Source organism: Crenobacter cavernae, assembly GCF_003355495.1.
Classification (GTDB): Bacteria; Pseudomonadota; Gammaproteobacteria; order Burkholderiales; family Chromobacteriaceae; genus Crenobacter; species Crenobacter cavernae.
In genome coordinates, this window is sequence record NZ_CP031337.1 from 287,333 (window position 1) to 342,596 (window position 55,264).

General features: G+C 67.0%; 56 protein-coding genes (2 of these 56 cut by a window edge). 18 read left to right on the forward strand and 38 right to left on the reverse strand.

The window, feature by feature from the left end; genetic code table 11:
* Positions 1-956, reverse strand: the 5' end (the start) of a protein-coding gene (locus DWG20_RS01255) for a putative bifunctional diguanylate cyclase/phosphodiesterase (RefSeq protein WP_115432048.1). 1,123 nt of this gene lie to the left of the window's left edge; 956 of the gene's 2,079 nt are visible here — the first part of the coding sequence; it begins with the start codon at positions 954-956; its stop codon lies off the left edge, out of view.
* A gap of 30 nt (positions 957-986) precedes the next feature.
* The gene (locus DWG20_RS01260) at positions 987-1,523 is read right to left on the reverse strand and encodes a heme NO-binding domain-containing protein (RefSeq protein WP_115432049.1); all 537 of its coding nucleotides are present in this window, start codon (positions 1,521-1,523) and stop codon (positions 987-989) included.
* Between the two features lie 462 nt (positions 1,524-1,985).
* Here DWG20_RS01260 and infA point away from each other — a divergent pair, with 462 nt between their 5' ends.
* Positions 1,986-2,249, forward strand: coding sequence for a translation initiation factor IF-1 (infA, locus tag DWG20_RS01265; protein ID WP_115432050.1), 264 nt, complete (start codon positions 1,986-1,988; stop codon positions 2,247-2,249).
* A gap of 92 nt (positions 2,250-2,341) precedes the next feature.
* Positions 2,342-2,524 (forward strand): hypothetical protein, encoded by a 183-nt coding sequence (locus DWG20_RS01270; RefSeq protein WP_115432051.1) that lies wholly within the window; start codon positions 2,342-2,344, stop codon positions 2,522-2,524.
* Positions 2,525-2,698: 174 nt separating this feature from the next.
* On the opposite strand, the gene DWG20_RS01275 is transcribed toward DWG20_RS01270, so the two are convergent.
* On the reverse strand, positions 2,699-3,520 hold the full coding sequence (locus tag DWG20_RS01275; RefSeq protein WP_115432052.1) for a class I SAM-dependent methyltransferase: 822 nt from the start codon (positions 3,518-3,520) through the stop codon (positions 2,699-2,701).
* Between the two features lie 142 nt (positions 3,521-3,662).
* Here DWG20_RS01275 and DWG20_RS01280 point away from each other — a divergent pair, with 142 nt between their 5' ends.
* Positions 3,663-4,274, forward strand: a complete 612-nt coding sequence (locus DWG20_RS01280; RefSeq protein ID WP_245944745.1) for a 3'-5' exonuclease — start codon at positions 3,663-3,665, stop codon at positions 4,272-4,274.
* Between the two features lie 67 nt (positions 4,275-4,341).
* Here the strand turns inward: DWG20_RS01280 and DWG20_RS01285 are convergent, their stop codons facing one another.
* Both DWG20_RS01285 and ettA read right to left on the reverse strand, forming a co-directional pair.
* Positions 4,342-4,944, reverse strand: a complete 603-nt coding sequence (locus tag DWG20_RS01285; RefSeq protein WP_115432053.1) for a CBS domain-containing protein — start codon at positions 4,942-4,944, stop codon at positions 4,342-4,344.
* A gap of 230 nt (positions 4,945-5,174) precedes the next feature.
* On the reverse strand, positions 5,175-6,842 hold the full coding sequence (gene ettA, locus DWG20_RS01290; protein WP_115432054.1) for an energy-dependent translational throttle protein EttA: 1,668 nt from the start codon (positions 6,840-6,842) through the stop codon (positions 5,175-5,177).
* Positions 6,843-7,087: 245 nt separating this feature from the next.
* Between ettA and DWG20_RS01295 the strand changes: the two genes are divergently transcribed.
* Complete coding sequence (locus DWG20_RS01295; protein WP_115432055.1) at positions 7,088-7,462, forward strand: cupin domain-containing protein; 375 nt, start codon at positions 7,088-7,090, stop codon at positions 7,460-7,462.
* A 101-nt stretch (positions 7,463-7,563) separates the two neighbouring features.
* On the opposite strand, the gene cobA is transcribed toward DWG20_RS01295, so the two are convergent.
* The 8 genes from cobA to DWG20_RS01335 all read right to left on the reverse strand — a co-directional run bounded on the left by cobA (position 7,564) and on the right by DWG20_RS01335 (position 18,606).
* A complete protein-coding gene (cobA, locus tag DWG20_RS01300) occupies positions 7,564-8,322 on the reverse strand; it encodes a uroporphyrinogen-III C-methyltransferase (protein WP_115432056.1) in 759 nt (252 codons plus the stop codon).
* Between the two features lie 22 nt (positions 8,323-8,344).
* Complete coding sequence (locus DWG20_RS01305) at positions 8,345-11,059, reverse strand: nitrate reductase (RefSeq protein ID WP_115432057.1); 2,715 nt, start codon at positions 11,057-11,059, stop codon at positions 8,345-8,347.
* A 778-nt stretch (positions 11,060-11,837) separates the two neighbouring features.
* Positions 11,838-12,155, reverse strand: a complete 318-nt coding sequence (gene nirD, locus DWG20_RS01310; RefSeq protein WP_220271995.1) for a nitrite reductase small subunit NirD — start codon at positions 12,153-12,155, stop codon at positions 11,838-11,840.
* The gene (gene nirB, locus DWG20_RS01315) at positions 12,155-14,581 is read right to left on the reverse strand and encodes a nitrite reductase large subunit NirB (RefSeq protein WP_115432059.1); all 2,427 of its coding nucleotides are present in this window, start codon (positions 14,579-14,581) and stop codon (positions 12,155-12,157) included. Before nirB ends, nirD begins: the two co-directional genes overlap by 1 nt.
* Before the next feature lie 11 nt (positions 14,582-14,592).
* Positions 14,593-16,236 carry a bifunctional protein-serine/threonine kinase/phosphatase gene (locus DWG20_RS01320; RefSeq protein WP_115432060.1) on the reverse strand — a complete coding sequence of 548 codons (1,644 nt, stop codon included), beginning with the start codon at positions 16,234-16,236 and terminating at the stop codon, positions 14,593-14,595.
* A gap of 10 nt (positions 16,237-16,246) precedes the next feature.
* Positions 16,247-17,455, reverse strand: a complete 1,209-nt coding sequence (locus DWG20_RS01325) for a nitrate/nitrite transporter (protein ID WP_115432061.1) — start codon at positions 17,453-17,455, stop codon at positions 16,247-16,249.
* A gap of 356 nt (positions 17,456-17,811) precedes the next feature.
* Positions 17,812-18,021: a type 2 periplasmic-binding domain-containing protein gene (locus tag DWG20_RS01330; protein WP_115432062.1), complete on the reverse strand. Its 210-nt coding sequence runs from the start codon at positions 18,019-18,021 to the stop codon at positions 17,812-17,814.
* A gap of 9 nt (positions 18,022-18,030) precedes the next feature.
* On the reverse strand, positions 18,031-18,606 hold the full coding sequence (locus DWG20_RS01335) for an ANTAR domain-containing response regulator (protein WP_115432063.1): 576 nt from the start codon (positions 18,604-18,606) through the stop codon (positions 18,031-18,033).
* Between the two features lie 152 nt (positions 18,607-18,758).
* Here DWG20_RS01335 and DWG20_RS01340 point away from each other — a divergent pair, with 152 nt between their 5' ends.
* The gene (locus DWG20_RS01340; RefSeq protein WP_115432064.1) at positions 18,759-20,165 is read left to right on the forward strand and encodes a sodium:proton antiporter; all 1,407 of its coding nucleotides are present in this window, start codon (positions 18,759-18,761) and stop codon (positions 20,163-20,165) included.
* Between the two features lie 55 nt (positions 20,166-20,220).
* Here DWG20_RS01340 and coq7 read toward each other — a convergent pair whose 3' ends face one another.
* A complete protein-coding gene (gene coq7, locus DWG20_RS01345; protein WP_115432065.1) occupies positions 20,221-20,841 on the reverse strand; it encodes a 2-polyprenyl-3-methyl-6-methoxy-1,4-benzoquinone monooxygenase in 621 nt (206 codons plus the stop codon).
* Between the two features lie 140 nt (positions 20,842-20,981).
* Here coq7 and ppa point away from each other — a divergent pair, with 140 nt between their 5' ends.
* From ppa to DWG20_RS01360, 3 genes are all read left to right on the forward strand, one after another.
* Complete coding sequence (ppa, locus tag DWG20_RS01350) at positions 20,982-21,509, forward strand: inorganic diphosphatase (protein WP_115432066.1); 528 nt, start codon at positions 20,982-20,984, stop codon at positions 21,507-21,509.
* Positions 21,510-21,893: 384 nt separating this feature from the next.
* Positions 21,894-22,793, forward strand: a complete 900-nt coding sequence (locus tag DWG20_RS01355; protein WP_115432067.1) for a LysR family transcriptional regulator — start codon at positions 21,894-21,896, stop codon at positions 22,791-22,793.
* A 40-nt stretch (positions 22,794-22,833) separates the two neighbouring features.
* Positions 22,834-23,553 carry a hypothetical protein gene (locus DWG20_RS01360; RefSeq protein ID WP_115432068.1) on the forward strand — a complete coding sequence of 240 codons (720 nt, stop codon included), beginning with the start codon at positions 22,834-22,836 and terminating at the stop codon, positions 23,551-23,553.
* 73 nt (positions 23,554-23,626) lie between these two features.
* Here DWG20_RS01360 and DWG20_RS01365 read toward each other — a convergent pair whose 3' ends face one another.
* Complete coding sequence (locus DWG20_RS01365; protein WP_115432069.1) at positions 23,627-24,199, reverse strand: phasin family protein; 573 nt, start codon at positions 24,197-24,199, stop codon at positions 23,627-23,629.
* 349 nt (positions 24,200-24,548) lie between these two features.
* Here DWG20_RS01365 and minC point away from each other — a divergent pair, with 349 nt between their 5' ends.
* The 4 genes from minC to DWG20_RS01385 are packed head-to-tail and all read left to right on the forward strand — an operon-like array spanning position 24,549 to position 27,308.
* Complete coding sequence (gene minC, locus DWG20_RS01370; RefSeq protein WP_115432070.1) at positions 24,549-25,253, forward strand: septum site-determining protein MinC; 705 nt, start codon at positions 24,549-24,551, stop codon at positions 25,251-25,253.
* 30 nt (positions 25,254-25,283) lie between these two features.
* Complete coding sequence (gene minD / locus DWG20_RS01375; protein WP_115432071.1) at positions 25,284-26,096, forward strand: septum site-determining protein MinD; 813 nt, start codon at positions 25,284-25,286, stop codon at positions 26,094-26,096.
* Between the two features lie 3 nt (positions 26,097-26,099).
* Positions 26,100-26,357 (forward strand): cell division topological specificity factor MinE, encoded by a 258-nt coding sequence (gene minE / locus DWG20_RS01380; protein ID WP_115432072.1) that lies wholly within the window; start codon positions 26,100-26,102, stop codon positions 26,355-26,357.
* A 3-nt stretch (positions 26,358-26,360) separates the two neighbouring features.
* Positions 26,361-27,308, forward strand: a complete 948-nt coding sequence (locus tag DWG20_RS01385; RefSeq protein ID WP_115432073.1) for a LysR substrate-binding domain-containing protein — start codon at positions 26,361-26,363, stop codon at positions 27,306-27,308.
* An 84-nt stretch (positions 27,309-27,392) separates the two neighbouring features.
* On the opposite strand, the gene DWG20_RS01390 is transcribed toward DWG20_RS01385, so the two are convergent.
* On the reverse strand, positions 27,393-28,544 hold the full coding sequence (locus DWG20_RS01390) for an aminotransferase-like domain-containing protein (protein ID WP_115432074.1): 1,152 nt from the start codon (positions 28,542-28,544) through the stop codon (positions 27,393-27,395).
* Positions 28,545-28,609: 65 nt separating this feature from the next.
* Between DWG20_RS01390 and DWG20_RS01395 the strand changes: the two genes are divergently transcribed.
* Positions 28,610-29,074, forward strand: a complete 465-nt coding sequence (locus tag DWG20_RS01395) for a MarR family winged helix-turn-helix transcriptional regulator (RefSeq protein WP_115432075.1) — start codon at positions 28,610-28,612, stop codon at positions 29,072-29,074.
* Complete coding sequence (locus DWG20_RS01400) at positions 29,071-29,544, forward strand: hypothetical protein (RefSeq protein WP_115432076.1); 474 nt, start codon at positions 29,071-29,073, stop codon at positions 29,542-29,544. Before DWG20_RS01395 ends, DWG20_RS01400 begins: the two co-directional genes overlap by 4 nt.
* Before the next feature lie 116 nt (positions 29,545-29,660).
* On the opposite strand, the gene greB is transcribed toward DWG20_RS01400, so the two are convergent.
* From greB to speB, 17 genes are all read right to left on the reverse strand, one after another.
* Entirely contained in the window at positions 29,661-30,215 is a 555-nt protein-coding gene (gene greB / locus DWG20_RS01405; RefSeq protein ID WP_115432077.1) for a transcription elongation factor GreB, read from the reverse strand.
* Positions 30,216-30,235: 20 nt separating this feature from the next.
* Positions 30,236-31,858 carry a pseudouridine synthase gene (locus DWG20_RS16675; RefSeq protein WP_115432078.1) on the reverse strand — a complete coding sequence of 541 codons (1,623 nt, stop codon included), beginning with the start codon at positions 31,856-31,858 and terminating at the stop codon, positions 30,236-30,238.
* Positions 31,851-32,489, reverse strand: coding sequence for an SMC-Scp complex subunit ScpB (gene scpB, locus DWG20_RS01415; RefSeq protein ID WP_115432079.1), 639 nt, complete (start codon positions 32,487-32,489; stop codon positions 31,851-31,853). Before scpB ends, DWG20_RS16675 begins: the two co-directional genes overlap by 8 nt.
* 130 nt (positions 32,490-32,619) lie before the next feature.
* A complete protein-coding gene (locus DWG20_RS01420) occupies positions 32,620-33,474 on the reverse strand; it encodes a segregation and condensation protein A (RefSeq protein WP_115432080.1) in 855 nt (284 codons plus the stop codon).
* A gap of 38 nt (positions 33,475-33,512) precedes the next feature.
* The gene (locus DWG20_RS01425; RefSeq protein ID WP_115432081.1) at positions 33,513-33,743 is read right to left on the reverse strand and encodes a hypothetical protein; all 231 of its coding nucleotides are present in this window, start codon (positions 33,741-33,743) and stop codon (positions 33,513-33,515) included.
* A gap of 122 nt (positions 33,744-33,865) precedes the next feature.
* Positions 33,866-35,068, reverse strand: coding sequence for a tryptophan--tRNA ligase (locus tag DWG20_RS01430; RefSeq protein ID WP_115432082.1), 1,203 nt, complete (start codon positions 35,066-35,068; stop codon positions 33,866-33,868).
* An 18-nt stretch (positions 35,069-35,086) separates the two neighbouring features.
* On the reverse strand, positions 35,087-35,725 hold the full coding sequence (locus tag DWG20_RS01435; protein ID WP_115432083.1) for a site-2 protease family protein: 639 nt from the start codon (positions 35,723-35,725) through the stop codon (positions 35,087-35,089).
* A 78-nt stretch (positions 35,726-35,803) separates the two neighbouring features.
* Positions 35,804-36,424, reverse strand: coding sequence for an L-threonylcarbamoyladenylate synthase (locus tag DWG20_RS01440; protein ID WP_115432084.1), 621 nt, complete (start codon positions 36,422-36,424; stop codon positions 35,804-35,806).
* Positions 36,425-36,428: 4 nt separating this feature from the next.
* Positions 36,429-37,295, reverse strand: coding sequence for a 3',5'-nucleoside bisphosphate phosphatase (locus DWG20_RS01445; protein WP_115432085.1), 867 nt, complete (start codon positions 37,293-37,295; stop codon positions 36,429-36,431).
* Positions 37,292-37,477, reverse strand: coding sequence for an oxidoreductase-like domain-containing protein (locus tag DWG20_RS01450; RefSeq protein WP_115432086.1), 186 nt, complete (start codon positions 37,475-37,477; stop codon positions 37,292-37,294). Before DWG20_RS01450 ends, DWG20_RS01445 begins: the two co-directional genes overlap by 4 nt.
* Positions 37,470-37,691: an RNA-binding S4 domain-containing protein gene (locus DWG20_RS01455; protein ID WP_115432087.1), complete on the reverse strand. Its 222-nt coding sequence runs from the start codon at positions 37,689-37,691 to the stop codon at positions 37,470-37,472. Before DWG20_RS01455 ends, DWG20_RS01450 begins: the two co-directional genes overlap by 8 nt.
* Before the next feature lie 207 nt (positions 37,692-37,898).
* Positions 37,899-38,444, reverse strand: coding sequence for an AAA family ATPase (locus DWG20_RS01460; protein ID WP_115432088.1), 546 nt, complete (start codon positions 38,442-38,444; stop codon positions 37,899-37,901).
* A 337-nt stretch (positions 38,445-38,781) separates the two neighbouring features.
* Positions 38,782-39,780 (reverse strand): asparaginase, encoded by a 999-nt coding sequence (locus tag DWG20_RS01465; protein WP_115432089.1) that lies wholly within the window; start codon positions 39,778-39,780, stop codon positions 38,782-38,784.
* Positions 39,781-40,513: 733 nt separating this feature from the next.
* Positions 40,514-42,031, reverse strand: coding sequence for a purine-cytosine permease family protein (locus tag DWG20_RS01475; RefSeq protein WP_115432091.1), 1,518 nt, complete (start codon positions 42,029-42,031; stop codon positions 40,514-40,516).
* A gap of 92 nt (positions 42,032-42,123) precedes the next feature.
* Positions 42,124-42,516 (reverse strand): YybH family protein, encoded by a 393-nt coding sequence (locus tag DWG20_RS01480; protein WP_115432092.1) that lies wholly within the window; start codon positions 42,514-42,516, stop codon positions 42,124-42,126.
* A 10-nt stretch (positions 42,517-42,526) separates the two neighbouring features.
* Positions 42,527-44,038, reverse strand: a complete 1,512-nt coding sequence (locus DWG20_RS01485) for an aldehyde dehydrogenase family protein (protein WP_281269928.1) — start codon at positions 44,036-44,038, stop codon at positions 42,527-42,529.
* Between the two features lie 10 nt (positions 44,039-44,048).
* Positions 44,049-45,005: an agmatinase gene (gene speB / locus DWG20_RS01490; RefSeq protein WP_115432093.1), complete on the reverse strand. Its 957-nt coding sequence runs from the start codon at positions 45,003-45,005 to the stop codon at positions 44,049-44,051.
* A 159-nt stretch (positions 45,006-45,164) separates the two neighbouring features.
* Between speB and DWG20_RS01495 the strand changes: the two genes are divergently transcribed.
* Complete coding sequence (locus DWG20_RS01495) at positions 45,165-46,088, forward strand: LysR family transcriptional regulator (protein ID WP_115432094.1); 924 nt, start codon at positions 45,165-45,167, stop codon at positions 46,086-46,088.
* A gap of 66 nt (positions 46,089-46,154) precedes the next feature.
* Here the strand turns inward: DWG20_RS01495 and DWG20_RS01500 are convergent, their stop codons facing one another.
* Together DWG20_RS01500 and DWG20_RS01505 are read right to left on the reverse strand one after the other, a co-directional pair.
* Positions 46,155-46,673: an O-acetyl-ADP-ribose deacetylase gene (locus DWG20_RS01500; RefSeq protein WP_115432095.1), complete on the reverse strand. Its 519-nt coding sequence runs from the start codon at positions 46,671-46,673 to the stop codon at positions 46,155-46,157.
* A 150-nt stretch (positions 46,674-46,823) separates the two neighbouring features.
* A complete protein-coding gene (locus DWG20_RS01505) occupies positions 46,824-47,075 on the reverse strand; it encodes a hypothetical protein (protein ID WP_115432096.1) in 252 nt (83 codons plus the stop codon).
* Between the two features lie 324 nt (positions 47,076-47,399).
* On the opposite strand from DWG20_RS01505, the gene DWG20_RS01510 reads away from it, so the two are divergent.
* The 3 genes from DWG20_RS01510 (at position 47,400) to DWG20_RS01520 (ending at position 50,229) form a co-directional block, all read left to right on the forward strand.
* A complete protein-coding gene (locus DWG20_RS01510) occupies positions 47,400-47,939 on the forward strand; it encodes a cupin domain-containing protein (RefSeq protein ID WP_115432097.1) in 540 nt (179 codons plus the stop codon).
* Positions 47,940-48,083: 144 nt separating this feature from the next.
* Positions 48,084-49,178, forward strand: coding sequence for a polyamine ABC transporter substrate-binding protein (locus DWG20_RS01515; RefSeq protein ID WP_115432098.1), 1,095 nt, complete (start codon positions 48,084-48,086; stop codon positions 49,176-49,178).
* Positions 49,179-49,293: 115 nt separating this feature from the next.
* The gene (locus DWG20_RS01520) at positions 49,294-50,229 is read left to right on the forward strand and encodes an arginase family protein (RefSeq protein WP_115432099.1); all 936 of its coding nucleotides are present in this window, start codon (positions 49,294-49,296) and stop codon (positions 50,227-50,229) included.
* Positions 50,230-50,314: 85 nt separating this feature from the next.
* Here the strand turns inward: DWG20_RS01520 and ydiJ are convergent, their stop codons facing one another.
* The 3 genes from ydiJ to DWG20_RS01535 all read right to left on the reverse strand — a co-directional run.
* Complete coding sequence (gene ydiJ, locus DWG20_RS01525; RefSeq protein ID WP_115432100.1) at positions 50,315-53,350, reverse strand: D-2-hydroxyglutarate dehydrogenase YdiJ; 3,036 nt, start codon at positions 53,348-53,350, stop codon at positions 50,315-50,317.
* A gap of 71 nt (positions 53,351-53,421) precedes the next feature.
* On the reverse strand, positions 53,422-54,699 hold the full coding sequence (locus tag DWG20_RS01530) for an aspartate aminotransferase family protein (protein ID WP_115432101.1): 1,278 nt from the start codon (positions 54,697-54,699) through the stop codon (positions 53,422-53,424).
* Between the two features lie 10 nt (positions 54,700-54,709).
* On the reverse strand, positions 54,710-55,264 hold the 3' portion of the coding sequence (locus tag DWG20_RS01535) for a DUF1338 domain-containing protein (RefSeq protein ID WP_115432102.1). Its footprint extends 492 nt past the window's final position; 555 of the gene's 1,047 nt are visible here — the last part of the coding sequence; its start codon lies beyond the right edge, outside the window; its stop codon occupies positions 54,710-54,712.

Consider the following 55,264-nt stretch of genomic DNA (forward strand, 5'->3'; position numbering starts at 1 on the left):
TCGTCCCCGCCCAGACGGGCCACCACGCCTTGAGATGGCAGCGCGACGCACTCGTCGATCGGACGAACGACGCTATCGCTGCGCCGCAGACTGGCGGAAAGCCGCTGCGCCACCTCGATAATCAGCCGGTCCCCCGCGGGATGGCCCAGGCTGTCGTTCACGACCTTGAAGCGGTCCAAGTCGAGGAACAGGACGGCGAATTGGTAGCCGCGGCATTGTTTTGAGTGGTTCAGAACCGACTGCAGCCGTTCGAAAAACAGCGCGCGGTTCGGCAGCAGGGTAAGCGGGTCGTGGAATGCGGCGTGGGTCAGATGGTCTTTGGCGCGTTGGCGCTCTATCACCCGGCCAAGCTGGGAGCCGACCAGCCTCATGATCCGCAACATCCTCTCGTCGGGTGCGGTCACCTCGTCGGCAAAGAACTCAAGGATGGCAACGAGGTGTAAGCCCACCCACACCGGAAAGCCAATAGCCGCCTTCAGGCCAGCTTGCCAGGCCGCCTCGCATCGCGGGAAGTCCGAATCTTGCGTGATATCGGAGATCCATGCGGGTTCACCGCTCGCCAGAATGCGTCCGGGCAGCCCCTGCCCCGGAGCAATGGAGCAGGCTGACGTCGCGGCGCGAAACCCGGCGAAACGTTCAGCATCGGCGCAATGCCACACCTGCGACGATATCAGGTTACACGCCGAGTCCGTCGCCGGAGGCACCGTGTAATAAACATGCCCCACCGGCCATTGCGTGTACTGGCAAACCAGCTGCACGGCCAAGTACATGGTTTCCTCGACGCTGCCTGCCGCATTGGTGACTGCGGCAATCGCCTCGAGTAGCTGAATGTCCTGTTGCCGCTGATAATAGAGTTCGCGCAGGCCCCGTTCGGCTATCGCCTCGGCTTCCAGGCGAGCCTTGTGCTCCCGCTCCCATCGTCGTCTCAAGAGCGCCGGATCGATTTCAGCCACCATGCTTCCCCCAAAACGCCCACGGACTATCGGTCAGATGAATCGAATGCGCGACACGCATCGCTCGTCACCGCGATGCATGCATTGTGGGTGCTCGTACGCGATCCCTTCATGAAAGTGATCTGCCGCCCCCTCGATGAAGCCATGCGCCAAGGCGCACAGCTTTCTCTCAGACCGGTACCCCATGACCAGCACCTCGGGCGAACTGGCATCGAAATCGAACACCGGGGTGGTGGCGCCGGGATAAAGCTTGCGCACCTCGGGGTGGATGATGCTGTTCAAGGTCAGCACGAAATCGCGCGCCGACTTATGAAGAACAAAAAAAGGCGGATATTTGCTCGCCAGCAACGGGATGGCGTTGCGGCCGAACCAGCGCAGGACCTCGTGGGGTGGCACGGCCAATAGCGTCGACGCCGCGGCGACCAGTTTCGTCAATTCTTCATCGTGGTAGCTGCCTAGCGAGGTATAGGCCCCGTCGGCCTTGGCCGCGTCCAGCAGGGCATCCCATGTGTTTTCGCCATGTTCGCGGCGAATCAGCTCTTCCAGTAGGTTAAAGACGATTCCCTTCATGCTCTACCCCTTGTCCGAGGTATTGAACGTTCACCTGCCTGCTGCGCTTGTGCTAGGGGCCCCACTGGCATGCATATACACTTTTTTCGCACGCCATATGAAACATATTGCATATTAGCCTGCAACCCGCAAGAAACGACTGAGACGAGTCGCCCCACCCACCTATATCCGACTAGAAAACTCAAGCTTTTTTTGCCAAATTGCTGTATAGTACCGTTCGTTGCCAAGACGCTATCCATCACTTGGCCGCTTCTGATTGTCTTGCCCAGGCCTTATGGCTAATCGGGCACCCCTCTCTCAAACGGTTGGAAGTCTCTTGTTCGACGGCCGACGCCGCTTCGTTCAGGGGTTAGCGTTATTGGTCTGCACGACGGCGGAGCGCCCTGCGTTCCCCCTTTGGCAATCGATCAGTCTGAAGTGCGTGACTGATGCCATCCCAATGCACAAGAAAGGTATCTACTCATGGCAAAAGAAGACGTGATCGAGCTGGAAGGCTCGGTAATCGAGGCCCTGCCCGAATCCCGTTTCCGCGTGGCGCTGGACAACGGTGTGGAAATTCTCGCCTACGAATCGGGCAAGATGCGGATGCACCGCATCAAAATCATTGTCGGTGACCGGGTGACCGTCGAGATGTCGCCCTACGATCTGTCCAAGGGTCGGATCAACTACCGGCACCCCACGCCGCGCCCGGACGGCAGCCGACCGCCGCCGCGTCCGCGCCGCTAAGCTGTGCCGGCAACCGGCCGGCAGGTGTCCGCTCCCACGCGGCGGCGCTGCCACCGGAGATGCCGGTTCGCGGCTGTTTTAAAGGAATCAAAATGAAAGTCAAAGAATTGTTGCCCGGCGACCGGGTCAGCGAACAAGGCAAACACGACGCCGTCGACTTCGAAGTCGTTTCGATCAATAAAATGGGTCAACGCTTCAAGGTGACCTTCCGCTCCATCCTCGGCATCGCGTCCGCCAGCTATTCCGGCGACGCCTATATCGCGGCGTCGCGTTAAGGCGACGCCCGCCGAGGCGGGCAACAACAGCTCGGCCAACCCTAAGGGTTGGCCGAGCTTTTTTATGCGCTCGACTCCCGGTCAGCCCTTCCGCTCGAACGGCAGAAGAATAGAAAAAGCTCGGCCGACCTTCGGCCGAGCTTTTAACCGGCGCCCGTATCAGACGCCGTTCGTTCAGTAGATGAAGCGCTCGCGCATCTCGGCGAGGTTCAGTTCGTCGAGGATCCGCTCGAGCCGCTCCTCGGCGTTGCGGCGCGGCGCGCCGGTGTGGCGCGCGACGATCAGTTCGTTCTTCATCGAGTGTTCCCAACCGACGAGTTCGGTCACCGTCACCTGGTAGCCGTGCGCCTCAAGCTGCAGGCAGCGCAGCACGTTGGTGATCTGGCTGCCGAACTCGCGCGTGTGGATCGGGTGGCGCCAGATTTCCGACAGCGGCGTCTTGCCGAAAGACTGGTTCTTGTTCTTCTTCAAGACCGACGCGACTTCGGCCTGGCAGCACGGCACCAGCACGATGAAGCGCGCCTTTTTCGACAGCGCGAACTTGATCGCGTCGTCGGTCGCGGTATTGCACGCGTGCAGCGCGGTGACGATGTCGATCTCGCCGGGCAGCTCCTTGGCGTCTATCGAGTCCTCTACCGATACATTCAGGAAGCTCATCCGCTCGAAGCCGAGCCGCCCGGCCAGTTCGCGCGAGCGCGCGACGAGCTCCTCGCGCGTTTCGATGCCGTAGACGTGGCCGGTATCGCGCGACTTCAGGAACAGGTCATAGAGGATGAAACCCAGATACGACTTGCCGGCGCCGTGGTCGGCCAGCGTCAGCGCCCGGCCGTCGGCCAGCACCTCTTCCATCAACGGTTCGATGAAGTGGTAGAGGTGGTAGACCTGCTTGAGCTTGCGGCGGCTGTCCTGGTTCAGCTTGCCGTCGCGGGTCAGGATGTGCAGCTCTTTCAAGAGCTCGATCGACTGTTCGGATTTGATTTCGGGGATGAGGCTCACGGTGGCGTTCCTGCTAAAGCGCTTATGGCGGCCATTTTAACAGGCGGAACCGACAATCCACGTACAATCGCGGCATGGCGGCTCACTGCTGCCCCCCATTCACCCCCAGTACGGCGCCGTGCGCCGTCTGCCGGAGTCATTTGTGTCGGAACAGAAAAAAGCCCCCGCGCCACTTTCCAAGGATGAAATCAAGGCGCTGCCGCCGTTCGATGCGCTCTCGCGCGACGCGGTCGTGCTCGTCTGCGACGAAGCGACGATGCACGCCGCATGCCGGCAACTCTTGGAGCAGCCGGTGCTCGGCTTCGATACCGAGTCTCGGCCGACCTTCCGCGTCGGCGAAGTGTCGACCGGACCGCACCTGTTGCAACTGGCAACGCCGAGCCAAGCTTACTTGTTCCAGCTCGAGAAGCTCGGCGACCTGGCGCCCTTACGCGCGCTGATGGCCGCGGGCACGGTGCACAAGGTCGGCTTCGGCTTATCGTCGGACAAGGTGCTCTTGAAGTCCAAGCTCGATATCGACTGCGCGGCGGTGCACGACATCGGCACACTGTTCCGCCAGACCGGCGCGCGCCATACGGTCGGCGCGGTGCAGGCGGTGGCGCAGCTGTTTGGCCGCCACTACCGCAAGTCCAAACGGCTGTCGACGTCCAACTGGGCGAGCGCGACCTTGTCCGACGCGCAGTGCTTGTACGCGGCGAACGACGCCTACGTCGCGCTCCGGGTCTACCTCGCGCTTGCCGGCGCCGCGCGCTGACGAAACGCGCATCGCGCGCATGAAAAAAGGCAGCCGCCGGGCTGCCTTCTTGCTGTCCGCCGAGCGCTCAGCTTTCGTGCAGCAGCGAGTGCTGGATCTCGGAGAAGGCCTGCGGCACGCGGATGAAGTTCAGCGAGATGCCGAGGCGGCGCGCCATGTGCGAGGTCGAGAATAGCCCGCACACCTCGTAGTGGCCGGTGCCGGGGTTGTGTTCGACGACCAGCGCGTGCTGGCGGCCGAGGCGCTTCATCGTCGCGACCATGTGGCCGACCTTGGCCTCCGCCACGTCGGGCAGCATGATCGCCTCGAGCTGGTTGCGCGCGGTCATCACGTCGCGCACCAGGATGTCGGCGTGAAGCTTGCCGTGTTCGAGCATGCACTGCACCGGCCTCTCGCCGAGCAGGTCGGTCGCGGTCACGAGGCCGGCCAGACGCCCTTCGTCGTCGGTGACGAACAGCAAGCGGATGCCGCGGCTGACCATCAAGGCGTGTGCGTCTTGCAAGGCGGCGTCTTCGTGGATGCTCACCGGGTCGACCGCCTTGAGGTCGGTCATCACCTCGAGCGCCGGGCTGTCCATGGCGACGGGGCGACGCGGGCGCTCGTCGAGGTGGACAAGGCCGGTGTCATGCGGAAGTGCAACGGTGGGCAGGGACTGATACTGGCTTTCCATGAGGACTCTCCTCTGCGTATTGTGGTTTTGTGCGGCCGGACGGGCCGGCAGCGCCTGCACACCTTTCACGGCGGGAGAATGCCCCGCGCGCCGAAAGACGACCTCATTCTAGGCCTGTTTCGCGCCCGGTTTAAAGCCCCGCCGACCGGGTATTTGTTACGATTTGACCGCGCGCAAAAAACCCCGTTCCGCCTTGCGACGAAACGGGGTTGGCCGAGCTTTTCGCGGGCTTAACGCGTGATCGGCTTGTAGCGGATGCGCTTCGGCTTGGCGCCCTCTTCGCCCAGACGCTTCTTCTTGTCGGCCTCGTACTCCTGGTAGTTGCCGTCGAAGAAGGTCCACTGCGATTCGCCTTCGGCGGCGAGGATGTGGGTCGCGATGCGGTCGAGGAACCAGCGGTCGTGAGAGATCACGAACACGGTGCCGGCGAATTCCAAGAGAGCATCTTCGAGTGCGCGCAGCGTTTCGACGTCGAGGTCGTTGGACGGTTCGTCGAGCAAGAGCACGTTGCCGCCCTTGAGCAAGGTCTTCGCCAGGTGCAGGCGGCCGCGTTCACCGCCCGACAGCATGCCGACCTTCTTCTGCTGGTCGCCGCCCTTGAAGTTGAAGCGGCCGAGGTAAGCGCGGCTCGACATCTCGAACTTGCCTACGTTGACGAGCTCGAGCCCGCCGGACACGTCCTGGAACACGGTCTTGTCGGCGTCCAGCCCTTCGCGGCTCTGCTCGACGAAGGCCATCTGCACCGTCTGGCCGATCTTCACCTCGCCCGAATCCGGCTGCTCCTTGCCGGCGATCATCTTGAACAGCGTCGACTTGCCGGCGCCGTTCGGGCCGATGATGCCGACGATCGCGCCGGCCGGTGCCTTGAAGCTCAGGTTGTCGATCAACAGGCGGTCGCCGAAGCCCTTGCTGACGCCGTCGAACTCGATCACCTCGCTGCCCAGACGCTCGGCGACCGGGATGAAGATCTCCTGCGTCTCGTTGCGCTTCTGGTGCTCGAAGCTCGACAATTCCTCGAAGCGGGCGATACGCGCCTTCGACTTCGCCTGGCGGCCCTTCGGGTTCTGGCGCACCCATTCGAGTTCCTGCTTCATCGCCTTGATGCGCGCGCCTTCCTGCTTGGCCTCGGTCTCGAGGCGCGCCTCTTTCTGCTCGAGCCACGAAGAGTAGTTGCCCTTCCACGGGATGCCCTCGCCTCGGTCCAGTTCCAGGATCCATTCGGCGGCGTTGTCGAGGAAGTAGCGGTCGTGGGTGACCGCGACCACGGTGCCCGGGAAGCGCACCAGGAACTGCTCGAGCCACTCTACCGATTCGGCGTCCAGGTGGTTGGTCGGCTCGTCGAGCAGCAGCATGTCCGGCTTGGACAGCAGCAGCTTGCACAGCGCGACGCGGCGCTTTTCGCCGCCTGACAGCGGACCGATCTTGGCGTCCCACGGCGGCAGGCGCAGCGCGTCGGCGGCCAGTTCGAGCTGCAGCTCGACGTTGTCGCCGGCGCCGGCCGAGATGATCGCCTCCAGACGCGCCTGCTCCTCGGCGAGCGCGTCAAAGTCGGCGTCCGGGTCGGCGTACGCGGCGTAGACCTCTTCGAGGCGCTGCTGTGCTCCCATCACCTCGCCCATGCCGCTTTCGACTTCCTCGCGCACGGTCTTGTCGGCGCTAAGCTGCGGCTCCTGCGGCAGGTAGCCGATCTTCACGCCCGGCTGGTGGCTGACCTCGCCGTCGTACTCCTTGTCGACGCAGGCCATGATGCGCAGCACGGTCGACTTGCCGGAACCGTTAAGACCCAAGAGGCCGATCTTGGCGCCCGGGAAGAAGGAAAGGGAAATGTCCTTGATGATCTGGCGCTTCGGGGGCACCACCTTGCTCACGCGGAGCATAGACATCACGAATTGGGCCATGGATAGAGGATTCCGTTGCAGTCTCGATAAGCACGCAAGTGTAGCAAAGGCGCGGCAAGTCAGGGGCGGCGCGGTAAGCTGGGCGACGGCCGGTTTCCGCTCGCGGGATCTTCTATGTTTAAAGCTCGGGAATGCCCGACCCTGCGTTTTGATCCCCGCCCTCGCCCCTCGTGCGTCAGCCAGACCGAATCCTCCACCGTCGGACTTTCCGTCGTCGCCGGTGACAATCGAACAGGAGGATGACCATGGCTGAAGAACATGCGACAAGGGCCGAACATAAAAGCTTCGACCGGCCGGACGAAGTCCGCGAATTTCCGCTCGGACGGCTGGAGCTGATCAAGATCGGCGGCGCGACGGTCGGCCGCGCGGTGTTCAAACCCGGCTGGCGCTGGGCCGAGTCGGTCCAGCCGCTGGCCAAGACCAAGAGCTGCGAGGCGCCGCACTTCCAGTACCACGTGTCCGGCGTGCTGCTGGTGAAGATGGACGACGGCACCGAGCTCATCTGCCGACCAGGCGACGTGTCGCTGCTGCCCTCCGGCCACGACGCGTGGGTGGTCGGCGACGAGGCGGCGGTGGTGGTCGATTTTCAGGGCATGATCGATTACGCGCGCGCGTCGTGAATCTGTAGCGCTGCTCGCCGTCGAGCAACGGAAAAAGCCCGGCGATGCATCGCCGGGCTTTTTCATGCCTGGCCGGGAAGCTCGGCCAACGTTTACCCTTTTCAAGCCACCGCCAGCCCTTCAGGCAAGTCTTCGCCTGCCGACGCTGACGCCAGCGCCGCGCCGACCAGGATCAGCGCCGGCGCCGGCATCTTGGCCGCGTGGCAGGCCGCAGCCAGTTGGCCGAGCGTTGTGACCAGCCGCCGCTCGGCGGGCGTAGAAGCGCAGGCGACCACCGCCGCGGGGGTCGACGCCGGCAGCGCGGCGAGCAAGCCTTCGGCGACCTCGCAGACACGGTTGAGGCCCATATAGATCGCGAGCGTCGTGCCGGCGGCGGCGAGCGCAGCCCAGTCGGGCGCGCTGTGGTCCTGGCGGTGTGCGGTGACGAAAGTAACGCCGCTGGCGCCGAAGTCGCGATGGGTCAGCGACACGGTGAGGCTGGCCGCCGCGGCGAGCGCCGAGGTCACGCCGTTGACCAGCTCTACCTCGATGCCGTGCTCGGCTAGGTAGGCGATCTCCTCGCCGGCGCGGCCGAATAGCAAGGGGTCGCCGCCCTTCACGCGCGCCACCGTCTTGCCCTGGCGCGCGTAGCGGCGCATCAGCCGCTGGATGAAGTCCTGCGGCGCCGAGCGACAGCCGGCGCGCTTGCCGGTGGTGACGACGCGCGCCCGCGGCGCGAAGGAAACTATGTCCGGGTCGACCAGCGCGTCGACGATCAGCACGTCGGCCGAGGCCAGCACCCTCACCGCCTTCAGCGTCAACAATTCCAGGTCGCCCGGGCCGGCGCCGATCAGCCAGACCTTGCCGTATATGTTTTCCATGATGCGTCCTTTCAGCCGAGCCCTAGGCCGGCGCGTGTTCGGTTTGGGCGAGCGTCGCCGCGGCGAGCCGTTTGCATTCGGGGAGACACGAGCCACACGCGGTGCCGCAGCCGGTCGCGGCCTGCGCGGCGGCGAGCGAGCCGCCGGCCTTCAGCGCCGCGACGATGGCCGACTCGGCCACACCGTTGCAGTTGCACACCATGCGCTCGGGCGCCGGCGCGCCGGCCGGCGCCGCAGCGCTCGGCAGGAAGGCCCACGGGCGCGGAAAGGTCCAGCCGCCGCCCTGGCGCATGATCTCGGTCAGCCACCCGGCCGCCGCGGCCTCGCCGGCGAGACGGAATGCGATGAGACGCCCATCCTGCCACTGAGCCCGCTTGTCGATGCCGCGCTTCTCGTCGCGATAGCCGAGGCCGTCCGGCCCACCCGCGAGGCCGAGCGCCACATCGAGCTTCTCGAGCCAGCCCTCGGGCGCCGAGTCGTCGGCTGCGGTGAGCCGCACCGCCGGCCGTTCGCGGCCGACGAGGCTGAGGCTCGCGTAGCGACAGCCGGAGAGCAGCGGGCGCAGCTTCGCGAGCAGCGACTGCACGTCGCCGGCGACGACCGCGACGCAGCGCCACGCGAGGTCCAATTTCTCCAGCCGCACCGCCGCGTGCTTGAGTTCCGGCTGGCCGGACTTGTCGCAGCGCGCCGGCAGCGTCAACAGGTTGACGCCGACGTCCTGCAGGAACTGGCCGTTCCAGTGCATAGGCAGGAACAGGCTGCCCGACGGCGTCTCGCCAGACGCCTCTACCGGCAGCACCAGCTTGCCGCGCTTGCTTGCGACTTCGACGAGGTCGCCGTCGGCGAGACTGCGGCGCGCCATGTCGCCCGGGTTCATCGCGAGCCGCGCCTCGGCGACGTGTTCGAACAGCTGCGGCACGCGGCCGCTGCGGCTCATGCCGTGCCACTGGTCGCGCAGCCGGCCGGACAAGAGCCGGAACGGATAGCGCGCGTTAGGCGCCTCGGCGACCGGCAGATAGGGCACGGCGTGAAAGCGCGCGCGGCCGCTGGCTGTGTTGAACACGCGATCGGTATAGAGACGGACTCGGCCAACCTTTTCGCCTGCCGGCAGCGGCCACTGCTGCGGCGCGGCTTCGAGCAGCGCGTAGTCGACGCCGCCGATGTCGATGTCGCGGCCGATGGTGGTCGCGCGGTATTCGATGAACACGTCCTCAGGTGAATCGAAAGCGAACAGATCGGGCTCGTGCGGAGCGAGACGCTGTTGCAGCGCACGCGCGAAGTCCCGGGCGATGCGCCAGTCGGCGCGCGCGTCGCCCGGCGCGGCCACCGCGGCGCGGACTCTGGATATCCTGCGTTCGGAGTTGGTGACGACGCCCTCCTTCTCGCCCCAGCTGCTCGCCGGCAGCAACAGGTCGGCGAACGGCGCGGTGTCGGTGTCGGCAAACGCCTCCTGCAGCACGACGAACTCGGCGTTTTTCAGCGCCGCCTGCACCTTGGCCAGGTCGGGCATCGAGTGCGCCGGATTGGTGCAGGCGATCCACACCGCCTTCACCGTGCCCGCTTCCAGTGCATCGAACAGCTCTACCGCGGTCAGCCCCGGCTTGGCCGGCAATCTTTCGGCCGGCACGTCCCACAGCGCGGCGAGCTCTGCGCGGTGAGACGCGTTGGCCAGGTCGCGGTGCGACGCGAGCAGGGTCGCCATGCCGCCGACCTCGCGCCCGCCCATCGCGTTCGGCTGGCCGGTCAGCGAGAACGGGCCGGCGCCGGGTCGGCCGAGCTGGCCGGTCGCCAGATGCAGATTGATCAGCGCGAGGTTCTTGTCGGTGCCGTGGCTAGACTGGTTCAGCCCCATGCAGTAGAGAGAAAGCGCGGCCTTCGATTCGCCGAACCATTCGGCGGCGGTGACCAGGTCCTTCTCATCGATGCCGCAGATCTCGGCGGCGCGGTGCGGCGGATAGGCGCGCACCTCGTTCTTGAGCTGCGAAAAGCCCTCGCTGTGTTCGGCTATCAGCTCGGCGTCGAGCCGGCCTTCCCAGATCAGGTGATGCAGCATGCCGTGGAACAGCGCGACGTCGGTGCCCGGCTGGATCGCCAGGTGCAGGTCGGCCATCGCCGCGGTGTCGGTGCGGCGCGGGTCGATCGCGATCCATTTGACGCCAGGACGCGCGGCGCGCGCTTCCTCGAGCCGGCGGAACAGCACCGGGTGCGCGTAGGCGGCGTTGCTGCCGGCGAACAGCACCAGGTCGGCGTGTTCGAGGTCGTCGTAGCAGGTCGGCGGGCCGTCGGCGCCAAAGGCGAGCTTGTACGCCGACACCGCGCTCGACATGCACAGCCGCGAGTTGGTGTCGACGTTGGCGGTGCCGACCAGGCCCTTGGCGAGCTTGTTGAAGACGTAGTAGTCCTCGGTAAGCAGCTGGCCGGAGAGGTAGAACGCGACGGCGTCGGGGCCGTGTTCGCGGATGATGGCGGCGAAGCGCTCGGCGGCAGTGGCTATCGCCGTATCCCAGTCTATTTGCCTGCGTTCCTCGTCGCGCGCCGTGCGCAACATTGGTGCAAGCGCGCGGCCGGCGTCGCCGCAGGTCAAAGGCAGCGTGCGGCCCTTGGTGCACAGCCGGCCGAAGTTGGCCGGGTGATCGGGGTCGCCGTCGATGCCGGTGATGCGCTCGCCGTCGGTGTGGATCAGTACGCCACAGCCGACGCCGCAGTAGCAGCAGGTGGAGCGGACGGTGTGGGTCATGGCGGTCTCCTCGAGGTTGGCCGAGCTCGGCCGACCTTGGCGGTTCGTTCAGATACAACTACCTGTTCTAACGGTCCGAACAGCGGTTTTGTGCGGCTGCGCCGCGGCTGTTTTCATGCCGGTCCCGCCCGGCTGGCGGCTTACTTTTCTTGCTTCGCCAAGAAAAGTAAGCAAAAGAAGGCGAGCCCCCGCCGCTTTGATCCGCTTGACCGGCACCCGACGAGGCGCCGCCGAACTCGCGATTCGCTAGCGTCGAATCGCTCGAACAGCCGGCGGCTTAAGACCTCGCGGGACGTCGTCCGGTCGGCGCGGCGGAAGGGCAGTTGATCCGTTGTGTGCGACGGCTCGTGACGTATTTGACTCAAATCGTTGATCCGCCACCCCATTGCGGCTCCAGTCGCAAACGGGCTCGGCCAACGTTAGTAAATCGAGTGCTTTTCCGATGGAACCCCACCTACATTGCCGACAACGAACCCTTATGCCCTTCCGCCGCGCCGCTTGACCGGTGCCCGGCGAGGTTTTAAGCCGCCGTCTGTCTGAGCGCCGCGACGGTAGCGCGGGGCGCGTTCGGCGGCGCCTCGTCGGGTGCCGGTCAAGCGGATCAAAGCGGCGGTGGGCTCGCCTTTGGGGTGCAGGGGGCTTTGGCGAGACAAAGCCCCTGCCCTCTGCCGGTGGAACCGGCATCAAAACCCATCGCGGCGCAGCCGCTCGAATCGAGGTTAAAGAACATCGGTAAAGCTTGACTTAATTCAAGCAAGAACCGGGCCTGTTCAGGCGATCAGCCCACCGCCAGCCAGATCACCCCTTCTTCCACCCGCACCGGATGCTTGCCGGTGCACCCTTCGTCCGGCGCGCACGCACGGCCGTCGGAGAAGTTGATCACCCAGCCGTGCAGCGGGCAGGCGACCGCCTCGCCGACCACGATCCCGGGCGACAGCGGGCCGCCCTTGTGCGGGCAGCGGTCGGTCAGCGCGAACACCGCGTCGGTTTCGGTACGGAACAGCGCGATGTCATCGTGCCCGGCGCGCTTGACGACGCGGCTGCCCAGTCTCGGGATCTCTTTAAGTTCGCAGACCGCTTTCCAGTTGCTCTCCATCACACCACCTCCAGCGTCTTGTATTCGTGTTGCTGCGCGCCCTGCACCCGCTCTTCCCATGGGTCGGGCAGGCCTTCAAGCGAGAACAACAGCCGCTCGTACAGCGCCTTGCGGTTCTCGGCGTCGTCGAGCACCTTCGCCTTCGCATGTTCGAGGCCGACGCGCGCGAGGTAGTGCACGGTGCGCTCGAGGTAGTAGGCCTCCTCGCGGTAGAGCTGCAGGAAGGCGCCGGCGTACTCGCGCACCTCGTCGGCGGTCTTCACCTTGACGAAGAACTGCGCGACCTCGGTCTTGATGCCGCCGTTGCCGCCGACGTAGAGCTCCCAGCCGGAGTCGACGCCGATGATGCCGACGTCCTTGATGCCCGATTCGGCGCAGTTGCGCGGGCAGCCACTGACTGCGAGCTTCACCTTGTGCGGGCTCCACATGCGGCCGAGCATCGTCTCCAGGTCGATGCCCATCTGCGTGCTGTTCTGCGTGCCGAAGCGGCAGAACTCGGAGCCGACGCAGGTCTTCACGGTGCGGATCGACTTGCCGTAGGCGTAGCCGGACTTCATGCCGAGGTCGCGCCACACGTCGACGAGGTCGTCCTTCTTGATGCCCAACAGGTCGATGCGCTGGCCGCCGGTGACCTTGACCATCGGGACCTGGTACTTGTCGGCGACGTCGGCGATGCGGCGCAGCTCGGCGGCGTTGGTGACGCCGCCCATCATCTGCGGGATCACCGAATAGGTGCCGTCCTTCTGGATGTTGGCGTGCACGCGCTCGTTGACGAAGCGGCTCTGCGGGTCGTCTATCGCCTCGCGCGGCCAGGTCGACACCAGGTAGTAGTTGAGCGCCGGGCGGCAGCTGGCGCAGCCGTTAGGCGTGCGCCAGTTCAGTGCGCGCATCACGTCGGGGATGGTGGTCAGGTGCTTCTCGCGGATCGCGGCGCGCACCTCGCCGTGCGTATGTTCGGTGCAGCCGCAGATTACTTTAGTTTTCGGCGACTCCTGGAAGTCGCTGCCGAGCGTGTTCAGCAGGATCTGCTCTACGAGGCCGGTGCACGAACCGCACGAGCTGGCCGCCTTGGTGTGCTTCTTCACCGCGTCGACGCTCATCAGCCCCTGCTCGGTGATCGCCTTGACGATGGTGCCCTTGCACACGCCGTTGCAGCCGCACACCTCGTCGGCGTCGGCCATCGCCGCCGTCCGATCCGCGCCGGCCTTGTCGCCCAGATGAAACGCCTCGCCGAACATCAGCCGGTCGCGCGTCTCGGCGAGTTCGCGGCTCTCGCGCATCAACTTGAAGTACCAGCCGCCGTCGGCGCTGTCGCCGTACAAGCAGGCGCCGACCAGCTTGTCGCCCTTGATGACGAGGCGCTTGTAGAGGCCGGCGGCCGGGTCGGACAGCACGATGTCCTCGCAGTCGTCGCCGCCCATGAAGTCGCCGGCCGAGAACAGCTCGATGCCGGTTACTTTTAACTTGGTCGACAACAGCGAGCCCTGGTAGGCCGCCTCGCTAGTCCCGGCCAGGTGCTGCGCGAGCACCTTGGCCATCTCGTACAGCGGCGCGACGAGGCCGTAGGCGATGCCGCGGTGGTTCGCGCATTCGCCGAGCGCGTAGATGGAAGGGTCGGACGTGCGCAAGGTGTCGTCGACGACGACGCCGCGGTTGCAGTCGAGGCCGGCGGCCTCGGCCAACTTGGCGTCCGGCCGGATGCCGACCGCCATCACGACGAGCTTGGCCGGCAGTACGCGGCCGTCAGCCAGGCGCACGCCGGCGACACGGCCCGCGCCGTCGTCGAGCAGCGCCTCGGTCTGCGCATTCAGGCAGAAGTCCATGCCGCGCGACGCGAGCGACGCCTCCAGCAACTTGCCGGCGGTCTCGTCGAGCTGACGCTCGAGCAGCCATTTACCCAGATGAACGACGGTGACCCTCATGCCGCGCTTCATCAGCCCGTTCGCGGCCTCGAGGCCCAGCAGCCCGCCGCCGATCACCACCGCGTCGCCGCCGGTAGCCGCAGCGTCCATCATCGCCTGCGTGTCGGCGATGTCGCGGTAGGCGAGCACGCCGTCAAGGTCGCGCCCCGGCACCGGCAGGATGAAAGGCTGCGAGCCGGTCGCGAGGATGGCGACGTCGTACGGCACCTCGGTGCCGTCCTCGGCGCGTACGACCTTGTTCTCGCGGTCGATGTGTTCGACCTTGCTGTTCAAGTACAGCCGGATATTGTGTTCTTCGTACCACGCGAGGTCGTTGAGCACGATGTCGCAGAAGTCCTGCTCGCCGGCCAGCACCGGCGACAAGAGGATGCGGTTGTAGTTCGGGTGCGGCTCGGCGCCGAACACGGTGACGTCGTAGGCGTCGGGCGCGAGCGCGAAGAGTTCCTCGAGCGCGCGGATGCCGGCCATGCCGTTGCCGACCAGTACCAGTTTCTTGCGATCCATGATGCTTCCTTTCAGCGGGCCAGCGCCCACAGGTAAAACAACAGCAAATTCAGTGCCAGCGACACCAGCGCGATCTGCTGCCAGAGCGCGAGCGCGGCGCGTTTTGCAGGAGACGGCCTGGCCGGCGCGTCGCCACGACCGAGCGCGATCAGCCACGCGCCGGCGCTCGGGTAGCGGTCGCGCGGTTCGCGCGCGACGGCCTTGAGCAACTGCGCCTCGAACCAGGCCGGCAAGTCGGGCCGGTAGCGCGACGGCGGCACCGGCTTGGCGTCGACGGGGCGCTGGAACGCCTCGAGCTCGCCGTACGGGTAGTGGCCGGTCAGCAGCCAGTAGACGGTGACGCCGGCGGCGTAGACGTCGGACGCCTCGGACACCGGCGCGCCGCAGAACAGCTCGGGCGCCATGTAGCTCGGCGTGCCGGCGGCGCGCACCGGTTCGATCAGCCCGGCGACGCGCGCTGCACCAAAATCGAGCAGGCGCAGCGCACCGTCGTCGGAGAGGTGCAGGTTGTCGGGCTTGATGTCGCCGTGCGCGACGCCCTCTCCGTGCAGCCACGCGAGCGACTTCAACAGTTTTCCGGTCAGCCCCAGCGCCTGCGGCACGCTCCACGCCTCGCGCCGTTCGCGGCGCTCGGCCAACGTGGCGCCGGCGTGGTGGGTCAGCAGCAGATAGCGCTGCGTGCGCACAGCGTGCGGCCGCCATTCGGCGACGCCGGGGCCGGCGAAGCGGCGCAGCAGCCACTCCTCGCTGTCGAGCCCGGCGAGCGCGGCCTCGTCGTCGGCGAGGCGCGGCGCGAGGGTCTTGAGCAGGCACTCGTCGCCGTCGGCGCCCCGCACCCGCACCACGCGGCCGCCCGGGCTGTCGTGCAGACGCTCGAGCACCGCAAGCCCGTCTACCTCGTCGCCCGGCGCCAGCCGCGCCGGCAGCGCGCCGTCGTCCTCCGGGCTGTCGTGCACCGGCAGCGACAGCACCGTCAGCACCAGTGCGCTGGCGTTATCCTGGCCGCCGGCCGAGAGCGCCGCGCAGACCAGCGCGTCGGCGGCGGCCTGCGGGTCGGCGATCGAGGCGAGCTCGGCCAAGCTTGCAGGTTCCAAAACCGCCCACACGCCGTCGGTCGCGAGCACAAAGCGCGCGCCGGGCGCGACGTCGAGCACGCGCCGTGCCGGGTCCAGAGCGCCGGCCAGGCCCAGCGCCTGCGTCAGCACGTGGCGCATGCCGGGCTGCGTGTGCACATGGTCGACGGAGAGGCATTCGCAGACGCCGCCGGCGACGCGGTAGACGCGGGTGTCGCCGACGTTGGCGATGACCGCGCGCCGGCCTTCCAGCGCCAGCGCGGCGAGCGTGCTCATGCCGCTCTCTTCGGTCGCGCACAGCCTCAGGTGGCGGCGGGAAAACAGCTTCGGCAAGAATTCGGCCGCGTCCCAGCGCTCGGGCGCCGCGTAGAAGTCGGCGGCCAGTTCGCGCACCGCCTCGCGTGCCGCCCGCGCCCCGTCGGCCGAGCCGCTGACGCCGTCGGCGAGCAGCGCCAGCACGCCGCGCCGCGCCGGGCTCGACCCGTCAGGCTCGACCACGAACCAGGCGTCCTGGTTGGCGGGCTTCGGACCGGCGGCGCTGGCGACGCCCCAAGCGACGCAAGGTATGGTGGGCGCGTTCACTTTGTCGTCCTTACACGCGGGCGGAGGTCAGTTCGGACGAGCCCCAGGTGGTGCGCCAGCGGCTCTTCACCTTCGACAGGCCGATCCAGCCGGACAAGAGCAGCGCCGCGAACAGCACCAGACCCATCCGGTAGTCGCCGGTGTGCTGCTTGACGACGCCCAAGCCCGCAGCGAGCAGGAAGCCGCCGACGCCGCCGGCCATGCCGATCACGCCGGTCATCACGCCGATCTCGCGCGCGAAGCGCTGCGGCACCAGCTGGAACACCGAGCCGTTGCCGGCGCCGAGCGCGAGCATCGCGACGATGAACAGCGCGATGGTCGAGGCCGCGCCACCGGCCATACTCGCGCCGACGATGGCGAGCGCCGCGATGCCGTAGACCGACAGCAGGCTCTTGATGCCGCCGATGCGGTCGGCGAGCACGCCGCCCATCGGGCGCATCATCGAGCCGGCGAGCACGCAGGCGGCGGTCGCGTAGCCGGCGTGCACCGGGCCCATGCCGAACTGGTCGTGGAAGTAGCCGGGCAGCGACGACGCGAGCCCGATGAAGCCGCCGAAGGTCAGGCAGTAGAAGAGCATGAACCACCAGGCGTCCGGGTCGGACAGCACGGCCAGATACTGGGCGAACGTCTTGGGCGCAGGCGCGTCCGGAGCGTCCTTCGCGGCGACGAGGAAGACGACGAAGGCGACACAAAGCGGGATCAGCGCGAGGCCGAATACGTTCTGCCAGCCGTAGGCGAGCGCCAACGCCGGTGCGAACAGCGCGGCGAACACGGTGCCCGAGTTGCCCGCGCCGGCGATGCCGAGCGCGGTGCCCTGGTGCTCGGGCGGATACCAGCGCGACGCCAGCGGCAAGGCGATGGCGAACGCCGCGCCGGCGACGCCGAGGAACAGCCCGAGCAGCAGCGCCTGTTCGAACGAGTTCACGCCGATCAGCCAGGCGGCGGCCAGCGCGGCTATCACGATCACCTGCGCGATCAGACCCGAGCGCTTCGGCCCGATCTTGTCGACCAGCACGCCGAACACGATGCGCAACAGCGCGCCGGCGAGCGTCGGCGTCGCCACCATCAGGCCGCGTTCCTGCGCGGTGAGGGAAAGGTCGGTCGCCATCAGCACCGCGAGCGGGCCCAACAGGTACCAGACCATGAAACTGAGGTCGAAATAGAAAAACGACGCCAACAGCGTGGGCGTGTGGCCGGACTGCCAGAAGCTCTTGTTCATGACTTTCTCCCGAAACGCACAGCGATAAAAAAGGCGTCCTTGCCGGAGGCCTCCCGAGGGAGAACCGGCAGGGACGCCGTTGTCCTGTTGGCCCGTCGTTGGGCCGGTCTTGCGCTTGTGGGCTCGCCGTTGAGCCTGGTGAGGCCGCCGCTCGCCTGTTACGCCTTCAACACGTGATCCCGAGAGGAATGGGGGTGCGGTGGCCTCGCCAAGCTATGAGCAAGCGTCGTGCCAGCCCGCTTTTTCCCTGCTGCACGCAAAAAAGCCCGGTTTTCGGGAACCGGGCTTTCTGCATTGCACCATCAGCGGGCACGATCGCCTTGCGCTGCACCATGGCGCAGCATCCCTGCCCGCCATCATGGCGGGCCGCCGGCCAGACGCCATGGCGACGCCGGCAGCGGGATGCCGAGCGCGTCGGCCACGTCGGCGTAGACGTCGAAACGGTTCACGCGGCGCACCAGCGGCGCGCAGTCGGTGAGCCGCATAAAGCCGACCTTGAGAGGGCTACGCTCGGACGGCGCGAAGGCTGCGGGTCCGGAACCGGGGACGAGAAGGGATTCGATCATGGCGGGCTTTCAGGACAGCAACTGGGCGGCTTCTGCGAGGCGGCGCGCGACCTCGGCCACACGCAGCCCCTGCTCCATCGCGCTCTTGCGCAACAGCTGGTAGGCGGCGTCCTCGGTCAGACCGCGTTTTTCGATCAACAGGCCCTTGGCCTTGTCGATCCACTTGCGGTCTGCGAGCTGGCGGCGGGCCGCGTCGAGCTCGCCGCGCAGGCGCTGTTCCTCGTCGAAGCGGGCGATCGCGACGTCGAGCACCGGCACCAGCCGCTCGGGCGCGAGTCCGTCGACCACGTAGGCCGACACGCCGGCCTTCACCGCGGCGCGCATCACCGAAGGGTCGCGCTCGCCGGTGAACATCACGATAGGACGCGGGCTCTCGGCGCTGACGACGCACAGGCCGGCCAGCGCGTCGCGGCTCGGCGACGCGGCGTCGACGATGATCATGTCGGGCGCGTAGCGCGCAACCGCGGCGGCGAGCGCCAGCGCCGAGCCGAGTTCGGCGACCACGTCGCAGCCGGCGGCGACGAGCGCGTCGGAGAGCCTGTCGATATGGATCGGCGTGTCGTGGATCAGGAGGACGCGGGTCATGGCGCGGCGTACAAGGTTGGCCGAGGATGCCTTCCTCAAAGCAAGAAGCGTGCGCGGCTCCTACATAGGGTCAGCACGCTAGGGTAAGCCTCTAAACCGCGGCGCATCGACCCGCTGTTACACTGGCCGGCATTTTTCACGCGGACCCGACCATGACCCTGCTTCCTCGTCTGGCGCTTGCGCTTTCCTGCGCACTGGCCCCGATCGCCGCTCACGCCGGCGTAGACGGAGCGAGCCTCGCGCTGCCGTGGGCGCTGCCGTTCGCCGGCCTGTTGCTGTCGATCGCGCTCTTGCCGCTCGTACTGCCGTCGCTCTGGCACCATCACTTCGGCAAGATCGCCGCCGGCTGGACGCTGGCGATGATCGTGCCGATGGGCATGCTGCTCGGCTGGGGCACCGTCGCGCACGAACTCGCGCACACGCTCTTGTTCGAGTACCTGCCGTTCATCATCCTGTTGACCGCGCTGTTCACCGTCGCCGGCGGGATCTATCTGCGCGGCAACCTGCACGGCTCGCCGTGGACCAACACGCGCTTCCTCGCTACAGGCACCTTGCTCGCGAGCTTCGCCGGCACCACCGGCGCGGCGATGCTGCTGATCCGCCCGCTGTTGCGCGCCAACGACAGCCGGCGCCACAAGACGCACGTCGTGGTGTTCTTCATCTTCCTCGTCGCCAACGTCGGCGGCTCGCTGACGCCGCTGGGCGACCCGCCGCTGTTCCTCGGCTTCCTGAAGGGCGTGAGCTTCGGCTGGACCTTCGCCCACATGCTGCCGTTCACGCTGTTCGCCAGCGCGCTGCTGCTCGCTGCGTTCTACGCGCTCGATCGCCACTACTACCACAAGGAAGAAGACCTGCCGCCACTGCGAGACCCGACACCTGACTCGCGCGTCACGCTCGAGGGCAAGGTGAACCTGATCCTGCTCGCCGCCATCGTCGGCGCGGTGCTGCTGTCTGGAACGTGGAAACCGGGGATTAGCTATTCGCTGCTCGGCATGGATGTCGCGCTGCAGGATCTCGCGCGCGATGTCCTGCTGATCGCGATCACGCTCGCCTCACTCGCCTTGACGCCGGGGCGCTGCCGCACCGCGAACGCGTTCAACTGGGGGCCGATGCTCGAAGTCGGCAAGCTGTTCGCCGGCATCTTCGCGACGATGATCCCGGTGCTCGCGATGCTGAAGGCCGCCGAGGCCGGCGCGTTCTCGCCGCTGGTCGCGCTGGTGAAGGACACCAACGGTGCGCCGATCAATAGTGCGTATTTCTGGCTGACCGGCGCCTTGTCGAGCTTCCTCGACAACGCGCCGACCTACCTGGTGTTCTTCAACCTCGCCGGCGGCGACGCCGCCCAGCTGATGAGCCACGGCGCGGCGACGCTCGCGGCGATCTCGGCAGGCGCGGTGTTCATGGGCGCCAACAGCTATATCGGCAACGCGCCGAACTTCATGGTCAAGGCGATCGCCGAGGAGCGCGGCGTCGCGATGCCGTCCTTCTTCGGCTACATGGCGTGGTCAGGCGCGGTGCTGATCCCGCTGTTCGTGCTGATGACCTTCGTGTTTTTCTGAGCCGTGCGCGCATTAAAAAAGCTCGGCCAACGTTGGCCGAGCTTTTTTAATGGGATCAGATCCGGTAGCTGGTCGTCGTCATGATCTTAGACGTCAGCTTCATCAGCCCTTTCACCGGCGGCGGCAGCGGCGCCGCACCGTACTGGTGCGCCATCTTCGCGTGTTCGGCCTCGTCGTCGCGCATCTGCTCGACGATCGCGCGGCTCTTCGCGTCGTCTTCCGGCAGCTCTTTCAGGTGGCTGTCGAGGTGCGCCCCGACCTGGTGCTCGGTCTCCTCGAGAAAGCCGAGGTTCCACTTGTCGCCGAGCAGGCCGGCGGCAACGCCGATCGCCAGCGAGCCGGTGTACCACAGCGGGTTGAACAGCGACGGGTGGCCGCCCAGTTCCCGGATGCGGCGCTCGGTCCACGCCAGGTGCTCTTCTTCCTCGACCGCCGCGTGCCTGAGCGCTTCGCGTGCGTCCTGGTCGCGCGCGGTCAGCGCCTGGCCCTGGTACAGCGCCTGCGCGCAGATCTCGCCGCAGTGGTTGACGCGCATCAGCCCCAGCGCGTGGCGCTTCTCGGCGTCGGTCAGCTCGGCGTCGGGCAGGTGCTCGTCCGGGTGCGCGCGGCGGCTATGCGCCGGCGCGAACAGCGTACGCACGCCCTTGTCGAATTCGATGATCAGCTTGTCGAGCATCTTGTCGTCTCGTGGCAAAAGGTTGGCAGCATTATACCGCGAGCGCCTGCTGCAGACCCATCCGGCCACCGGATGCGGCGGCGCAAGCTGGTATAATCGCGAGGTTAACCGACCTCAACTCCTAGCGAGAGGACTTACCAATGAATCTGGACCGCATCGCCCCGGGCAAGGACATGCCGAACGACTTCAACGTCGTGATCGAGATCACCGCCAACAGCGCGCCGATCAAGTACGAATTCGACAAGGAGTCGGGCGCGATCTTCGTCGACCGCTTCATGGGCACGTCGATGATGTACCCGGCCAACTACGGCTTCGTGCCAAACACGCTGTCGGGCGACGGCGACCCGGTCGACGTGCTGGTCGTCACCCCGTTCGGCCTGCCGCCGGGCGTGGTGGTGCGCTGCCGCGCGCTGGGCATGCTGAAGATGGAAGACGACGGCGGCGTCGACGCCAAGCTGATCGCCGTGCCGGTGGAAAAACTCTGTCCGATGTACAAGGACGTCCAGAAGCTGGAAGACCTGCCGCAACTGTTGCGCGACCAGATCGTCCACTTCTTCGAGCACTACAAGGACCTCGAAAAGGGCAAGTGGGTGAAGATCCAGGGCTGGGCCGGCATCGCCGAAGCGAAGGCCGAGCTCGACGAGAGCATCGCCCGCGCGAAGGCCTGATCGCCTCCGCCCCCATCGAAAAAGCCGGTCGAACGACCGGCTTTTTTTGCGCCCACCCTATCCCGAACCTGGCCCGGCTCGGCCAGGCTGTCGCTGTCCGATGCGTCTTGCGGCCACACCGCGACAGCGGCGCCGACATCACGGCGTCGCACCTGCGCTGAACCGCGCGCGCCCAATATCATGCCAAAAGCATTACCAGCAAGCGCCGCGTCACGCCGCCCGGTCAAATTCAGTTTTTTTGCACCTGCTGCGCCGCGAAAAGTGGCGAATGGCTTGCACGACAGCGAACATTGACCGCATCCTGCTCGAAAAGCTCCAAGTACACGACTCGATGACGGGAATGACGACGATGACGACCCGAGCCATGACTCAGGAAAATCGAACATGAAGCTCTCGCTCGACGCGATGGCCGTCCTCGACGCCATCGAGCGCGAAGGCAGCTTCGCCGCCGCCGCGCAGGCGCTGTGCCGCGTGCCGTCGACGATCACCTACACCATCCAGAAACTCGAGCAGGATCTGGGCGTCACGCTGTTCGACCGCAGCGGCCACCGTGCACGGCTGACCGAGGCCGGCCGCCTGTTGCTCGACGAGGGACGCCGGCTGCTCGACGCCGCCGCCGTGCTCGAAGAAAGGCTGCAGCGGCAGAACACCGGCTGGGAGGGCGAGCTGCGCGTCTCGCTGGGCGAGACGGTGCCGTTCGACAGCCTCGTCGCGCTGATCGCCGACTTCGACGCGCTCGCCGCGCCGACGCGGCTGCGCTTCGACCGCGACGCCGGAGGTGGCGTCTGGGAGGCGCTCGAGGGCGGACGCGCCGACCTCGCGCTCGGTGCGCCCGAATCGGCGCAGTCCGGCCATCTCCAGCAAAAGCCGCTCGGCACCCTCGACTTCGCCTTCGTCGTCGCGCCCGGCCATCCGCTCGCGGCGGCAAGCGAGCCGATTCCGCCGGCGGAACTGCGCCGCCACCGCACCGTCGCCATCGCCGACACCTCGCGCCACCCTCTGGCGCGCGGCGCGTCCATCCCAGGCGGTCAGCCGATACTGTCGGTCGCGACCCTGGCCGAGAAACTGGCGCTGATCGCGGCCGGCCTCGGCTGCGGCTTCGTCCCGCGCAAACTGGCCGCACCCTACATCGCCTGCGGCCGCCTGGTCGAGAAAGCGGTCGGCGAGCCCAGACCGCCGCTTCGCTTATACTATGCGTGGAAGGAAACCGAGCCGGGCAATACGTTGTCCTGGTTTCTCAACCGCCTGGCCGAATCCGAAACGCGGACGGCGCTGCTGTGCTGATCCACCGCCGCGCCCGCCGACCTCCTGCACACGACGCATAGTGGAAATAGCCGCCCTGGGCCACGCGCCCCACCTCGACTGGATCCGGCGCCGCCTGGTGGCCCGGGGCTTCGTCTTGGCCGGCGTCGGCGCGGCGATGCTCCCCGGCCAGCCCGACTGGCAGGGCCTCGCCGCCCCCGGGCTGCTGGTCGACCTCGGCCAACCTACGCTTGCCAACGCGCGCTACCGCGCCGAGCTTGCGCACGCGGTCCCCGCCGCCTACGTCGAACTGGCCGGCGCCTGGCATCCGCTCGGCGAGCAGTACGGCTTCATGCTGATCGCCGCCGGCGACGACGATGCCCTTTGCGTCGCCTGCCCCGTCCTCGACGCACTCGCCCCGCTGCCCGGCGCCTGGTTGAATGCCGGCCCGGCCGGGGCGGCAGGCTTCGTGCACAGCTACCTCGACCGGCTGACGCGCGCCTGCCTCGCCGCCTGGCCGCACGACGCCCAATCCCAGCCGGACTGCCCCGGACTCTTCGACAGCCAGCGCGCGCTGACCGAGGAACTGGTCGCGCTGTCCGACGCCTACTGGCAAAGCCTCGGCGAAGCCGCCGAACCCGACGCCAACCTCGTCTCCGAATTCGCCCTGCCGCTACCGCTGCAACGCCACTACGCGCGCACCCTCGCCGGCGTCACCCTGTACGCCTTCGGCCAGCACGGCCTGTTCAACGAACTCCTCGAACGACTCTGGCAACAGCAGGCGCCCGCGGCGCCGCGCTAGCCGCTCTCCAGGCGACAAAAAACCCGCCGGGGATCGCTCCCGGGCGGGTCAAGCGCTTACAGCGGAGGAAAGATCAGGCGACGTCGTTGCCGGTGGCCGGCTTCTTGCGGGCGACGGCGGCGGTCGCTGCCTGCGCCGAGTGGGTCGCGGCTTCGACGCCGGCTTCGGCCAGGTCGGCGCTCACCTTCTTGGCGGTCTGGCTCACGCTCTCGAAAGCGGCGTTGGTGGTGTTGATGAAGGTCTTCACCGCGTTCACCGCGACGTCGGAACCGGCCGGCGCGCTCTTGGCGAAGCGGTCGAGGCCGCCGATCACGTTCTTGTTCAGTTCGGCCACCTGCTCTTCGAGGAAGGCGGCGATTTCGTTCTGGGTGGTCAGCGACGCGTCGTAGACGTTACGCGCGACGGTGAAGGCCTGGTCGATGGTCGGCTGCGCCTGGGCGGCTTGCCATTCGGTCAGCGCCTTGGCGTCCTTCACTTCGGACAGCGACTTGATGACCTTGGCGTTGTCGGCCAACAGTTTGCGCGACAGTTCCAGCTGCAGGCTGGCGAAACGCTCGGCGCTGCCGAGCAGGATCGCGGAGAAACGGACGGCCTTGTCCAGCTGGGCTTGGCCGAGGGCGGAAAACTCTTGCTGATTGATCGACATGTCAGACACTCCTCACTTATTGGTTGGCACGACTCGGATTAAACGACCGGAACCGCTTTGCTGCATTGCACAATCCCATACTAGGAGCGCCGCAATAGCATGTCAAATGTTTTTTTGCACTGCAGCAACCGGCAAGCCGCTCTGTTTACTGATATTTTTATCACACTCTATAGAAATGTCATGATTTTTGCGTGACACTCTGCTGCAGTGCACTGCGGCACGGGTGGACAAGGTGCGACACCGGCGCCGGCCAAGCGCGATAAAGCGCCATCAAGCCGTTGAAAGGCCCACGGCAAGGCTTTAAACTCGCTCATATTCATTGAAGAAATCTATCTTCCGGATAGCGACCATGAGCCAAACGGCGACCGCCTTCGACATCAAATCCGCCAGCCTCGACCTGCTGGCCCTGCACCTGAAAACCGCCGATGCCGGCGCGCTGATCGCAGCGCTCGAAGAGCGTTTCGCGGTCGCCGACGAGACCGAGGCTTTCGTGCTCGACCTCCAAGCGCTGAGCGAGCCGTGCGCGCTCGACCTCGGCCGCCTGCTGCCCGCCTTCGCGCGCCGCGGCGTGCGCGCGGTGGCGCTGCGCCACCCCGACGAGAACGTCGGCACCCTCGCGCGCCGCTTCGGCCTCGCGTACACGCCGAGCCCCTGTACGCGACACCAGGAAGCACCGGCCAAGGCCGAGACACCGCGCCCGGCCGAAGCGCCCGCCGCCGTGCCGACGCTGATCGTCGACAAGCCGGTGCGCGCCGGCCAGCAGATCTACGCGAAGGGCGGCGACCTCGTCGTGCTCGCGATGGTCAGCGCCGGCGCCGAGGTGATCGCCGACGGCAGCATCCACGTCTACTCGCACTTGCGCGGACGGGCGCTGGCCGGCGCTCGCGGCAACACTTCTTCACGCATTTTCACTTACGCGATGGAAGCCGAATTGGTATCCATCGCGGGCGTCTACCGCACCATCGAACAGGCGCTGCCGGCCAGCATCAAGGGCCGCCCGACCCAGGTCTACCTGGAAAACGAGCGTCTGGTGATGAGCGCCCTGGGCGAATAACCGACATCCAGTTTCATTGAGGAAACCACCGTGGCACGAATCATCGTTGTAACGTCCGGCAAGGGCGGCGTGGGCAAGACCACCACCAGTGCGAGCTTCGCCTCCGGGCTCGCGCTCAGGGGGAACAAGACCGTCGTGATCGACTTCGACGTCGGCCTCAGAAACCTCGACCTGATCATGGGTTGCGAGCGCCGCGTGGTGTACGACCTCATCAACGTCGTCAACAAGGAAGCCAGCCTCAACCAGGCGCTGATCAAGGACAAGCACTGCGACAACCTCTACGTGCTACCGGCGTCGCAGACGCGCGACAAGGACGCGCTGACCGAGGACGGCGTCGAAGCGGTGCTCAAGGACCTCGCCGACATGGGCTTCGACTACATCGTGTGCGACTCGCCCGCCGGCATCGAGAAGGGCGCGCTGATGGCGCTGCACTTCGCCGACGAGGCGCTGATCGTGACCAACCCGGAAGTCTCGTCGGTGCGCGACTCCGACCGCATCCTCGGCATCCTGTCGTCCAAGTCGCGCCGCGCGGTCAACGGCCAGGAGGCGGTCAAGGAGCACCTGTTGATCACCCGCTACGCGCCGGGCCGCGTCGACAAGGGCGAGATGCTGTCGGTCGACGACGTGAAGGAAATCCTGCGCGTGCCGCTGTTGGGCGTCGTGCCCGAATCGCAGAGCGTGCTGCAGGCGTCGAACTCCGGCACGCCGGCGATCCACCTGAACGGCAGCGACGTGTCCGAGGCGTACAAGGACATCGTCGCGCGCTTCCTCGGCGAGGAAAAAACGATGCGTTTCCTCGACACGCCGAAGGTCGGGCTGTTGAAACGCTTGTTCGGAGGCTAAACCATGTCGCTGATAGATATGCTGTTCGGCAAGCGCAAGAAGTCGGCCGACACCGCCCGTGAACGGCTGCAGATCATCCTCGCGCACGAGCGCGGCCGCGGCGGCGCGCCCGACTACCTGCCGGCGCTGCAGCGCGAGTTGATGGAAGTGATCTCGAAGTACGTGTCGGTCAACCAGGACGACATCAAGGTGCACCTGGAGAGGCAGGACAACTTCGAGGTGCTCGAGGTCAACATCGTGCTGCCGGAGAACCCGCGCTAGACCATGACGCTGACCGAACTGCGTTACATCGTCGCGGTCGCGCGCGAGCGCCACTTCGGCCGCGCCGCCCAGCGCTGCTTCGTCAGCCAGCCGACGCTGTCGATCGCGATCAAGAAGCTCGAGGACGAACTGGGCGTGATGCTGTTCGAGCGCGGAGGCGCCGAGGTCGCGGTCACCGAGATCGGCGAGCGCATCGTCGAGCAGGCGCACCGCGTGCTCGAGGAGGCCGACGCGGTCAAGCGGCTGGCCGGCGAGCACCAGAACGAGCTGGTCGGGCCGCTGAAGCTCGGTGTGATCTTCACCATCGGGCCGTATCTGCTGCCCAAGCTGATCCCGGCGCTGCGCGTGCTCGCGCCGGACATGCCGCTGTATCTCGAAGAGAACTACACGTCGAGGTTGGCCGAGATGCTCAAGCGCGGCGAGGTCGACGCGATCATCGTCGCCGACCCGTTCGACGAGCCGGGCACGCTCGCCTACCCGCTGTACGACGAACCGTTCGTCGTCGCGACGCCCAAGGGCCACCCGTGGGAGAAGCGCGCCGCGGTCGAGGCGCAGGAACTCGGCAACGAGGGCGAGAGCGTGCTCTTGCTGACGCAGGGCAACTGCTTCCGCGACCAAGTGCTCGCCTCGTGCAGCGAACTGGCCAGCCGCCAGGCGCAGCACGGCGGCCTCGCCGGCATGCTGCAGGGCAGCTCGCTGAACACCATCCGCCACATGGTCGCCAGCGGCATGGGCATCACCGTGCTGCCGAGCACCTCGGTCGGCGCCGGCGACGCGACGCTGTTCTCGGTGGTGCCGTTCACCGACCCGACGCCGCTGCGCCGCGTGATGCTGGTCACGCGCAAGCAGTTCTCGCGCAAGAAGGCGGTAGAGACGCTGCAGCAGGCGGTGTTCCGTTCGGGACTCGCCGGCGTGGCGATGCTCGAAGACGAAGCCGGCCAGGCGCAGTAAGCCGGCTGCCGCCTCAAACAACAGCTCGGCCAACCTTTACGGGTTGGCCGAGCTTTTTTGTTCAAGCCTGCCGTTCAAGCCCTCTTAGGCGCCCGCGGCGCGCAGGATCGCTGCCAGCCGCTTGATACCCTCCTCGATCCGTCCGGCCGGCGCGTGGCTGAAGTTGAGCCTCAGGTGGCCGATGCCGTCGTCCGGGTCAGGGAAGAATGGCTCGCCCGGCATGAAGGCGACGTCCTCTGCTAGCGCCAGCGGCAGCAGCTTGCGCGTATCGACGTCGCGCTTGAGGCGGAGCCAGAAGAACAGCCCGCCCTCGGGCGTCTGCCAGTCGGCGAGATCGGCGAAGTGGCGCTCGAGCGAGCACTGCATCGCATCGCGCCGCTCGCGGTAGAAACCGATCAGGCCGGCGACGTGCTCGGCCAACTTCGACGTGCCGAGCCACTGTTCGGCTTGCCACTGCGCGTAGCGGCAGCTGTGCAGGTCGGCCGCCTGCTTCAGCTTCACGAAGTAAGGGAACAGTTCGGGCGAGGCGACGAGGAAGGCGTCGCGCAGGCCGGGCGCCAAGGTTTTGGACAGCGTACCGGTGTAGATCCACGGCGCCTTCTTCAAGCGCGAACAAATCGGTGTCGCCGCCACGCCGTCGAAACTCAGATCGCGGTACGGGTCGTCCTCGAGCAAGGGCACGTCGTACGCGTCGAGCAAGGCGGCAACCGCGTCGCGCGTCGCGTCGTCGTAGCGCGCGCCGGACGGGTTCTGGAAGGTCGGGATCAGGTAGGCGAACGCGGGTTTACGCGCCTTCAGCTGCGCTTCGAGCGCGGCGACGTCGATGCCGGTAGACGTGAGCGGCACGCCGAGGCAGTCGGCGCCGAACAGCCGGAACACCTGCAGCGCGGCGAGGAAGGTCGGCCCCTCGACCAGCACCGGCGTGCCGGGGTCGACGAAGAGTTTGGCGGCAAGGTCCAGCGTCTGCTGCGAGCCGCTCACCACCAGCACCTGATCGGCGCTACACGGCAGGCCGAGCGCGCTGACATGCTCGGCGAGCTTGGCGCGCAAGGCCGGCTCGCCCTCGCTCATGCCGTATTGCGCGAGCGATTTGGGCATCGCGCTCCAGTCGAAGTCGGGCAGCTTCTCGGCCGCCGGCAGCCCGCCGGCGAAGGAGATCACCTCGGGGCGCTGCGCGGCGGCAAGGATTTCGCGGATCAGCGAACCGGACAGGCGATTGATGCGCTCGGAAAACATGCTACCCTCCTAATTAGGTCAGTCAGATTGACCTAAAGATCGCGCAAACATCGAATCGAGTCAATATGCTTGACGTAAACAAGCCCGCACCGAGCGCCGAAACCGACCTGCGCGCGGCGATGGAACACTTCTTCTTCGCCTACCAGGCGTTCACCGCGAAGCCCGACGAAATCTTAGAACGGCGCGGCCTCGCGCGCGTCCACCACCGTGTGCTGTTCTTTCTCGCGCGCCATCCGGGGCAGTCGGTGAAGGCGCTGCTCGCAACGCTGAACGTGTCCAAGCAGGCGCTTAACATGCCCTTGCGGCAGCTGATCGAGATGGGGCTGGTGAACGCCGAGGCCGATCCGGCGGACAAACGCATGAAGCGGCTGTTTCTGAGCGCCGAAGGCGCGAAGCTCGAGGCGACGCTGTACCGCGAACAGGCGCGCCTCTTGGAGACGGCGCTCGAACGCGCCGGCTGCGACGCCGCCACCGGCTGGCACGCGTTCAACCACGCGCTGTCGCCGCCACCTGACGAGGAGGCCCCATGACCGTTCCCATCGTCCAAGAAGACCTCGACGCGCTGCGCGCCGAATGCCGCGCGATGGTGCGCCGCCGCGCCGCGCTGTCGGCGTCGGTCGCGGTGGTGCCGCTGCCCGGCATCGACGTCGCGACCGACCTGACCTTGCTGATGGAGCTGATCCCGGCGATCAACGCGCGCTTCGGCCTGACGCCGCGAGAGATCGACGGCCTACCGCTGGAAAAGCAGGCGCTGGTCTACAGCGTGGTGAAGAAGGCGGGCAGCCTGTTGATCGGCCAGGTGATCTCGCAGGAGCTGCTGCTTGCGGTACTCAAGAAGGTCGGCGTGCGGCTCACCTTGAAACAGGTCGCACGCTTCGTGCCGCTGGTCGGCCAGGCCGCCGCGGCGGGGCTCAGCTACGGCGCGATGGTGTATCTGGGCAACACGCATATCGAACAGTGCTACCGCGTCGCGCACGCGTTGCGCGAAGGGCATGATTGAGGCGACAACTTGAAGCTTGGCCGAGCCCTGGCGCCGCATAGCAGAACGCAAAAAGGTTGGCCGAGCTTTTAGCTCGGCCAACCTTTTGCCGCCTTGTCCCTGCCGAACGGCGGGGCTTACTCGATGCGCTGGTACGCCACCTCGAGGATCTCGATCTCCTCCGCCCCTTGCGGGCCGTGGAAAACCACCATGTCGCCCTCGCGCGCCTTGATCAGCACACGGGCGATCGGCGAGATCCAACTGATGTGGCCGCGCGGCAGGTCGATCTCGTCGACGCCGACGATGGCCAGCCTTTGCTCGTGGCCGTCGCCACGCGACACCGTCACCGTCGCGCCGAAGAAGACCTGGTCGGTCGCTTCGCGAATCTCCGGGTCGACCACCTCGGCGATCTCCAGCCGCTTGGTCAAAAACCGGATGCGGCGGTCGATCTCGCGCAGACGGCGCTTGCCGTAGATGTAGTCGCCATTCTCGGAACGATCGCCGTTGCTGGCGGCAAGGTTCACCGCCTGCACCACCTCGGGCCGCTCGCGCTTGACCAGGTGGTAGAGCTCGTCCTTCATCCGCTGCCAGCCGGCCGGCGTCAGATAGTTGCGCGTCGACGCCGGCAGTTTCTGTTCGGGCGGCAGATCGTCTTCGAGATCGTCGCTTTCCTTGGTGAACGCCTTGCTCATCGCTCGCCCGCCTCCCGCCCTTAACGCGCCGGCTTCTCGGGCTTGACCTGACCGGTCACGGTCAGGCCGGCCCATTTCATCACGTTGGCCACCTCGAGCTCGTTCAGCTCGTAGAACTGGCCGCGCTTCAGCCGCGCCGGCAGCCCGATCGGGCCGAAGCGCAGGCGGATCAGTCGGCTCACCGTCAGCCCATAGCCTTCGAACATGCGGCGCACCTCGCGGTTGCGGCCTTCGCGGATCACGACGCGGTACCAGTGGTTGATGCCCTCGCCGCCCTGATCCATCAGGCGGTCGAAGCGCGCCGGGCCGTCGTCGAGCAGCACTTCGCTGGTCAGCGCCTTCTTCTGCTCGTCGGTCAGTTCGCCGAGTACGCGCACCGCGTATTCGCGCTCGGCCTCGAAGCTCGGGTGGGCCATGCGGTTCACCAGCTCACCGCTGGTGGTGACGATCAACAGGCCCGAGGTGTTCACGTCGAGACGGCCGACGGTCACCCAGCGGCTGCTCTTGGCCTGCGGCAGGCGGTCGAAGATGCTGACGCGGCCTTCCGGGTCGTCGCGCGACACGATCTCGCCTTCCTGCTTGTGATAGATGATGATGCGCGGCAGACGGTCGGGCCACTTCAGCTTGACCTGGTGGCCCTGCACCAGCACCTTGTCGCGCGGGCCGACCTTGTCGCCGAGCGTCGCCTTCTTGCCGTTGACGAAGACCTGGCCGGCCTCGATCAGCTCTTCCATGTCGCGGCGCGAACCGGCGCCCGAGTTGGCGAGCGCCTTTTGCAGACGCACCGGCTCGAATTCGTCGATCTTGACGCGCGTTTCGCGCAACTGCTTGGTGCGCTGCTGGATGGTGTTCGACGGGTCGCGCAGCGCCAGTTTCTTGGCGCGCGCGACCGGTGCGGCTTTCTTGCCCTTGCCGAAATCGCGCGCTTCGCCGAAGCCGCGTTCCTGCGGATCGCGTTCGAAGCGGCGTTCGCCGCTGTCATTGCGCTTGTCCTCGCGGTGGTACGGTGCGTTTTCGCGGCGCGGCTCACCCGAACGGCTGCGCGGGGTTTCGCCCGGCTTGCCGAAACGCTTGCTGTCGTCGCGCTGGAACGGCGCGTTTTCGCGGCGCGGCTCACCCGAACGGCTGCGCGGGGTTTCGCCCGGTTTGCCGAAACGCTTGCTGTCGTCGCGCTGGAACGGCGCGTTTTCGCGGCGCGGTTCGCCGGAACGGCCGCGCGGGGCATCGCCCGGCTTGCCGAAACGCTTGCTGTCGTCGCGCTGGAACGGCGCGTTTTCGCGGCGCGGCTCGCCGGAACGGCCGCGCGGGGCATCGCCCGGCTTGCCGAAGCGCTTGCTGTCGTCGCGCTGGAACGGCGCGTTTTCGCGGCGCGGTTCGCCGGAACGGCCGCGCGGCGCGTCGCCCGGCTTGCCGAAGCGTTTGCTGTCGTCGCGCTGGAACGGCGCGTTTTCGCGGCGCTCGTCGGAACGGCCGCGCGGGGCATCGCCCGGCTTGCCGAAGCGTTTTTCTTCGCGCTGGAACGGCGCCTTGCCCTGGCCGGCCGGCTTGACCGGGCCCTTGCCTTGCTGACGCGGCGCGTCGGGCTGGTTGCGGGTCACACGCGACAGCGGTTGGCGCGCGTGCTGACTTTTGCTCTTAGACATAACTTTCCTGTTCAGTATCGGGGTCGACCGCCTGCTCGCGGGCTGCTTCTTCAGCCTGTTCGACAAGGTCGGGCAACGGGTCGACCGCTTCGGGCACGATCAGCGTGCCCAGTTCGGCCAGGGGCGGCAGGTCTCTCAACGAGTTCAGCCCCAGGTCGTCGAGAAATTTGCGCGTGGTCGCGTAGAGACCGGGGCGGCCGGGCACGTCCTTGTGGCCGATCACCTCGATCCAGCCGCGGTCGTTCAGGCTCTGCATCACGCTCGAGGACACCGACACGCCGCGGATCGCCTCGATGTCGCCGCGCGTCACCGGCTGCTTATAAGCGATGATCGCCAGCGTCTCCATCACCGCGCGCGAATAGCGCGGCGGCTTTTCCGGGTTGAGCCGCGCCAGATACGGGTTGAACTCGGCCCGGGCGCGAAAGCGCCACCCGGACGCGAGCTTGACCAGCTCCACGCCACGCCCGCGCCATTCGGCCTGGATCTCGTCGAGCATCTCGTTGATCAACGCCGCCTTGATGTCCTCGGTGAATAATCGTTTGAGCATCGGCACCGACAAGGGTTCGCTGCTGGTGAGCAGCGCGGTTTCGAGAACCGTTTTCAGGTACTTGAGGTCGGTGAAGGTGGACATAGGGGCAGTGTAGCCAACGAAAAGCTCAGACGCGGCGCCAAGGTCGCGGGAAGGCGCGGATTTTACACGGTTTTTTGCCAAAACAGGACATTATCGCAGCCGGCGCCGCCGCAAGGGCTTGGACTAGCCTTTATAACAGCGCCAGGCGCACGTAGATCGGCTGGTAGGCGGCGTCCTGGCTGACCTTGATCAGGCCTTCCTTGACCAGTTCGAGCACCGCGATGAAGTTGACCACCAGGTGCGGCACGCCCTTCTCGACGTCGAACAACTCCTCGAATGCGACGTAGTCGCGGCCGGCGAGCAGGCGCAGGATCCAGCTCATCTGTTCCCTGACGGACAGCTCGTCCTTCTCAACCTTGTGGTGGCGCGTGTGCTTGGCGCGTGACAGGATGGACATCCACGCGAGCCGCAAGTCGCCCGGGTTGACGTCGGGCAGGCGCTCCTCGGTGCCCTGCTCGATCAGCACCGCCAGCCACGCGAAGTCGCGGTCAGCCTGCGGGATCTTGTCGAGCTCGAGCCCGGCGAGCTTCATCTGCTCGTACTCGAGCAGACGGCGCACGAGTTCGGCGCGCGGATCGTCGGGTTCGCCCTCGTCGTCCTTCGGCGGGCGCGGCAGCAACAGCCGCGACTTGATCTCGATCAGCAAGGCCGCCATCAAGAGGTAATCGGCGGCCAGTTCGAGCCGCTCGGCGCGCATGCTGTCGATGTAGGCGAGATACTGGCGGGTAATGGTCGCCATCGGGATGTCGAGCACGTTCAGGTTCTGCTTGCGGATCAGGTACAAGAGCAGGTCGAGCGGCCCCTCGAAACTGTCGAGGAAGACCTTCAGCGCGTCGGGCGGGATGAACAGGTCCTGCGGCACATCCAGCACCGGCTGACCGAATACCATGGCGATCGGTCCGGCGGCATCGGGCGCTTGCGGGCCGGGGTTGGCCGAGCCTTCGGCGGCGGGGAAGAGGTCGGAATCGATGGGGAGGTCGGACATGGGCGAAGGATAGCGGTTTCGCCGGGGGCGGGCCAGTTTCACCCGACGATGAAATCGTCGTCGTCCTTCTTCTCCTTCTTCTCCTTGTCGCGCCGCTTCTCCCTCTCCTCCTCGCGCGCCTTCAGCGCGAGGAAAACAACGAGCGCGATGAAGCCCAGCTCGAGCAACGACTCGAGCGCGTCGAAGCTCTCTTCCGACATCCCCAACAAGCGCAGCAGTACAGCGCCGGCCAGCGCCAGGATGCCGAGCGCCATCAGGAAACGGCCCATCGCCCCTCCTTCGTATTTAACAGCGCAAAGGTAAAAAGGTTGGCCGAGCGATTCCTTCGCGACGCGACGCGACCTCGCTCAGTCTCGGCCAACCTTCACACGCGTTCGGGGTGGGCGCGAACTCAGAAGCCCAGGCCCAAGCCCATCGCGTCGCGCACCTCGTCCATCGTCGCGCGCGCGACCTTCTCGGCGCGCTCGCAGCCGGCGACGACGACGTCGCGCACCAGCGCCGGCTTGTCGAGGTAGGCCTGCGCGCGCTCGAACATCGGCTGCTGCTCGCGCAGCACGCCGTCGATCACCGGCTGCTTGCAATCGAGACAGCCGATGCCGGCGGTGGTACAGCCGGCCTGCACCCATTCGCGCGTCTCCGCGCTGCTGTACACCCGGTGCAGCTGGAATACCGGGCAACGGCTCGGGTCGCCCGGGTCGGTGCGGCGTACGCGTGCCGGGTCGGTCGGCATCGCGCGGATCTTCTTCGTGACGTCGGCCGGGTCTTCCCTCAAAGCGATGGTGTTGCCGTAGGACTTAGACATCTTGTGACCGTCGAGGCCCGGCATCTTCGACGCCTCGGCGAGCATGGCCTCGGGCTCGGGCAGGATGGTCTTGCCCTTGTTCTCGAGGTAACCGGCCAGCCGTTCGCGGTCGGCGTGGCTGACGTTCTGGCTGGCGGCGAGGATCTCGCGCGCGGCCATCAGCGCCTCGCCTTCGCCTTCCTGCAGGTAGCGGGTGCGCAGACGGTCGTAGTCGCGGCCGGCCTTGCCCATCTTCTTGACCGCGGCCTTCGCGTTCTCCTCGAAGTTGGGTTCGCGACCGTACAGGTGGTTGAAGCGGCGCGCGACTTCGCGCGTCAGTTCGATGTGCGGCACCTGGTCTTCGCCGACCGGCACGCGGCCGGCGCGGTAGATCAGGATGTCGGCCGCCTGCAACAGCGGGTAGCCGAGGAAGCCGTAGGTGCCGAGGTCCTTGTGCGACAGCTTGTCGATCTGGTCCTTGTAGGTCGGCACGCGTTCGAGCCAGCCCAGCGGCGTCATCATCGACAGCGCGAGGTGCAGTTCGGCGTGCTGCGGCACTTTCGACTGCACGAAGATAGTCGCCTTCTCCGGGTCGACGCCGGCGGCCAGCCAGTCGATCACCATGTCCCAGACGCTCTTGCCGATGATGGCGACGTCGTCGTAGCTAGTGGTCAGCGCGTGCCAGTCGGCGACCATGAAGTAGCAGTCGTGGGTGTGCTGCATCGCCACCCAGTTCTTGATCACGCCGTGGTAGTGCCCGAGGTGAAGCTTGCCGGTCGGGCGCATGCCGGAGAGTACGCGGTCTGCGGACATGTAACGATTTCTGAGAAATTAGAGGAAAAATTGCAAGAGATCATACATCAGGTTGATCAGCGGCCGCAGGACGGCCGACAGCAAACCGGTGACGATCAGGCCGATCAGGATCCACATGCCGTAAGGCTCGAGCCGCGAGTAGCGGTAGGCGACACCCGGCGGCAACAGGCTCTCTACGATGCGCCCGCCGTCGAGCGGCAGGATCGGCAAGAGGTTGAGCACCATCAGCGAGATGTTGATCGAGACGCCGATCTGGCTCATCAGCCGCAACGGTTCGCTGAAGTAGGAATCGGTGCTGACCGCCAGTTTGAACAGCAGCGCCCAGCCTATCATCATGCCGAAGTTGGCCAGCGGGCCGGCGGCGGCGACCCAGCGCGAATGCTGGCGCGGCTTGCGCAAGGCGCCGAAGTTGACCGGCACCGGCTTGGCCCAGCCGAACAGGAAGCCGCCTATCATCAGCGTCACGATCGGCAACAGCACGGTGCCGATCGGGTCGATGTGTTTCAGCGGATTCAAGGTCATGCGGCCGAGCATGTAAGCGGTCGCGTCGCCGAAGCGTTTCGCGGCGTAGGCGTGCGCCGCTTCGTGCAGGGTAATCGCCAGGAGCACCGGCAAGGCGGCGACGGCGATCTGCTGGATCAGGGAGGTGTCGTTCATTCGTTGTCTTTAAAACGGCGGAAGAATCGGTAAGACGTCGCGGCGGCGCCGAAGTGCCTTAGCCGGACATGAGAAAGCTCAGAAGCCGAAGCGCGCCGGGTCGCCCTTGCCGCGGCGCACCAGTTCGACGCCGTCGGTCATGTCGATCACGGTGGTCGGCTCGAGACCGCACCAGCCGCCGTCGATCACCAGGTCGACGCTGCGCTCGAGCCGGTCGCGGATCTCGTACGGGTCGGTCAGGGGTTCGCTGTCCCCGGGCAGCAGCAGCGTGCACGACAGGATCGGCTCGCCAAGCTCGGCCAACAGCGCGAGCGCGACCGGGTTCTCCGGCACCCTGAGGCCGATGGTAGAGCGTTTCGGGTTCAGCGTGCGGCGCGGCACCTCGCGCGTCGCCTCCAGGATGAAGGTGTAGCTGCCCGGCGTGGCGGCCTTCAGCAGGCGGAACTGGCGGTTGTCGACCTTCGCGTAGGTCGACAGCTCGGACAGGTCGGCGCACACCAGCGTCAGATGGTGCTTGAGATCGAGCTGGCGCACCGCGAGCAGGCGCTCCATCGCCGCCTTGTCGCCGAGCGCGCAGCCGAGCGCGTAGCAGGAGTCGGTCGGGTAGACGATCAGCCCGCCGTCCTTGACGATTTTTACCGCTTCCCGGATCAGCCGCAGTTGCGGGTTGTCCGGGTGGATCATGAAGAATTGGGCCATGTTCTCAGGGGTTGTTGTCTTCCAGCTTGGCCGAGGCCTCGCCAAAGCGCGACCACACCGGCTTGCAGATCGGCGGCAAGGGCTGGGTCAGGCCGACGTCGCGCGCGCCCTCGCCCGGCGCGTGAAAGTCGCTGCCGGCGCTGGCCAACAGGCCGAAGCGCTCGGCGAGCAGCGCGTACTTGTGCGTCTCATCCAGGCTGTGGCTGCCGCTGACCACCTCGATCGCCTCGCCGCCGGCGGCGATGAAGTCTTCGAGCAGGCGTTCGGTCAGCGTGCGGCCGAGGTCGTAGCGCCCGGGGTGCGCGATCACCGCGACCCCGCCCGAGTCGCGGATCCAGCCGACCGCGTCGGTCAGCGGCGCCCATTCGTGCGGCACGTAGCCGGGCTTGCCCGGCGTCAGGTATTTGCGGAACACGGTGCGCACGTCCTTCACGTGGCCACTGGCTACCAGCCAGCGCGCGAAATGGGTGCGCCCTATCATCTCGGGATTGCCGCAATGCGCCATCGCGCCGTCGAACGCGCCTTCGATGCCGACCTTGGCGAGGCCGTCGGCCATGTCGCGCGCGCGCTGCACGCGACCGTCGCGGATCGACTGCAGGCCGGCGACGATAGACGGGTGGGCCGGGTCGATATTCAGGCCGACGATGTGCAAGGTGTGCTTGCCCCAGGTGACTGAGACCTCGACGCCATCGACGAAGGCGACGCCCTTTTCTTCGGCTACCGCGCGCGCGATGGCGAGCCCGGCGGTGCAGTCGTGGTCGGTCAGCGCGACGAGCTTCGCGCCGCGCTCGGCGGCGCGCGCGATCACGTCGGCCGGGGCGAGCCCGCCGTCCGACGCGGTCGAGTGAAAGTGCAGGTCGACCGGCGTCATGCTGATTTCACCCTGGCCGCTTCGCGCGCCTGCCAGGCTGCGAGTTTGGCGCGGTACTCGGTCAACTGTTCCTGATACAGGTCCCACACGCACGGCTCGCAGCCCGAACCGCAGCACAGGTCGTCGCTGGGCGCCTCGGGCGCTTCCGGCATCGGGTCGAAATCGTCGTCCAGATCAGGCATCGGCCGCGACCACCTGGATCGAGAAGCCCGCGCCGCTCACCGTCTGGCCCGGGCGAATCTTGCACGTCTTACGCAATTCCTGCTGGCCGTCGACCGAGATCTCGCCGGCCGCGACCAGCTGCTTGCCGGCGCCGCCGGAGTCAACCACGCCGACCACTTTCAACAGGTCGCACAGCGCGATGTAGTCGTTCTTGAGGGCAAAGGTTTCGTTCATGTTTTCACAACCAGACTGAATAGCCCTGTGGGGCGCCTGTGGACAGGTGCCGCAAGGCCTTGATGAGGAATCTCTTTTTTCGACCGCCCGTTTTTTAGGCAGTTCGACGCATTTGTTCACAACGCCTTGGGACAGCGGTGTGCATCGCCTGTGGGTAAGGCAATCAAGCCTTTGATTTAACTGAAAAAAGCCACCGGCGATTAAAAATTAGGCAAGTCGCGCGGCTCGCAAGGCCTGCCATGCGGCGTCGACCCGCGCTTGGTCCAGGCCACCGATTTCCGCCGACGCCACACCGGCAGCGGTGAGTTTCGCGCGGTAGCGCGCGAACAGCATGTCGCGCTCGTCGGGATGGCTGCGTAGCGGATCGGGCGCCCACGGCAGGTCGGGCAGCGGCAACAGCGTCAGCGCGTAGTCGCGCGGCCGGTTCAAGGCGTGCAATACCCGGCTCGCCTCGCCAAAAGCGACCTCGGCCCACACCACGCAGGTCAGCACGGTGCTGTCGCACACCAGCACCCGCGCGCCGGCGCCGACGGCCACCGCCTCGGCCGCGAGCTGGCCGGCGGCGATCGCCTCGATGTCGGCCATCGTCGGCCGGTACGGCCGCGTCGCGTAGTAGTGGCGCGCGTATTCGTCGATGCGCGCGACGCGGGCTCCCTGCTCGGCCAAGCTGTGCGCCAGTGCCGCCGCCAGCGCGCTCTTGCCGCACGACTCCGGGCCGACGAGGGCGATGCGGGTAACAGCGGGAAGGGACATGGCAGAGGCAGAGATGGCGACGGAAAACAAGAATTATAAGACGCGGGGGACGACACCCCGGAAATTTTCACAGCCGGCGAGGACAAGGGTGTGGGCCGGCTGTGGAAAATTCATCCAATCATTTGAAACGACAGCGATTTTCGGAACGGGTCAAAAATTAGGCAGCTCGCCCGGGCTTATCCCGGCTTCGCGTAGACAAGCTTGTGGGCCGCCTGTGGACAAGCTCGGCAAATGCCTGACGCGACGGGGCTTTTTCATCACCGCCCATTTTTTAGGCAGCCCCCCTCCGCCGCCTTGCCCCCGGACGAGTCAGGCTCGGCCAAGCTAGCCGAGCGCCTCACACCGTCCACTCGCCGGCCCAGTCTTCCATCAGGCAAGCGCGTTTCTCTTCGGCCGTCCCCGGCAGCGACGCGAGCACCGTCAGCTTGGCGAGCGCCGCCTCGGGCGTGAGGTCGGCGCCCGGCAAGGCGCCGGCGCGCGCGAGCGGCTGGCTGGCCGCGTAGGCGCCGACCTTTACCGCACCTCTGAACACCTGCGTCAGGTTCAGCACCAGCGTGCCGGCCTCGGTCGCCTTCTTCACGCCTTCGAGCAGCGCCGCTTCGGCCGGCGCGTTGCCGTTGCCGTAGCTCATCAGGATGGCGCCGGCCAGATCCCCCTCGGCCAACCTCTTGCCGAAGATCGCCGCACCCTCGCCCGGCGTCAGGAACAGCGCGACGACGCGCGCCGACTCGTCGAGCTTCTGCGCCGAAAACGCGCCGGCCGGCTTGGCGCGCCAATGCTCGCGATGCCAGCGCGCGGCGATGCCGAAGGCGGCCAGCGGCGGCGCGTTGGGGCTGTCGAAGCCGGAGAAGCTCGCCGCGCCGACCTTGCGCGCGCGGCAGCCGCGCAGCAGCAGCCTGTCGAAAGCGATCGCAACCTCGGCAAGATCCTTCTGGCTCGCCGCCTCGAAAGCGTCGGCGAGGTTGCTCCAGCCGTCGCTCCTCGGGTGCACCAGCGGCAGCTGCGAGCCGGTCAGCACCACCGGCTTGGAAAGGTTCTTAAGCGCGAACGCGAGCACGCTCGCGGTGTAGGCCATCGTGTCGGTGCCGTGGATGACGACGAAGCCGTCGTAGGCGGCGTAGCGGTCGGCGATGTCGGCTGCGATGCGGTTCCAGTGCGCGATCGTGATCGCCGACGAGTCGATCAATTCCTCGTATTCGATCAGGTCGAAGTCGTGGCCGGCATCGGCGAGGCGCTGCATCAGCCGCGGCAACAGGCCCGGCACCGGCGCGAGGCCGTCGGGCGTGTGGTCCATGCCGATGGTGCCGCCGGTGTAGAGAACGCAGAGTCGGGTCATGGGCAGTCCTTATCCATTCAGGGTTGGCCGAGCTTAACGCAAAAACGGCGCGGGAAAGCCGCGCCGCTCTTGAATGTCGGCGATGGTCCAGCCACCGACCACGCTATAGAAGGTGTAGATCAGGAAACACACCAGCACGCCGACAAGGAGGAAACCGAGGCGGGAGCCCCATCGAGAACGCGCGATTGCCCATCGAACGAAAAAACATAAGGCGCCGTTCCGGGTAGGAACAGCGCCTTCTACGGCGGACGGTAATCCGCCACGGACAGGGGGACGGCGCCGGCGGGTCGCCGGGGCGGTCGTAAGATGCGCAGCGAGCACAAGCACCGCTCCTGCGCCGGGTAGACGCAGGCGACGCGAGCCGCCCGGCGCGCCGGGGTCGCGGGCGCTAAGCAGAACGCGGTCGGGCCGAAAACGCCGATGCCCGCGCGGGCGGGCATCGGGTGAAGACTTGCCGACGGGGTCGCCGCGGCACGGCTTCTCACAACGGGGACGGATGCGTTTGCGCGGTCTCGAGCCTTTATCGAAAGGCTGGGCCGAGCTTATTGCGCAGCACCATAACAGTCGTTTAATTGAAACACGAATAGGGGAAAACCCCGATTCGATTGGCGGCACGGCCAGGCACGCGCACCCAAGGCAAGGGGCCGGCTACAAGCCTGGCCGGCCTTCGCCACTGTCAGCGGCAAGAAAAATCGCGCCCCGAGGGGCGCGATTTTTCCTAGCGGCAAAGCAATCAGACCTTGGTGCGCGCCTCGATCGCCCGGCAGCCGGTGTCTGCCGCCCTCACCCAGCGCGGGCCCTTAGGGCCATAGACCTCGGCCGGTTCCGGGAACAGCCACAGCATCGCCAGGTACAAGAGGCCGGCCATCGACATCGCCACCGGCAGGCTCAGGTCGATGCCGCCGGCCAGGTTGCCCAGCGGGCCGACGAACTGGCCCGGCAGGTTGACAAACATCAGGCCGACGAGCGCGCTCGGGATCCACGCGCCCATGCCGCGCCAGTTCCAGCCGTGGTGGAACCAGTAGACGCCGCCCTGCTGGCCGCGCGTGAACACCTGCAGGTCGTCGGCGCGGTAGTGGCCGCGGCGCGTCAGGAAGCCGAGCATCATGATCACCATCCACGGCGTGGTGCAGGTGATGATCAGCACCGCGAAGGTCGACACGCTCTGCACCAGGTTGGCGGCGAAGCGGCCGATGAAGATGAAGCCGATCGACATCACACCGATCAGGATCGTCGCGCGCACCCGGGACAGGCTGGCGAACACGCTAGACATGTCGAGGCCGGTGCCGTACAGCGACGTGGTGCCGGTCGAGAAGCCGCCGATCAGCGCGATCAGGCACAGCGGCAGGAAGTACCAGCTCGGCGAGATTGCAAGCAAGCCGCCGACGTAGTTGTTGGCCTGGATGTACTGCGGCGCCTGGCTGGCGACCAGCGTCGCGGTGACGAGGCCGAAGAAGAACGGCACCAGCGTCGCGACTTGCGACGCGAACGCCGCGAACATGACCTTGCGCTTGGGCGTGTCGGCCGGGATGTAGCGCCCCCAGTCGCCCAGGAACGCACCGAACGAGATCGGGTTGCTCATCGCCAACAGCGTCGCGCCGACGAAGGCGGGCCAGAAGCCGGCGGCACCGGTGTCCGCGAACTGGCCGGCGTAGCCGGCGTTGAACTGGCCGCCGAAGGCGAAGGCGCCGAGCACGAACATCAGGCTCGCGCTCCATACCGCGATCTTGTTCACCCACAGCATGAAACGGAAGCCGTAGATGCAGATCGCCAGCACCAGCACCGAGAACAGACCGTAGGCACAGGCGAGCGTGAAGTCGGTCTCGGGCAGGCCGACGAGGCGCTGCGCGCCGCCGACCAGCGCGTCGCCCGAACTCCACACTGACAGCGAGAAGAAGGCGATCGCGGTCAACAGCGACAGGAAGGAGCCGACGATGCGGCCGTGCACGCCGAAGTGCGCACCGGACGACACCGCGTTGTTGGTGCCGTTCAGCGGGCCGAACACCGCCATCGGCGACAGGATGACGCCGCCGACGAGGACGCCGGCGAGGATGGCCATCGCGCCCTGCCAGAACGACAGGCCGAACATCACCGGGAAGGCGCCGAGCACGGCGGTGGCGAAGGTGTTCGCGCCGCCGAAGGTGATGCGGAACAGGTCGAGCGCGCTCGCGCTGCGCTGGTCGTCGGGAATCTGTTCGACGCCGATGGTCTCGATCGTCGTCATCGACGTTGCTGTCTTGCTTGCAGACATGGTCATTCTCCTTGATAGACAAAAACCGCGTCCGTCGTCCGGCACATCTGACGGTGCCGGTCCGGCAGGCCCGGGAAGAGCGGGGTGGGCGCTTAAGCCGCGCGCGGCGACAGGTGTTCGTGCCAGGCGAGCCAGCGGCCCGATTCGTCCTGCCGGAACACGATGGTCTCGCGCTCGGCCAACGTCGCCTCGCCGTCGCGCGTCGAGATCGTCGTGTTCACGTCGTGCATAAACAGCGCGATGCCGTCGACGAACTGCACCGCGCGGTTGGACGAGACGCAGTCGAGAACGCGGAGGTCCGAATCGGCGACCCAGCCGTCCCACTCGGCGCGGTAGGCGTCGCGCGACATCAGCCGCACGGGCGTCGCGTGGAAGATGAAGCTCGCCTCGGGCGCGAAGGCGCCGAAGTAGGCGTCGACATCGTTGGCGGCGAAGGCCGCGATGAGCGCGTCGGCGGCCGCGAGAACTTGTTGCGTGGCATCCATCGGATCGTCCTTATAGAAGCATCGTGACCGACTTGGTCTCGAGGTAGGCGTCGAGCTGTTCGCGCCCGAGTTCGCGGCCGACGCCCGACTGGCCGACGCCGCCGAACGGCATCGCCGGGTCGACCACCCAGTGGTTGTTCACCCATACCGTGCCGGCGCGCACCGCGGCCGACACGCTGTGCGCGCGCGACAGCGACCGCGTCCACACGCTGGCGGCCAGGCCGTAGCGCGTCGCGTTCGCGAGTTCGATCGCCTCCTCGTCGGAGTCGAAGGCCGCGCACACCAGCACCGGGCCGAAGATCTCCTCGTCGACGCAGCGCATGCCGGGTTTCACGTCGGCGAACACCGTCGGCGCGACGAAGTGGCCGGCCTCGGGCAGCTTTCGCGCGCGCGTCAGGCGCACCGCGCCCTCGGCTTCGGCAATGTCGATATAACGCTCGACGGTCGCGCGCTGCGCGGCCGACACCAAGGGCCCCATGCCGACGCCGTCGGCGAAGCCGTGGCCAAGCGCAAGCGCGTCGGCGTAGGCGGCGACCGCGTCTGCCACTTCGCGGTAGCGGCTACGGTGCACGTAGAGGCGCGAGCCGGCGGTGCACACCTGGCCCTGGTTATAGAAGATCGCGTTGCACGCGCCGGCGATCGCCGCGTCGATGTCGGCGTCGTCGAACACCAGCACCGGCGACTTGCCGCCCAGCTCCAGCGTCACGCGCGCCAGGCGACGCGTCGCCTCTGCGCCGATCTCGCGGCCGACGCGGGTCGAACCGGTGAACGCGATCTTGTCGACGTCGGGGTGGGACACCAGCGCCGCACCGGCGATCGGGCCGGTACCGGTGACGATGTTCACCACGCCGGCCGGGTAGCCGGCCGCTTCGACGAGCTCGGCCAACCTCAACGCGGTCAGCGGCGTCTGTTCGGCCGGTTTGAGCACCACGGTGCAGCCGGTTGCGAGGCACGGCGCGACCTTCCACAGCGCCATCGAGAACGGGAAGTTCCACGGCACGATCGCGCCGACGACGCCGACCGGCTCGAGCCGCGTGTACGCGAAGCTGCCCGGCACGCCCAGCGTCTTCACGCCGCCGTCGAGCTTGGTCGCCCAGCCGGCGAGGTAACGCAAATAGTCGACCGCGCCGGCGACGTCGTCGCGCGCTTCGGCCAAGGGCTTTCCGTTGTCGAGCGTCTCGAGCTCGGCCAAGGTCTCGGCGTCGGCTTCGACAAGCTCGGCCAACGTCGTCAGCAGCCGTTCGCGGTCTCGCGGGCGCAGCTTCGGCCACGGGCCGGATTCGAACGCGCGGCGCGCGGCGGCGACGGCTAGTCCGACGTCGGCGGCCGACGCTTCGGCGACATTAGCGATGGTCACGCCCGACGCCGGGTCTTCGACGGCGAAGGTCTTGCCGCCTTCGGCGTTCTGCCAGCGGCCGTCCAGCCACAGCGATTTGGGTTCGGCCAGGAAGTCACGCGTTTCGGCGCGCAGCGCGTAACGCTTGAACAGCGCGGTGCGGCCGGTGATTTGATCGTTCGTCACGGTCGCCTCCTCAATCGCGGCGCACGACGCCGGGCAGCACGCACAGCATCTCGAACGCGAGGTTGGCGGCGAGCAGCGCGGTGGTGCCCAGCGGGTCGTAAGGCGGCGCCACTTCGACGAGGTCGGCGCCGACGATGTCGAGCCCCCATGAACCGCGGATGATCTCGAGCGCCTGCGGCACGGTCAGTCCGGCGATCTCCGGCGTGCCGGTGCCGGGCGCGTAAGCCGGGTCGATGCCGTCGATGTCGAAGCTCAGGTAGACCGGACCGTCGCCGATCAGCGCCTTCACCTCTTCCATCAGCGGTGCGAGCGACTTGCCCCAGCACTCCTCGACCTGCACGACGCGAAAGCCCTGCTTGCGGCACCAGTCGAAGTCCTCGGCGGTGTAGCCGGTGCCGCGCAGGCCGATCTGGACCGTCCTATTCCCGTCGATCAGCCCCTCCTCGACCGCGCGGCGGAACGGCGTGCCGTGCGCGATCTTCTCGCCGAACATGGTGTCGTTGACGTCGGCGTGCGCGTCGACGTGAATCACGCCGACACGGCCGTAGCGCTTGTGCATCGCGCGCAGGATGGGCAGCGCGATCGTGTGGTCGCCGCCGAGCGAGATCGGCCGGCAGCCGCTGGCGATGATGTCGTCGAACGCGGCCTCGATGCGGGCTATCGAGTCGGCGAGGTTGTACGGGTTGGTCGCGACGTCGCCGATGTCGGCGACGCGCAGCGAGTCGAACGGCGCGGCGCGCGTCGCCATGTTGTACGGGCGCAGCAGCACCGACTCGCTGCGGATCTGGCGCGGGCCGAAACGCGCGCCGGTGCGGTTGGAGGTGCCGAGGTCGAACGGCACGCCGACGAAACAGGCGTCGAGTTCGCGCGCGGACTCGACGTTGGGCAGGCGCATCATGGTGGCGATGCCGCCGAAGCGCGGCATGTCGTTGCCGCCGAGCGGCTGGTACAGGAATTCTTGGGGCATGACGCCACTCCGTGTGCTGGGGATACAGGGCCAGCGTAGGGGCGTGTTGCAGCGATAAAAATCACAATGATGAATTGTTTACATTGATATTTATCGATGCATATAGTGCAAATGCGCTTTCCCGCCCCGGCGAAGCCGCCAAACCAAGGGTAAACACCAATGCTCGGCAATCTCTCCGACCTCGACCTGCGGCTGATCCGCGTGTTTCTGGCAGTCGTCGAAGCCGGCGGCGTGTCGGCGGCGCAGAGCACGCTGAACGTCAGCCAGTCGACGATCAGCAGCCAGCTCGCCGCGCTCGAGACGCGGCTTGGATATCGATTATGTGAGCGCGGCCGCGCCGGCTTCGCGCTGACGCCCAAGGGCACGCAGTTCGTCACCGCGAGCCGCAGGCTCTTGGAGGCGGTCGACGACTTCTGCGTAGAAGCGCGGCAGATGGACAAGCAGCTCGTCGGGCATCTGAGGATAGGCGTGATCGGCCACACCGCGATGAGCGCCAACGCGCGGCTGTCCGAGGCGATCAGGCGCTTCCGCTCGCGCGACGAGGCGGTCGAACTGACGCTGTCGATGCTGCCGCCGGGCACGCTCGAGGAGGCGGTGATCAACGGCGTCGCGCAGGTCGGCATCGGCTACTTCTGGCACCGCGTGCCGAGCCTCGACTACGTGCCGCTGTTCTCCGAGCACCAGGTCGCGTACTGCGGGCGCGGCCACCCGCTGTTCGATACGGCAGGCGCGCTCGGCTTCGACGCGGTCGCCGCTCACGACTGGGTGTGGCGCAGCTACCCCTTGCCCGATATCCCGCTGCCGACCGAGAACTGGCACGTCACCGCGCGCGCCGACAATATGGAGGCGGTCGCGGTGCTGATCCTGTCCGGCCACCACCTGGGCTTCCTGCCCGAACACTTCGCCGCCGCGATGGTCGAGCAGGGCCTCTTGGCGCCGCTCAATCCCGAAACGCTGTACTACGACGCGACCTTCCACATGGTCACGCGCCAGCAGGCGCAGCGCGGCGAGGTGCTGCAGGCCTTCCTCGACGACATGATCGAAGCGCACGCCGATACGCACCGCGTCCTCGGCCAACCTTGACGGCCCGGTACAAAAAAGCTCGGCCAACGTTGGCCGAGCTTTTTTTCACGCCCGCTTCGCCCGCGCTCAGCCGCTGCGCGCTTCCAGCAGGCGCTGGTAGAGCGCCAGGTCGCCCGCCGAGAAGCAAGCGAAGATCACCTCGGCAATCGACGACGGAGCGGCGACGAAGTCCGACACCGTGTCGACCGCGACCGTAGCGGCGAGCTCTAACGGGTAGCCGTAGACGCCGGTGCTGATGCACGGAAAAGCGATCGACGCCAGCCCCTCGCCCGCCGCGATCTCCAGTGAGCGCCGGTAGCACGACGCGAGCAGCTCCGGCTCGCCGTGCGTCCCGCCGTGCCACACCGGGCCTACGGTGTGGATCACGTAGCGCGCCGGCAGCCTGAAACCCGGCGTGATCTTCGCGTCGCCGGTCTCGCAGCCGCCGAGCCGCCGGCACGCGGCCAAGAGTTCGGGGCCGGCCGCGCGGTGGATCGCGCCGTCGACGCCGCCGCCGCCGAGCAGGCTCTGATTGGCGGCGTTGACGATGGCGTCGACGGCTAGCGTCGTGATGTCGGCGTGCAGCGTATAGAGGCGGGAATCCATAGCGGAGGCGTCCTTTGCTCGGTATATGTCCCAGCTTAGAAAACGGGTCCGCCGCGCGGCAAGCCGGGATTGGAGGGGGATTAGGGGGTTGTTGGAATGTGGAGTAGCGGCCCGACGTCGCCGTTTTTAAGGCCTGGCGACAGCGGCGGTTCACGCCGCGCTATAGGGCTGCTTTTTCATCGGCACGAGAAGGCCGGGCGTCTCCGCATCGCGCGGGAAAACGGCGCAGCACGCGCAATAGACTTCGCCCGCCATGATCGCGACGCCCTTCATTCCCGTTCCCCCGACGAACTCGTGGCCGCATTGCCGGCACTGCCATTTGTAGCGGGTGCGCGGAGGCGTCCGTTCGCGTCGATCCAGTTCATCGTAAATCTGCTCCAGCGATGCTTCGGTCAGGTCCATTCGGTTCTCCAGAGAGGCAGGTTTCGGAAGCCGGGAGCAGTCGTTCTAGCGCCATTGACGCGCCGCTTCGGCCGACAGCGAGGGCGTCCGGGATGCCTGACTATCGGGCGACCGGTTCGCCGGACCGATGGCGACGCCGGCCCCCACACCTTACACCGGCATTACTGGTATTACCAGTAGAATAGACAAGCGTCCTGCTGGACACGGAAATGAAGCGTCGCCGGCGCTCGCGGCCGCCGATACCCCGTCCTGCACGAAAGTGCTTTACTTCTTCGTAAAAAAAATGTGTAATTTTTTTACGAAGAACCTCCCCCACAGCCGACCATGTCGCAAGCCCCGATAGGCACGCTGATCCGCCAGCTGCGCAAGCAGCGCAAGGCGACGCTGGAGCGGGTCGCCGACCGCGTCGGCCGCTCGCCGGCCTTCCTGTCGCTGCTCGAGCGCGGGCTGAACGAGCCGGCGATCGACGACCTGATCGCGATCGCCGACGCGCTCGGGGTCAGCACCGCCCACTTCTTCTCGGCGCCGGCCGCGCCCGCCCACCCGTGGCGGGTGAACGGCGACGCGCGGCGCGAGATGAGCTACCAGGGCGGCGTGCACGACACGCTGCTGTCGCCGACGCTTTCCGGCCGCTTTCACATGCTGATGGGCGAGATGGAGGCCGGCGCGACGTCGGGCGACGCCGAGATCCGCGAGAACGGCGAGCAGGGCGGGCTGCTGCTCGAAGGCACGCTGACGATCTGGGTCGACGGCGAAGAGCAGACGCTCGCCGCCGGCGACAGCTTCCAGTTCGATTCGTCGCGGCCGCACCGCTACGCCAACCTCGGCGACACGGTGGCGCGGGTGCTGTGGGTGGTCGCTTAAGACAGCTAAAGCCCGCGCGGGTGCTTCATCCCGCGGCAGCCTCAACGTGTCGGCTGCTAAAACATCGATGGGAGTCGTCCTGTCCATGCGACCGGGCGCTTTGGCCGGCAGGCTTGTGCCGCCGGCCTCTGCAAGGAAGCCATCATGCGCCGCTCCTTTCCCCTTCTCGCCGCCGCCGCGGTGTTCGTGCCGTCCGCCGCCTTCTCGGCCGGCGGCGTCGTCAACTTCTACGGCTGGGCCGACTACCTCGCCGACACCACGATCCCCGACTTCCAGAAGGAAACCGACGTCAGGGTCCGCTACGACACCTACGACAGCAACGAGCTGCTGCAGACCAAGATGCTGACCGGCAAGTCGGGCTACGACGTCGTCGTGCCGTCCAACGTGTTCCTCGCCAAACAGATCCCGGCCGGCATCTACCTGCCGCTCGACAAGAGCAAGCTGCCCAACTACAAGGGCCTGGACCCGGCCATCCTCAAGCTGATGAACGCGTCCGACCCGGGCAACAAGTACGCGGTGCCGTTCTTCTGGGGCATCAACACGCTGGGCATCAACGTCGACAAGGTGAACAAGGCGCTCGGCGGCCCGCTGCCGGCAAAACAGTGGGAGCTGATGTTCAACCCGGCCTACGTGGCCAAGCTGAAAGGCTGCGGCGTCAGCATGCTCGACTCGCCGGGCGACGTGTTCCCGGTGGTGCTGAAATACCTCGGGCGCGATCCGGCAAGCCGGAACGAAGCCGACTACCGGGCGGCGCTCGCGCATCTGAAAACCATCCGCCCGTACATCACGCGCTTCTCGTCGTCCGGCTATATGAACGAGATGGCCGGCGGCGGCCTCTGTCTCGCCTTCGGCTACGGCGGCGACCTCAACATCGCCAAACGCCGCGCCGAGGCGGCGAAGAACGGCGTGAGGATCCGGCCCCTGGTGCCGAAGGAAGGCGTCGCGGTGTGGATAGACAGCATGGTGATCCCCAAGGACTCGGCCAACGTCGAGAACGCGTACCGCTTCATCGACTACAACCTGCGCGCGAAGGTCGCCGCGGCCAACGCCAACTTCGTCACCTACGCGCCGGGCAGCCTCGCCGCGCGCCAGCACATCGACGCGAAGCACTTGGCGAACCCGTCGATCTTCCCCGGCAAGATGGAAATGGCGAACAGCTTCGTCCAGGCGCCGATGGACGCGAAGATCCAGCGGCTGACCACGCGCCTGTGGGTCGAATTCAAGACGCGCAAGAACTGAGCGGCCCGCCCTCTTCACGGGGCGCGACCCGTGGCAGCCTTTACACGTCGGCTGTTGAAAGATCGATGGGAACACGCGGCGGCCGCCGGCCGCCGCGAGCGAAAGCCCCGCGACCATGCTCGAACACGTCCAACCCGTCCCCGACTGCGCCGAACTCCTCTACGGCGACGGCGCGATCCGCCGCACCTCCCTTTACGGCAGCGGCGTCGAAAACACCTTCGGCGGCACCTTGAGCTTCCTCAGGCGCCGCTACACCCGCGACATCGAAGGCGCCGACGTCGTCGTCAGCGGCATCCCGTTCGACCTCGCGTCGCCGTTCCGCCCCGGCGCGCGCTTCGGCCCGGCTGCGATCCGCGCGCTATCGGTGATGTTCTCCGACCTCAAGCCCTTTCCCTACGGCGTCGATATCTTTGACGAACTGGCGGTCGCCGACTATGGAGACTGCTGGCTCGACGCGCATAGTCCGGCGGGCATCCCGGACACCATCGCCGAGCACGCGCGCGCCATCCTCGCGAGCGGCGCGACGATGCTGACCTTAGGCGGCGACAGCGCGATCACGTATCCCTTGTTGAAAGCGCACGCTCAAAGGCTCGGCCAAGCCTTGAGCCTGATCCGCTTCGGCGCGCACGGCATCGGCCCCGTGCACGGGCCGATCGACGCCGAACGCTCGGTGCAGATCGGCCTGCGCAGCGCGGACGCCGGCCCGCAGGACATCCAGAGTCTCGACGCGCGCTGGGTACACGCGCACGGCCCGCAGAAGACGCTGGAGCGCATTCTCGACGTCGTCGGCGACCGGGCCTGCTATCTGAGTTTCGACATCGGCTGCCTCGACCCGTCCGCCGCGCCGGGCACCGGCAGGCCGCTGCCGGGCGGGCTCACCAGCGCCGACGCGCTGCACATCGTGCGTGGCCTGGCGCCGGCAAGGCTGGTCGGGATGGATATCGTCGAGGTGTCGCCGCCGTACGACCGCGGCGACATCACCGCGCTCGTCGCCGCGAACCTCGCGCTCGAGATGCTGTGCGTGCTGCATAGGAGGAAAACCGGGCCCTGAGCTCCCGCACGGCGTCGTAGCGGCGGCGCTTAAAAAAACGCCGGCCGCGTCATGCGGCCGGCGTCTCGTGCTTGCGCTCCGTTCTCTACGCGCCGCGAAGCGCGCAGAGCAGCGCCTGCGCCGGATGCGGCAGCGCTACGCCATCGATCAGCGCCGTCTGGCAGCGGCACGAGTAGCCGGTCGCCAACAGTTCGGTGCCGGCGCGCCCGGCGACGATCGGCGCCCAGCTGAGCTGGTAGATCTTCTCCGACATCGCGCGCTTGTCCGCCTCGTGGCCGTAGGTGCCTGCCATGCCGCAACAGCCGGCGGCCTGCACCTCAAGACTCGCCCCCAGCGCCGAAAACACCTTCTGCCAGTCGGCCACCGCCGCCGGCGCGTTGGTCTTCTCGGTGCAGTGCGGCAGCAGCGCGTAGCTTTTTTCCGAATCACGCGCGCGTTTCGGCAAGGCATCGAGCCGCTCGGCCAACCATTCCTGCAAGAGCGCGACCCGTGGCACCGCGCCGACGCCGAGCGTCTTCGCGTATTCGGCGCGGTAGGTCAGCGTCATCGACGGGTCGACGCCGACGAGAGGCAGGCCGGCGGCCTCGAACGCCTTCAGCATCGCCACGTTGGCCGAGGCTGTCTTCCGGAAACGGCCGAGAAAGCCGTGCACATGCAGCGGCTTGCCGTTGGCGCGGAACGGCGCCAACAGCGGCACGAAGCCGAGCTCGCGCAACAGCTCGAACACGTCGAGCACCAGCGGCGTCTCGAAGTAGCTGGTGAACGCGTCCTGCACGACGACGACCGCGCGCGCCCTGTCGGCCTCGGCCAAGCTTGCGACCGATTCCGGCGTCGCGAGCGCGAAGCCGCGCCTCGCGAGCTCCTTTTGCAGGTCGACGCCCGACAGCAGCGGGCTTTCTACCAGGTTCAGCTTCTTCATCAGCGCGCGGCCGACGCCGCTGCCTACCAGCGCATTGTAGAGCCGCGGCGCGCGCGCCAGCGTCGGCAGCGTCGCCTCCAGCGAGCCGATGAAATGGTCCTTCAGCGGCCGCAGGTAACGCCCGTAGTAGAGCTCGAGGAACTTGGCGCGGAATTCCGGCACGTCGACCTTGATCGGGCACTGGCCGACGCACGACTTGCACGCCAGACACCCGCTCATCGCCTCCATCACCTCGTGCGAGAAGTCGGCCTCGCCGCGCCGTTTGGCGAGCGTATTCCTGACTTTTCCGACAAGGCCTTTCAGCGCGCCGCCCGCACGCAAGCGTGCGCTCTCGGCCACCGGATCGAAGCCGGCATGCGACAGCTGACGCAGCCATTCGCGCAGCAGCGATGCGCGCCCCTTCGGCGAATGACGGCGCTCGCGCGTGCCCTTCCACGACGGGCACATCGCGTCGTCGGGGTCAAAGTTGTAGCAGGCGCCGTTGCCGTTGCAGTGCAGCGCTTCGTCGAACTTTTCGCGCGCCGCGATCGGGATCACCCGGTCGTGCTGGCCGCGCGTCGGCACCTCGTCGATCTTCAGCAGCTCCGCACCCGCCGGCGCAGCGATCTTGCCGGGGTTCAGCTGGTTGTGCGGGTCGAACGCCGCCTTGATCTCTTGCAGGCAGGGGTAGAGCGGGCCGAAGAATTCCGGCGCGTATTCCGAGCGCACGCCCTTGCCGTGCTCGCCCCATAACAGGCCGTGGTACTTCTTCGTCAGCGCGACCACGCCGTCGGTGATCTCGCGCACCAGCGTTTCCTGCGCCGGGTCCTTCATGTCGATCGCCGGGCGCACGTGCAGCACGCCGGCGTCGACGTGGCCGAACATGCCGTAGAAAACGCCGTGGCTGTCGAGTAAGGCGCGGAACTCGGCGATGTAGTCGGCGAGGTTCTCCGGCGGCACCGCGGTGTCCTCGACAAACGGAATCGGCCGCTGGCCGCCCTTAAGGTTGCCGAGCAGGCCTACCGATTTCTTGCGCATCCCCCAGATGCGCGCTACCGCCGCGCCGCGTGCGACGGTGTGGCCGCAGCGGCCGTGCGCCGCTCCCTCACGATCGAGCCTCGATACGACCTCGGCCAACCTTTGCTCGAGTTCCGCGTCGCTGTCGGCGAGGAATTCGACCAGGTTGATGCCCTGCGCCGGCGTCGCGTCGTCGGGAAAGAACTCGCGCACGCCGTGCCAGACGATGTCCTGGCGCGCGAGACCCAGCACCCTGGAGTCGACCGTCTCTATCGACGCGGCGTTCAGCGCCATCAGCGCCTGCGCGTCGCGCAGCGCGGCGTCGAACGTGATATAGCGCACGTTGACGAGCGCGCTCGCGCGCGGGATCGGCAGCACGCCCAGCTTGGCCTCGGCGACGAAGCCGAGCGTGCCCTCGGCGCCGCACAGGATGTTGTTCAGATTGAAGCGCCCGGCCTCGTCGCGGATGTGCGCGAGGTCGTAGCCGGTCAGGCAGCGGTTGAGCTTGGGGAAACGCTCGGCGATCAATTCGGCGTTGTCGCGCTGGATCGCGTCGAGCAGCCGGTGGACCGCGCCGACCTTGTCGTCGCGTTGCTTGATCGCCTCCAGCTCTTCCTCGGCCAACGTTGCCGAATGCCAGAGAGTGCCGCCCAAGAGCACGGTGTCGAGTTCCAGCACGTGGTCGCGCGTCTTGCCATAGAGGCACGAGCCCTGGCCGCTGGCGTCGGTGTTGATCATGCCGCCCAGCGTCGCGCGGTTCGACGTCGACAGCTCGGGCGCGAAGAACAGGCCGTAGGGCTTCAGCGCGGCGTTGAGCTGATCCTTGACCACGCCGGCCTCGACGCGCACCCAGCGCTCGTCGGCGTTGATCTCGAGGATGCGGTTCATGTGGCGCGACACGTCTACCACCAGTCCGTCGGTCAGCGACTGGCCGTTGGTGCCGGTGCCGCCGCCGCGCGGGCTCAACACCAGCGCCTCGAAGCGCGGCTCGGCGGCGAGCTTCGCGATCAATACCAGGTCGTCTGCATGCTTCGGAAACGCGACCGCCTGTGGCAGCAGCTGGTAGATCGAGTTGTCGGTGGCCAGCACGGTGCGGTCGGCGTACGCGTGGCTCAACTCGCCGGCGAATCCCCTCACCTGCAGTTCGGCGATGAAGTCGAGGTAGAGCGAATCGGTGGGCGCGCTGGCGGTCAGACGGGGAATCATGCGGGGGCCTTCGTGGCGTGGCGTCAAAAAAGCCGCCCGCGCGGTGCGCGGACGGCCGAGACGGGACAGTTTCAAACGAGCACCTCGGCCAACGCGTCCTTGATCAGGGCGAAGCCCTCGTCGAGCTGCTCGAACGAGATGGTCAGCGGCGGCAACAGGCGCACGACGTTGCCGTGTTCGCCGGCCGCCATCAACAGCAGACCCCGCTTGCGTGCGGCGGCGAGCAGCGCCTGCAAGCGCTGCGGCGCCGGCTTGCCGTCGTCGACGATCTCGAACGCGCGCATGCCGCCGACGCCGTTGACGCGACCGATGCTCGCGCCGTGCGGGCCGGCCTTAAGACGACCGACGTGGCGCTCGATCAGCGCGCCGATCTCGGCGCTGCGCGCGAGCAGTTGCTCCGAGTCGATCGCGTCGAACACCGCGCTCGCCGCCGCGCACGCGACCGGGTTGCCGGCGTAGGTGCCGCCGAGCCCGCCCGGGGCGAGCGCGTCCATCACGTCGGCGCGGCCGGTCAGCGCCGCGAGCGGGAAGCCTCCGGCGAGGCTCTTGCCCATCACGACGATGTCCGGCGTCACGCCGCTGTGCTCGATCGCGAAAAACTTGCCGCTGCGGCCGAAGCCGCTCTGGATCTCGTCGGCGATCAGCACGATGCCGTGCTTGTCGCACAGCGCGCGCAAGGCCTTCAGGAAATCGAAGTCGGCGACGAGGAAACCGCCCTCGCCCTGCACCGGTTCGATCACGATGGCCGCGACGTCGGCCGGGTCGACCTCGACCTTGAACAGGCGCTCGATCGCCGCGAGAGAAGCTTCTGCGCTCACACCGTTGTCGGCGCTGGCGTACGGTACGTGAAACACCGGGCCGGGCAGCGGGCCGAGGCCCTTCTTGTACGGCGCGACCTTGGCGGTCAAGGCCAGCGTCGCGAGCGTGCGGCCGTGAAAGCCGCCGTCGAAGGCAATCAGCGCGGTGCGGCCGGTGAAGGCGCGCGCGAGCTTGATCGCGTTTTCCATCGCCTCGGCGCCGCTGTTGGTCAGCATGGTGCGCGCGTCGCCCACGATCGGGCAGCGGCGGTTGAGTTCCGATGCCACGTTCAGATACGGCTCGTGCGGCAGCGCGTTGAAGCAGCTGTGCGTGTAGCGTTCGAGCTGCGCCGCGACCGCCTTCATCACCTTCGGGTGACGGTGGCCGGTGTTGAGCACGCCGATGCCGCCGACGAAGTCGATGTAGCGTTTGCCTTCCGTGTCCCACACTTCGGCGTTCTCGGCGCGGTCGAGGTAGACCGGGTGCAGCACCTTGATGCCGCGGCTTACCGTTTCGCCGTATTGCGCGTGCAATGAGTCATTCGTCGTCATTTCTGGCTCCTTAACACGCGGCGGCGGTCATCTTGAAGATGCCCTGCGCGTTCGAGCTGTCGAAGCGCAGGTCGCGCTTTTTCTCGCCGGTGGCCTCGTCGATCACGTCGTCGCGCGTGATGAATTCGTAGAACGAACCGGGTACGACGCGCGTCACGCGCTTGCCGTCGGCGGCGATGAATTCGCGCTCGACCTGACTCGCCTTGAACGCGGTCTGGCGCACGGTGCCGTTGGCCGACACCTCGACCTTGTCCTTGATCGGCAGGCCGCGCGCGCGCAGCTCGTCGGCGAGCGAGAACACGTCGCTCACGTGGTCGGTCGCGTGGTTGAACGCGTTGCCTTCGGTGGAGATCCACGCCATCTCGGCCGATTCGGCGAGCAGCGTCTCGTAAGCTTCGACGCTAGGCGTGGCGTGCTGCACGGCGAAGCAGCCTACGAGCTTGGGCAACAGCTCTGCGGCGTCGTCGAAAGGCAGCGAACGGGTCTCGGCCAAGGTGGCGAGCAGCGCCTTGGCGCGCGCGTCGAGCGGGTCGCGCGAGGTGCCGACGACCTGCTTCACCGCGTC

Bases quoted from the DNA above. Each gene is read 5' to 3' on its own strand.
- DWG20_RS01260 (WP_115432049.1), bottom strand. From the start codon at position 1,523: ATGAAGGGAATCGTCTTTAACCTACTGGAAGAGCTGATTCGCCGCGAA.
- infA (WP_115432050.1), top strand. From the start codon at position 1,986: ATGGCAAAAGAAGACGTGATCGAGCTGGAAGGCTCGGTAATCGAGGCC.
- DWG20_RS01270 (WP_115432051.1), top strand. From the start codon at position 2,342: ATGAAAGTCAAAGAATTGTTGCCCGGCGACCGGGTCAGCGAACAAGGC.
- DWG20_RS01285 (WP_115432053.1), bottom strand. From the start codon at position 4,944: ATGGAAAGCCAGTATCAGTCCCTGCCCACCGTTGCACTTCCGCATGAC.
- ettA (WP_115432054.1), bottom strand. From the start codon at position 6,842: ATGGCCCAATTCGTGATGTCTATGCTCCGCGTGAGCAAGGTGGTGCCC.
- DWG20_RS01295 (WP_115432055.1), top strand. From the start codon at position 7,088: ATGGCTGAAGAACATGCGACAAGGGCCGAACATAAAAGCTTCGACCGG.
- cobA (WP_115432056.1), bottom strand. From the start codon at position 8,322: ATGGAAAACATATACGGCAAGGTCTGGCTGATCGGCGCCGGCCCGGGC.
- DWG20_RS01305 (WP_115432057.1), bottom strand. From the start codon at position 11,059: ATGACCCACACCGTCCGCTCCACCTGCTGCTACTGCGGCGTCGGCTGT.
- nirD (WP_220271995.1), bottom strand. From the start codon at position 12,155: ATGGAGAGCAACTGGAAAGCGGTCTGCGAACTTAAAGAGATCCCGAGA.
- nirB (WP_115432059.1), bottom strand. From the start codon at position 14,581: ATGGATCGCAAGAAACTGGTACTGGTCGGCAACGGCATGGCCGGCATC.
- DWG20_RS01325 (WP_115432061.1), bottom strand. From the start codon at position 17,455: ATGAACAAGAGCTTCTGGCAGTCCGGCCACACGCCCACGCTGTTGGCG.
- DWG20_RS01330 (WP_115432062.1), bottom strand. From the start codon at position 18,021: ATGATCGAATCCCTTCTCGTCCCCGGTTCCGGACCCGCAGCCTTCGCG.
- DWG20_RS01335 (WP_115432063.1), bottom strand. From the start codon at position 18,606: ATGACCCGCGTCCTCCTGATCCACGACACGCCGATCCATATCGACAGG.
- DWG20_RS01340 (WP_115432064.1), top strand. From the start codon at position 18,759: ATGACCCTGCTTCCTCGTCTGGCGCTTGCGCTTTCCTGCGCACTGGCC.
- coq7 (WP_115432065.1), bottom strand. From the start codon at position 20,841: ATGCTCGACAAGCTGATCATCGAATTCGACAAGGGCGTGCGTACGCTG.
- ppa (WP_115432066.1), top strand. From the start codon at position 20,982: ATGAATCTGGACCGCATCGCCCCGGGCAAGGACATGCCGAACGACTTC.
- DWG20_RS01355 (WP_115432067.1), top strand. From the start codon at position 21,894: ATGAAGCTCTCGCTCGACGCGATGGCCGTCCTCGACGCCATCGAGCGC.
- DWG20_RS01365 (WP_115432069.1), bottom strand. From the start codon at position 24,199: ATGTCGATCAATCAGCAAGAGTTTTCCGCCCTCGGCCAAGCCCAGCTG.
- minC (WP_115432070.1), top strand. From the start codon at position 24,549: ATGAGCCAAACGGCGACCGCCTTCGACATCAAATCCGCCAGCCTCGAC.
- minE (WP_115432072.1), top strand. From the start codon at position 26,100: ATGTCGCTGATAGATATGCTGTTCGGCAAGCGCAAGAAGTCGGCCGAC.
- DWG20_RS01385 (WP_115432073.1), top strand. From the start codon at position 26,361: ATGACGCTGACCGAACTGCGTTACATCGTCGCGGTCGCGCGCGAGCGC.
- DWG20_RS01390 (WP_115432074.1), bottom strand. From the start codon at position 28,544: ATGTTTTCCGAGCGCATCAATCGCCTGTCCGGTTCGCTGATCCGCGAA.
- DWG20_RS01395 (WP_115432075.1), top strand. From the start codon at position 28,610: ATGCTTGACGTAAACAAGCCCGCACCGAGCGCCGAAACCGACCTGCGC.
- DWG20_RS01400 (WP_115432076.1), top strand. From the start codon at position 29,071: ATGACCGTTCCCATCGTCCAAGAAGACCTCGACGCGCTGCGCGCCGAA.
- greB (WP_115432077.1), bottom strand. From the start codon at position 30,215: ATGAGCAAGGCGTTCACCAAGGAAAGCGACGATCTCGAAGACGATCTG.
- DWG20_RS16675 (WP_115432078.1), bottom strand. From the start codon at position 31,858: ATGTCTAAGAGCAAAAGTCAGCACGCGCGCCAACCGCTGTCGCGTGTG.
- scpB (WP_115432079.1), bottom strand. From the start codon at position 32,489: ATGTCCACCTTCACCGACCTCAAGTACCTGAAAACGGTTCTCGAAACC.
- DWG20_RS01420 (WP_115432080.1), bottom strand. From the start codon at position 33,474: ATGTCCGACCTCCCCATCGATTCCGACCTCTTCCCCGCCGCCGAAGGC.
- DWG20_RS01425 (WP_115432081.1), bottom strand. From the start codon at position 33,743: ATGGGCCGTTTCCTGATGGCGCTCGGCATCCTGGCGCTGGCCGGCGCT.
- DWG20_RS01430 (WP_115432082.1), bottom strand. From the start codon at position 35,068: ATGTCCGCAGACCGCGTACTCTCCGGCATGCGCCCGACCGGCAAGCTT.
- DWG20_RS01435 (WP_115432083.1), bottom strand. From the start codon at position 35,725: ATGAACGACACCTCCCTGATCCAGCAGATCGCCGTCGCCGCCTTGCCG.
- DWG20_RS01440 (WP_115432084.1), bottom strand. From the start codon at position 36,424: ATGGCCCAATTCTTCATGATCCACCCGGACAACCCGCAACTGCGGCTG.
- DWG20_RS01445 (WP_115432085.1), bottom strand. From the start codon at position 37,295: ATGACGCCGGTCGACCTGCACTTTCACTCGACCGCGTCGGACGGCGGG.
- DWG20_RS01450 (WP_115432086.1), bottom strand. From the start codon at position 37,477: ATGCCTGATCTGGACGACGATTTCGACCCGATGCCGGAAGCGCCCGAG.
- DWG20_RS01455 (WP_115432087.1), bottom strand. From the start codon at position 37,691: ATGAACGAAACCTTTGCCCTCAAGAACGACTACATCGCGCTGTGCGAC.
- DWG20_RS01460 (WP_115432088.1), bottom strand. From the start codon at position 38,444: ATGTCCCTTCCCGCTGTTACCCGCATCGCCCTCGTCGGCCCGGAGTCG.
- DWG20_RS01465 (WP_115432089.1), bottom strand. From the start codon at position 39,780: ATGACCCGACTCTGCGTTCTCTACACCGGCGGCACCATCGGCATGGAC.
- DWG20_RS01475 (WP_115432091.1), bottom strand. From the start codon at position 42,031: ATGTCTGCAAGCAAGACAGCAACGTCGATGACGACGATCGAGACCATC.
- DWG20_RS01480 (WP_115432092.1), bottom strand. From the start codon at position 42,516: ATGGATGCCACGCAACAAGTTCTCGCGGCCGCCGACGCGCTCATCGCG.
- speB (WP_115432093.1), bottom strand. From the start codon at position 45,005: ATGCCCCAAGAATTCCTGTACCAGCCGCTCGGCGGCAACGACATGCCG.
- DWG20_RS01495 (WP_115432094.1), top strand. From the start codon at position 45,165: ATGCTCGGCAATCTCTCCGACCTCGACCTGCGGCTGATCCGCGTGTTT.
- DWG20_RS01500 (WP_115432095.1), bottom strand. From the start codon at position 46,673: ATGGATTCCCGCCTCTATACGCTGCACGCCGACATCACGACGCTAGCC.
- DWG20_RS01505 (WP_115432096.1), bottom strand. From the start codon at position 47,075: ATGGACCTGACCGAAGCATCGCTGGAGCAGATTTACGATGAACTGGAT.
- DWG20_RS01510 (WP_115432097.1), top strand. From the start codon at position 47,400: ATGTCGCAAGCCCCGATAGGCACGCTGATCCGCCAGCTGCGCAAGCAG.
- DWG20_RS01515 (WP_115432098.1), top strand. From the start codon at position 48,084: ATGCGCCGCTCCTTTCCCCTTCTCGCCGCCGCCGCGGTGTTCGTGCCG.
- DWG20_RS01520 (WP_115432099.1), top strand. From the start codon at position 49,294: ATGCTCGAACACGTCCAACCCGTCCCCGACTGCGCCGAACTCCTCTAC.
- ydiJ (WP_115432100.1), bottom strand. From the start codon at position 53,350: ATGATTCCCCGTCTGACCGCCAGCGCGCCCACCGATTCGCTCTACCTC.
- DWG20_RS01530 (WP_115432101.1), bottom strand. From the start codon at position 54,699: ATGACGACGAATGACTCATTGCACGCGCAATACGGCGAAACGGTAAGC.